The organism is Bacillus sp. UNCCL81, from assembly GCF_900112535.1.
Taxonomy (GTDB): Bacteria; Bacillota; Bacilli; order Bacillales; family Bacillaceae_G; genus Gottfriedia; species Gottfriedia luciferensis_B.
Genome location: NZ_FOMF01000003.1, coordinates 1 through 57,671, shown reverse-complemented (window position 1 = coordinate 57,671; position 57,671 = coordinate 1). Strand labels below are relative to the sequence as shown.

37 protein-coding genes and 3 riboswitches (1 of these 40 running past the window's edge) are annotated in these 57,671 nt (G+C 34.0%); of the genes, 7 read left to right on the top strand and 30 right to left on the bottom strand.

The features are described 5' to 3' along the window. The 3 genes in view from BM319_RS06200 to BM319_RS06190 are tightly spaced (each overlapping or abutting the next) and all read right to left on the bottom strand, a layout consistent with a single transcriptional unit that may run on beyond the window. On the bottom strand, window positions 1-492 hold the start of the coding sequence (locus BM319_RS06200) for a Ger(x)C family spore germination protein (RefSeq protein WP_025568752.1). It extends 600 nt beyond the left edge of the window; only the first 492 of its 1,092 coding nucleotides appear in the window; it begins with the start codon at window positions 490-492; the stop codon falls past the left edge of the window. Next, window positions 489-1,580 carry a GerAB/ArcD/ProY family transporter gene (locus BM319_RS06195; protein ID WP_091021789.1) on the bottom strand — a complete coding sequence of 364 codons (1,092 nt, stop codon included), beginning with the start codon at window positions 1,578-1,580 and terminating at the stop codon, window positions 489-491. Before BM319_RS06195 ends, BM319_RS06200 begins: the two co-directional genes overlap by 4 nt. Then, entirely contained in the window at window positions 1,581-2,945 is a 1,365-nt protein-coding gene (locus BM319_RS06190; RefSeq protein ID WP_091021787.1) for a spore germination protein, read from the bottom strand. A 933-nt stretch (window positions 2,946-3,878) separates the two neighbouring features. On the opposite strand from BM319_RS06190, the gene BM319_RS06185 reads away from it, so the two are divergent. The 3 genes from BM319_RS06185 to BM319_RS06175 all read left to right on the top strand — a co-directional run bounded on the left by BM319_RS06185 (window position 3,879) and on the right by BM319_RS06175 (window position 6,210). Beyond that, window positions 3,879-4,430 carry a DUF3231 family protein gene (locus BM319_RS06185; protein ID WP_091021785.1) on the top strand — a complete coding sequence of 184 codons (552 nt, stop codon included), beginning with the start codon at window positions 3,879-3,881 and terminating at the stop codon, window positions 4,428-4,430. Window positions 4,431-4,927: 497 nt separating this feature from the next. Beyond that, window positions 4,928-5,269, top strand: coding sequence for a hypothetical protein (locus BM319_RS06180; protein ID WP_069033576.1), 342 nt, complete (start codon window positions 4,928-4,930; stop codon window positions 5,267-5,269). 494 nt (window positions 5,270-5,763) lie between these two features. Beyond that, window positions 5,764-6,210 (top strand): YndM family protein, encoded by a 447-nt coding sequence (locus BM319_RS06175; protein WP_025568758.1) that lies wholly within the window; start codon window positions 5,764-5,766, stop codon window positions 6,208-6,210. Between the two features lie 132 nt (window positions 6,211-6,342). On the opposite strand, the gene BM319_RS06170 is transcribed toward BM319_RS06175, so the two are convergent. The 5 genes from BM319_RS06170 to BM319_RS06150 form a co-directional block, all read right to left on the bottom strand. Further along, window positions 6,343-7,107: an ABC transporter permease gene (locus tag BM319_RS06170; protein ID WP_091021783.1), complete on the bottom strand. Its 765-nt coding sequence runs from the start codon at window positions 7,105-7,107 to the stop codon at window positions 6,343-6,345. Continuing rightward, the gene (locus BM319_RS06165) at window positions 7,107-7,868 is read right to left on the bottom strand and encodes an ABC transporter ATP-binding protein (RefSeq protein WP_069033575.1); all 762 of its coding nucleotides are present in this window, start codon (window positions 7,866-7,868) and stop codon (window positions 7,107-7,109) included. Before BM319_RS06165 ends, BM319_RS06170 begins: the two co-directional genes overlap by 1 nt. 81 nt (window positions 7,869-7,949) lie before the next feature. Beyond that, a complete protein-coding gene (locus tag BM319_RS06160; protein WP_069033574.1) occupies window positions 7,950-8,294 on the bottom strand; it encodes a DUF1048 domain-containing protein in 345 nt (114 codons plus the stop codon). Window positions 8,295-8,312: 18 nt separating this feature from the next. Then, a complete protein-coding gene (locus tag BM319_RS06155; protein ID WP_069033573.1) occupies window positions 8,313-8,690 on the bottom strand; it encodes a DUF1048 domain-containing protein in 378 nt (125 codons plus the stop codon). Between the two features lies 1 nt (window position 8,691). Beyond that, window positions 8,692-9,015 carry a PadR family transcriptional regulator gene (locus tag BM319_RS06150; RefSeq protein WP_091021781.1) on the bottom strand — a complete coding sequence of 108 codons (324 nt, stop codon included), beginning with the start codon at window positions 9,013-9,015 and terminating at the stop codon, window positions 8,692-8,694. A 595-nt stretch (window positions 9,016-9,610) separates the two neighbouring features. Here BM319_RS06150 and BM319_RS06145 point away from each other — a divergent pair. Continuing rightward, window positions 9,611-10,126 (top strand): DUF421 domain-containing protein, encoded by a 516-nt coding sequence (locus BM319_RS06145; protein WP_069033571.1) that lies wholly within the window; start codon window positions 9,611-9,613, stop codon window positions 10,124-10,126. A gap of 112 nt (window positions 10,127-10,238) precedes the next feature. Here BM319_RS06145 and BM319_RS06140 read toward each other — a convergent pair whose 3' ends face one another. The 6 genes from BM319_RS06140 to BM319_RS06115 form a co-directional block, all read right to left on the bottom strand. Further along, window positions 10,239-10,631 carry a YidH family protein gene (locus tag BM319_RS06140; RefSeq protein WP_069033570.1) on the bottom strand — a complete coding sequence of 131 codons (393 nt, stop codon included), beginning with the start codon at window positions 10,629-10,631 and terminating at the stop codon, window positions 10,239-10,241. A 33-nt stretch (window positions 10,632-10,664) separates the two neighbouring features. Beyond that, window positions 10,665-11,936 carry an MFS transporter gene (locus BM319_RS06135; protein WP_091021779.1) on the bottom strand — a complete coding sequence of 424 codons (1,272 nt, stop codon included), beginning with the start codon at window positions 11,934-11,936 and terminating at the stop codon, window positions 10,665-10,667. A gap of 134 nt (window positions 11,937-12,070) precedes the next feature. Beyond that, complete coding sequence (locus tag BM319_RS06130) at window positions 12,071-13,975, bottom strand: alkyl/aryl-sulfatase (RefSeq protein WP_175495573.1); 1,905 nt, start codon at window positions 13,973-13,975, stop codon at window positions 12,071-12,073. A 60-nt stretch (window positions 13,976-14,035) separates the two neighbouring features. After that, window positions 14,036-15,550, bottom strand: a complete 1,515-nt coding sequence (locus tag BM319_RS06125; protein WP_069033567.1) for a long-chain-fatty-acid--CoA ligase — start codon at window positions 15,548-15,550, stop codon at window positions 14,036-14,038. Between the two features lie 137 nt (window positions 15,551-15,687). Further along, on the bottom strand, window positions 15,688-16,896 hold the full coding sequence (locus BM319_RS06120; protein WP_091021775.1) for an iron-containing alcohol dehydrogenase: 1,209 nt from the start codon (window positions 16,894-16,896) through the stop codon (window positions 15,688-15,690). A 55-nt stretch (window positions 16,897-16,951) separates the two neighbouring features. Then, window positions 16,952-18,469: an aldehyde dehydrogenase family protein gene (locus tag BM319_RS06115; protein ID WP_091021773.1), complete on the bottom strand. Its 1,518-nt coding sequence runs from the start codon at window positions 18,467-18,469 to the stop codon at window positions 16,952-16,954. Window positions 18,470-18,763: 294 nt separating this feature from the next. Here BM319_RS06115 and BM319_RS06110 point away from each other — a divergent pair, with 294 nt between their 5' ends. Then, complete coding sequence (locus BM319_RS06110) at window positions 18,764-19,672, top strand: LysR family transcriptional regulator (RefSeq protein ID WP_069033564.1); 909 nt, start codon at window positions 18,764-18,766, stop codon at window positions 19,670-19,672. A gap of 353 nt (window positions 19,673-20,025) precedes the next feature. On the opposite strand, the gene BM319_RS06105 is transcribed toward BM319_RS06110, so the two are convergent. Further along, complete coding sequence (locus tag BM319_RS06105) at window positions 20,026-21,492, bottom strand: spore germination protein (RefSeq protein WP_069033563.1); 1,467 nt, start codon at window positions 21,490-21,492, stop codon at window positions 20,026-20,028. Window positions 21,493-21,794: 302 nt separating this feature from the next. On the opposite strand from BM319_RS06105, the gene BM319_RS25225 reads away from it, so the two are divergent. Then, the gene (locus BM319_RS25225; protein WP_091021770.1) at window positions 21,795-22,070 is read left to right on the top strand and encodes a LysR substrate-binding domain-containing protein; all 276 of its coding nucleotides are present in this window, start codon (window positions 21,795-21,797) and stop codon (window positions 22,068-22,070) included. An 82-nt stretch (window positions 22,071-22,152) separates the two neighbouring features. Here BM319_RS25225 and BM319_RS06095 read toward each other — a convergent pair whose 3' ends face one another. The 9 genes from BM319_RS06095 to BM319_RS06055 all read right to left on the bottom strand — a co-directional run bounded on the left by BM319_RS06095 (window position 22,153) and on the right by BM319_RS06055 (window position 32,103). After that, window positions 22,153-23,208, bottom strand: a complete 1,056-nt coding sequence (locus BM319_RS06095) for an enoyl-CoA hydratase/isomerase family protein (protein WP_091021768.1) — start codon at window positions 23,206-23,208, stop codon at window positions 22,153-22,155. Between the two features lie 18 nt (window positions 23,209-23,226). Continuing rightward, entirely contained in the window at window positions 23,227-24,015 is a 789-nt protein-coding gene (locus tag BM319_RS06090) for an enoyl-CoA hydratase-related protein (RefSeq protein ID WP_091021766.1), read from the bottom strand. An 87-nt stretch (window positions 24,016-24,102) separates the two neighbouring features. Continuing rightward, window positions 24,103-25,557 (bottom strand): CoA-acylating methylmalonate-semialdehyde dehydrogenase, encoded by a 1,455-nt coding sequence (locus tag BM319_RS06085; RefSeq protein ID WP_069033560.1) that lies wholly within the window; start codon window positions 25,555-25,557, stop codon window positions 24,103-24,105. Between the two features lie 19 nt (window positions 25,558-25,576). After that, window positions 25,577-26,464: an NAD(P)-dependent oxidoreductase gene (locus tag BM319_RS06080; RefSeq protein ID WP_091021764.1), complete on the bottom strand. Its 888-nt coding sequence runs from the start codon at window positions 26,462-26,464 to the stop codon at window positions 25,577-25,579. Between the two features lie 15 nt (window positions 26,465-26,479). After that, window positions 26,480-28,189, bottom strand: coding sequence for an acyl-CoA dehydrogenase FadE (locus tag BM319_RS06075; RefSeq protein WP_069033558.1), 1,710 nt, complete (start codon window positions 28,187-28,189; stop codon window positions 26,480-26,482). Window positions 28,190-28,293: 104 nt separating this feature from the next. Beyond that, a complete protein-coding gene (prpB, locus tag BM319_RS06070; protein WP_069033557.1) occupies window positions 28,294-29,208 on the bottom strand; it encodes a methylisocitrate lyase in 915 nt (304 codons plus the stop codon). A 17-nt stretch (window positions 29,209-29,225) separates the two neighbouring features. After that, window positions 29,226-30,659: a 2-methylcitrate dehydratase gene (prpD, locus tag BM319_RS06065; RefSeq protein WP_091021762.1), complete on the bottom strand. Its 1,434-nt coding sequence runs from the start codon at window positions 30,657-30,659 to the stop codon at window positions 29,226-29,228. 85 nt (window positions 30,660-30,744) lie between these two features. Next, the gene (mmgD, locus tag BM319_RS06060; protein ID WP_091021759.1) at window positions 30,745-31,878 is read right to left on the bottom strand and encodes a citrate synthase; all 1,134 of its coding nucleotides are present in this window, start codon (window positions 31,876-31,878) and stop codon (window positions 30,745-30,747) included. After that, on the bottom strand, window positions 31,879-32,103 hold the full coding sequence (locus BM319_RS06055) for a hypothetical protein (protein WP_091021757.1): 225 nt from the start codon (window positions 32,101-32,103) through the stop codon (window positions 31,879-31,881). A gap of 167 nt (window positions 32,104-32,270) precedes the next feature. Further along, a riboswitch (cobalamin riboswitch) is annotated at window positions 32,271-32,469 on the bottom strand. A 617-nt stretch (window positions 32,470-33,086) separates the two neighbouring features. Then, a riboswitch (SAM riboswitch) is annotated at window positions 33,087-33,199 on the top strand. 88 nt (window positions 33,200-33,287) lie between these two features. Then, a riboswitch (cobalamin riboswitch) is annotated at window positions 33,288-33,481 on the top strand. A gap of 163 nt (window positions 33,482-33,644) precedes the next feature. Here BM319_RS06055 and metE point away from each other — a divergent pair. Then, window positions 33,645-35,945 carry a 5-methyltetrahydropteroyltriglutamate--homocysteine S-methyltransferase gene (gene metE, locus BM319_RS06050; RefSeq protein ID WP_091022274.1) on the top strand — a complete coding sequence of 767 codons (2,301 nt, stop codon included), beginning with the start codon at window positions 33,645-33,647 and terminating at the stop codon, window positions 35,943-35,945. Between the two features lie 315 nt (window positions 35,946-36,260). Here metE and BM319_RS06045 read toward each other — a convergent pair whose 3' ends face one another. The 6 genes from BM319_RS06045 to BM319_RS06015 form a co-directional block, all read right to left on the bottom strand. Beyond that, window positions 36,261-37,193 carry a LysR family transcriptional regulator gene (locus BM319_RS06045; RefSeq protein WP_175495572.1) on the bottom strand — a complete coding sequence of 311 codons (933 nt, stop codon included), beginning with the start codon at window positions 37,191-37,193 and terminating at the stop codon, window positions 36,261-36,263. 124 nt (window positions 37,194-37,317) lie between these two features. Beyond that, window positions 37,318-41,493: a S8 family serine peptidase gene (locus BM319_RS06040; RefSeq protein WP_175495571.1), complete on the bottom strand. Its 4,176-nt coding sequence runs from the start codon at window positions 41,491-41,493 to the stop codon at window positions 37,318-37,320. A 497-nt stretch (window positions 41,494-41,990) separates the two neighbouring features. Then, window positions 41,991-46,121, bottom strand: coding sequence for a S8 family serine peptidase (locus BM319_RS06035; protein WP_091021751.1), 4,131 nt, complete (start codon window positions 46,119-46,121; stop codon window positions 41,991-41,993). Between the two features lie 424 nt (window positions 46,122-46,545). Continuing rightward, on the bottom strand, window positions 46,546-50,706 hold the full coding sequence (locus tag BM319_RS06030) for a S8 family serine peptidase (protein WP_091021749.1): 4,161 nt from the start codon (window positions 50,704-50,706) through the stop codon (window positions 46,546-46,548). A gap of 552 nt (window positions 50,707-51,258) precedes the next feature. Beyond that, window positions 51,259-52,563 (bottom strand): helix-turn-helix domain-containing protein, encoded by a 1,305-nt coding sequence (locus tag BM319_RS06020; protein WP_091021745.1) that lies wholly within the window; start codon window positions 52,561-52,563, stop codon window positions 51,259-51,261. Window positions 52,564-53,089: 526 nt separating this feature from the next. After that, window positions 53,090-56,611, bottom strand: coding sequence for a S8 family serine peptidase (locus BM319_RS06015; RefSeq protein ID WP_091021743.1), 3,522 nt, complete (start codon window positions 56,609-56,611; stop codon window positions 53,090-53,092). Window positions 56,612-57,671 lie beyond the last annotated feature (1,060 nt).

The window sequence follows — 57,671 nt, the reverse complement described above, 5'->3', positions numbered from 1 at the left end:
TGGTGACCTATTTGATTCTTCATTAAAAGCTAACACAAGAGCGTTACCCGCTAATCTCTCTGATTTAACCCTCCATGATAAAGCTTCTTTTGCAGAAGGTTCTCCTACAGCTACATAAGCAACACCTTGAATATCTGGCCGTTTAATAAACCACTTCATCAAATCAATTTGGTTTTCAACTAGTAGATCTTTATCAATAACGATTACCCTACATTGAGCAAAATCTAATTTTTTATCTACTAAAGATTGGATTATTCTAATGGCCTCAGAAACTGAAGTTGATTTTTGAGAAATAATTTGAAAATTAGACCTTCCCGCTCCAATTTGTGCTGTAGGGATGGCTAATTTCACTGACACTAGGTAGATGCCATTTTCATCTGTATGATCAATTCCTATCCCTACGACAAAAAAACGTTTATCAACATCGAGTAATTGGCAACCAGACATAAAACTTAATTCCATAATTAACAACAACGTTAATATACGTTTCATGCTCTTTGCCTCCGAGATAAGAAAAAAATTAACACTACTAATATGACTTCAGCAGGAAAACGGATATTTTGCCATATTTTAATCAGATCAAAAAATTCTCTTTCGTTCGTAAATGTCTGCAGTGTCAACGTAACGGCTCCAAAAAATAGTAAAGTCATATATCCATAAAATTTCCTTTTTTTAGCAGGTTTTAAATTATAATTAAAAAACATTCCTTCAAATAGTTTTAAACCAACATGCCATGTTAGTATACCAAATAACAGTGACATCAAAAGGAATATATAAACCATCAAATATAGCACTCTTTCGATAAACCCATATTCCATTCTTAGAGAATCAGTTATGAAGATCCAAGGAAACACTACATCATTAATCCCTTTAATACCTAAAAAAGCAATTGGAACGAAAAATGTAAAACTAATTACAACGAATCCGATTAAAGGTAAAATCCACAGAAATTTAACAACCTTTTTCGTATCAAGATAACGATTAAGGATAGCTAGATTTATATAGCCTGTAAAAAAATAAGTAGCAGCAGAAATAGAACTATAGTTAGGCATTTGCCAAAAATAATGGAGTATTCTTTTAATATGGACGAAATAAAAATAATTGCTTGCTATAGCTTTATAAACGATAAAAAAAACAACTGGAGTAGCTACAAGTACCATTATTTCAATAACGTTGAGGATTGATTTTGTATAACAATTTGCTCCATAAATAACAATAACTAGAAAAAAAGCTAAAACGTATCCCATATTTAACTCCGTATTTAAATACAGTACAGTAATATATGTGAAAGAAATTAAAACAAATGCCCCTGCAGCCAACCACATTACGCCTAAAAATGCTAAGTAAATGTTTTTAACAAGTTTAGGTAGTCTATTGTTAAAAATTTCGGGCAATCCTTTATTAGGAAATTTACTTATTCCGATCGTAAACAAATAAATAAATATTCCACCAATCAAAACACTTAACACCATAGATATAAGAGACCCATTAAAACGCTCGCCAATTAAAATCATGGGTACATTGATAATGATATTTAACATCATTGTTAGCAGTACAGTATAGTAAAAGTGACGGGTCAACTAGCTTTGCCCCCCCTTTGGGTTCTCAGTTATCGTTTCAATTTTATCGGAAGATCCCCATTCAATCGCTAAAAAAGGAGTCCCAAAGCTTCGCTTATTAGCAAAATAACAGATAAGTACAAGCATACCTCCAACTAGTCCGACCAACCCAAAAAGAGTTGCTAATATAATCAGTGGGTATCTAATACATCGAATTGCGAAACTCATTGCACTGATTGGGACCGTAAAATTAGAAATGGCAACAAATGCAATAATAATAATCATGATGGAACTTACAAGTTGTGCTTGTTGTGCAGCTTGACCAAGAATAAGTCCACCAACAGTCGTAGCAGTTGGGCCAATTACTCGTGGTAGTCTAATACTAGCTTCAACTAACATTTCAACAGCTAACATCATAAAAAGCACTTCAAAAAATGATGGATAAGGAACTCCTGCCCTACTACCTGCAATCGTCAAAGTAAGTTGGGACCTTAATATTTCCGGGTTATACGAGGTAATTGCAATATAAAAAGCTGGTAACACCAATGTTATAATAAGGGCAATATATCTTATTGATTGCAAAAGTTTTTTTATCCAGAATGAATGATATAAGTCATCCATTGAAGATATAAAATCAAAAAATACAGTAGGCGTACTCAAAGCAAATGGCGTTCCATCCATAACAATAGCAACTTTACCTTGGGCAAGATTTAAAACAGTTCGATCAGGTCTTTCTGTTATCATCATTGTAGGAAATAAATGAATCTTTTTATCAGAAAGTTTCCTTTCTAATTGACCAACTGCTTGTATTACATCCACCTTTACCCTCTTAAGACGACTTTTTACTTCATCAATTACCTTTTGATCTGCATAATTAGAATCAAAAAGTATTGCTATTTTTGTTTTTGATATTGTTCCAACTGTTTGGTATTCAATGCTTAATTTATTCGAAGGATATCTTTTACGAATTAGCGCGATATTTGTACTGAGGTCATGTGAAAAAGCTTTTTGTGGCCCTTGAACTGATGTTTCTACTGAAGCTTCTTCAGATTCAGTATTCATATCACGAATCGCATTAAAAGCATAGATCCCATTCGATATGAAAATTAACACATTACCAGAAATTATATATTCACCTAAATACCTTTTGTTTTGAATTGATTCACAACTAGATAAGGAGAGTAAGTGTAAAAGAAATTTACTTTCTTTATCACAAAGCATAAGTGGTTGGATTATATCAGTTTTAATTTTATCTGCGTCACATAGATCTTGAAGATAAATTAAACTTATCTCTTGATCGTAATATTCAAAAGAATGGACAATTAAATCTTTTGATCCTTCAAATTCTAGCTTAAGCGCATTTATTACTGCCAATTGACTTCTCATCTTATGCTTCCCTCCTTCTATTTCTTTTCATATTTTTTTAGTATGTCAAATTAAAGCTTATCCATTCTATGCAAATTCCTTTTTTTCCCTTTCTTTGATAGATCAAAAATAGCTATTTTTCTTTTGGCTTACTGACTTAGACCTTATGAGTATGTTAATTTCAGATTCTTGATTTTTACTTGCTCATGAACCCTCTATGAGGAACTATATTTCGGATTCCTGCTCTTTTACTTACTCATCAACCCTTTATGAGGAACTATATTTCGGATTCAAGCTCATTTACTTACTCATGAACCCTTTATGAGGAACTATATTTCGGATTCTTGCTCTTTTACTTACTCATGAACCCTTTATGAGGAACTATATTTCGGATTCCTGCTCTTTTACTTACTCATGAACCTTCTATGAGGAACTATATTTCGGATTCCTGCTCTTTTCTTACTCATGAACCCTCTATGAGGAACTAAATTATGGATTCCTGCTCTTTTACTGACTCATGAACCCTTTATGAGTGACTATATTTCGTATTCCAGCTCCTTAACTTACTCATGAACCCTTTATGAGGAACTATATTTCGTATTCCAGCTCCTTTACTTACTCATGAACCCTTTATGAGGAACTATATTTCGGATTCTTGCTCTTTTACTTACTCATCAACCCTTAGTGTATGAAAGAAGCATATTTCAAAAAAAAACCCAACGAATCGTTGGGTTTTTACAATACTTATAAATTATTAATTTCATTAGCATTACGAACTCCTGCTTCAATTGCCCCTTTATATGTCGATTAAAAGGATTGATATTCCCATCATTTTCAAAGAACACACTGTCATTCCTTTGAGTGCAAGCCCATAACTCCTATAAATTATGAGTATAAAATCCTCAAATGGTTCAATAATAATTTTCGTACCTATCTCTTTAAAAGGAGTTTAGTATGAATTTATTTGAGAAGGGAAGTAAATTTATAATGGGAGTATTAAGTGGAAATCCACAAAATGAACCTTTACATTATGGAGAAGTTTATGGTCTATGGAGTCACCTATCAGCTACTAAAGCTGGTGTAGATACTTACCAAGTTTATATTAACCATACTGGTGATGAAGAGTTAAAAGCATTTTTAAAACAAGTAATTGAAAATTCAATGAAACCTGCAATTAAAGAAGTTGAAGAAGTACTTCTACATAATGATATTGCAGTACCTCCTACTCCATCAGAACGACCAGATGCCGATTTGGAACAAATTCCAGCTGGAGCTAGATTTCAAGATGCTCAAATCGCTTACATGGTTGCTGCTGAAATAGCTGCTGGAGTTACATCTAACGCTGCATTAATGAGTCAATCAATTCGCGAAGATATTGGTACTATGTTTGCAAGTTTTGGTGCTAAAAAAGCGAAAGATGGTGCAGCACTACTACAAATCATGAAAACAAAAGGCTGGTTAGTTCCACCACCTCTTCACTTTGAAACAAAGCAACAACAACATTAAAAAAATTGTCCACCTATCATTAATTAGGTGGACTTTTTTTATTTTCTAGTTAAGCGATAGACTGAGCAGCATGCACAGTTGTTCCATACACATGTACCTACACAACCGCCCAAAAACAGCATAAATAAGAAGATAGAGGAGTCTATTCTCATTCAAAATATAAAAAAAATGACAAAAGAGGTTCGGAATAAGAGCATTCCGAGTCCCTAGGAGACTTTATTTTTTATAATATTGATCAATACGGTGTGTTAAATATAGAATTAAAATAATTATGATAAAAAAATATGTAATTTTTATATAAATATTTAAACTTATAGAACTTAAAGAAAAAATAAGCAAAGTAAGAATAGCACCTAAAATAAATTTTAAAATGTTTTTCATATTACACCTTTCTTTTAAATAATATGCCTAAAGCTTAACTTAGTTTAATACCTTTGTAAAAAAATCTAAGATAAGGAGTTTTATAATGAAAAAATTTATTAAAATAAAAATGTTTTATGACTATCTTTGTTTTATTAATTTTAGTTAGTGGTTGTAACTCAAATGATCAAAATCATAGCTTAAGAGGAACATATGTAAGTAAGGATTTACGTCGAATTACGATGGTATTTGATCAAGAAGATGACAATAAATTTTACTATTATGACCATGAATTACCGGAAAATCAAAGAGTAGATAAAGGGAATTACTCAAAAAAATCAAATTCAAACTATGTAATAAAAAATACTAATTTTAAAGAAACAGAGATCACTTTTAAGCAAGATGGATTCACGGTTACCATCAACGGAAATAAATATTATTTCCAACAAATTAGTAGCTTACCAACTATTCAGAAGTAGCTGTTTAAAAGTGCAAATAAAAAATGATAGCTAAACTACTCCTAAAATGGTTTATTACATTAGCATATTTGATAATTCTAATTTGGATAAAAATGGTATAATACGTATTGTCGCTAAAAGAGCAATTCATTATGAGTTGCTCTTTTTTTGTCAATTTTTATTAACAGTGGAGCGTAATAGATTAAGTTGTTCTTGTGAAGAATACCGTGTACGACCAACGGAAACTTGGTGCGGTTTAAATCTTATCTGACTTATCCCAATTTCTAAGAGTTTTTTGTTCTTCCTATTCTTTGAGCATACTTTCCTATTGAATACATCACAAACGTCTTCTCATAATTATCAAACCATAAAAGCGATAAAGGATGTTTAAAATATTATGACGATTTTATGAATTTGACTTATCGGCAGTATATATATTTTTTTACTTGACCATATAAAATAAAAAAGAATATATGTGAAATAAATTTCTCATAATAAGTTCAGGAGGGATTTTTATGAAGCATATAAAAGCATTTATCATTAAATTTATTGCTTGTCTTGCATTATTATATATAATTTTGGGTCTTGGGTACGATATGGCATTTAGAAATGTATTTCTGATATCGTTAGTCTTAGGAGTAATCGCATATATCGTTGGTGATCTATTGATCTTACCCAAAACAAATAATACGATAGCAACAATAGCGGATGCAGGACTAGCATACTTAATTATTTGGTATATGGGATCAAAGTTAACATATGGTGGTAGTATGGTAACTCCAGCTTTAATTTCCGCAATTGGCATAGCTTTGTTTGAAATCTTTTTTCATAAATATGTTTATCATAATGTTATTAAAAATACAGAGCATCGAGAGAATGTATCAACTGGAAATTTACGTTATCAAACCGAGGCATCAGAAGAATTGACTCCTGATATACAAGACGAAAAAATTAAAAAATAATTACTGTATTATAAAGGTCTTAAAAAAATTAGTAAGAGAAACTTAAGTTTCTCTTATTTATTTTCTATCTTACTAATGTATATCCAAAAAAAAGTACAGACTGAAAGAATTCCCCACCCTGTACTCGTCATTTTAATTCATTCGTTTTTTATATACCTTCATCGAAATCAGATAAAACAAAATCCCAATTCCCACTAACCAGAACACTGCTGTTAAAATCGCACCATAGTCCGGCTGCCCAGCTAAAAGGGAACGTACACTTTCGGCAATTGGTGTCATTGGCTGATTTTCTGCAAAAGCTCGAAGCTTGCTACCCATATTATTTGTTGGAACAAAGGCAGAACTTACAAACATTAAGCCCATAAGTAGATAAGAGAACACGCTCGCACCTTCATACGATTTTGACATTAAACCACATGCTACTGCAATCCAAGTGAAAGAAAAAACGGTAAGCAGGATCATACCAACAGCTAATAACCATTCCACAAAGTTAGCATGAGGACGGAATCCCATGATAAAAGAAATGAGAATCACCGCAGCAACTGATAATAAGTTTAATAATAATGTTGAGATGACATGCCCTCCCAATATGGATGATTTGGCGATTGGCATGGAATGGAATCGATCAAAGATTCCTCTAGTCATGTCAGTATTCACTCGAACTGCTGTATAGGAAATCCCCATTCCAATACACATAAGCAACACACCTGGAACGATAAAATTCACATAATCTACTTTATCCATCGTCATGGCACTACCGAAAATATAAACAAAAGCAAGCATAAGCATAATCGGCATAAGAATCGTTGTGATAATTGTATCAATACTTCTAAGTGAATGCTTCATTACCCGACTACTCATTGTAATAGTATCACTAAAAAAATGGTTTCCACTCATTATGATTCTCCTTTCTTTCCGGTAACAGCGAGGAAAATTTCCTCAAGGTTCGGCTGTTTTTCTACGTATTCCACTTTTTTAGGTGGAAGAATTGCTTTTAATTCATTCAATGTACCTTGAATGAGTATCTTTCCTTCATGTAAAATTGCAATGCGGTCAGCTAGTTGTTCGGCTTCTTCTAAATACTGGGTAGTGAGAAAAACGGTAATACCTGCTTTCGCCATATCACGAATCACTTCCCATAAAGCTAACCGAGCTTCCGGGTCAAGTCCAACAGAAGGCTCATCAAGAAAAACAAGTTCAGGTGACCCGAGTACTGTCATTGCTAAATCCAAGCGTCGTTTCATACCGCCTGAATAAGTAGCAAGAGCACGATTACCAGCTTCAACTAAATCAAAACGGCGTAGACTTTCTTCCACAGCTTCTTTCCGATTAGGCAAGTGGCGAAGTTTTGCAACTAGATCGAGATTTTCCCGCCCTGTCAAAATATCATCTACTGCAACGTTTTGTCCGGTTAGACTGATTTTCTCACGTACTTGTTGTGGGTTCGTTTGAAGGTTGGCATTACAGACTTCTATTTCCCCTTTATCTGCCTGCAGTAAAGTAGTTAAAATTTTAATAATAGTTGTTTTACCAGCACCATTAGACCCGAGTAAAGCGAAGACACTGCCTTTCTTTACTTCAAATTCCACGCCTTTTAATACTGGGACATTTTTGTATGATTTTTCAAGCCCTTTCACTGAAATTGCTGTATTGCTCATAATCATTTTCCCTCCCATATATACAGTTGAAGGCGCGTGTCACTGCTGGTAGCGCCTGCAACTGTTTTTGTAAAAATCAAGCTATTTTTTCTTACCCACACGATCTAGAACGCTTTTGTTCAAATTATTGCGTAACTTATCATCCCATCTTTTCGCTTGGTCAGTAAGTCCATTAGCAAATGCAGTCAAGTCTTCACCTGTCACTTCCAAGACATCTTTTCCCTCTGCCGCACCTTCTTCAAACAAATCAATTAGATCGTACTGGATTCTTAACATATCCATGCCACTTCCGGAGGCGAAACTCCACATATAATTGCAGATCTTTTTATATACCTCTGGGTAGTCTCCTGGCAAAGCTTCAACACGCGCCATCATTTCTTTGTATTCTTTTTTGTCATCAAGTATCTTTTTGATAAAATTTATCATGATCTTTATCCCCCTACTTTATTTTTTATTCGTCCATATTTTTACTTGCTGTTCAACTCTACTCTCGATGTCTTTTTTCATATCTACTTGCCCACCTAATATACTCGCCGGTTCTTCACCTAGTTTTGAGGCAGCCATCAATTCGTCTGCAAATGCCGCAACATCTTCACCAGTAACATCTAACACATGCATACCTTCTGCTGAACTAGCTTCAAACAGTTCATACAAATTGATAATTTCTTCGCCAAATCCATATCCGAAATTCCACATATACTTTTGAATCTTTTTAAACACAAAAGCGTAATCTTTCGGTAGAGAATTTACTTTTTTCATAAATGCTTTGTATTCCTTCTTACTTTCTAAATCGCCAATGATTAGCTCTATAAATTTCTTCAAATTACTTCTCCCCTTTTAAGCTATTTATTTTTGATGAAACAAAATCCCATTTTTTCCAAAATTGTTGTAATTCCTCATTCCCAGCTTCGGTTAATGAATAAAACTTTCGAGGTGGGCCCATTTCAGAACGTTTTTTCTCAATATTTACTAATTCTTTCTTTTCCAGCCTGATCAAAATCGTGTAAACTGTACCTTCGGCAACCTCTGTAAAACCTAAATCATTAAGGAGACGAGTAATCTCATAGCCGTAAGTATCACCTCGACTGATGATTTCAAGTACACAACCTTCTAATGAACCTTTGAGCATTTCTGTTAAATTTTCCATGGTATACACCTCCTTTAACTTTATTTAAAATAATTTTGGTCAATTATTAGAGGTAAACTGTAACGATAAATAGCGGAGCAAAAAATATTGTTATGGATACCACTTCTCAGCTATTTAGTAATACAGATATTCAGTATTACTTAGTACTAGGTAAAAAAATATCTAAATAGCCTATGGATCAAGTTTTTCATTTGATATCTTTTACATGAACTCTTTCCAGCTATTTAGCATGACTGATATTCAGTGTTACTTAGTAATAGTATATTGTATTACTAAGTAGCGAAAATGTGAACCGTTTTATAAAAAAATTTTATAAACATTTTCAACTATTAAGTATCACATATATTCAGTATTACTTAGTACCAATACATAGTAACACTAAGTAGTAAGATTTTCAAGTTGCCAACAATAAAAATTTCACCTAATTTTTAAAATGCAAATAACGCGATGGCCAGTGAGATTGAATCACTTATCATATGACTTAATTCCTAATAGATATATTGTTCAATGATTTTGGAAATACTCAAAAAGTTTATAAATAATAATGAATATTCTCCATCTTAATTTGGAAAATTAAGTAAAAAAGGATGATTATATGCAACTTGATTTTGCTTGGAAAGCAGTTCTAATCGTAATCATGGGATCGCTTCTATTAAGAATTGCGGGAAAAAACTCAATTTCTAAAATAACAGTATCTGAAATTGTATTAATGAGTACTATTGGTCCATTACTAAGTCGTCCTATTGAAAATAAAGGTATTTGGACAAGTATTGGAGTTGCTTCCATTCTTATACTAACCTTAATTGTGTTTCAGTTCCTTAAATTAAAATCAAAACTATTTGAATCGTTACTTACAGGTAAGTCAACAATCATTATTGAAGATGGGGTCTTAATTATAGAGAATTTGAAAAAGACACGCCTAACAACAGAAAATCTAAAAATGTATTTACACCAGTTGGGGATAAATTCGATTGAAGATGTAGCATCGGCTTCAATCGAAGTAAATGGTCAAATTGGATATAAATTGAAACCCAACGCACAGCCTGCAACTAAACAGGACATTCAAAATTTAGAGAGATTAATTGAAACTACAATTCTTAAATCTAAGTGAAGTTTAACTTAATTTCAAACAACACTAAATATTAATACTTATTAAATTGATAAATTACTATTCAGTTGGAGTGTTGGCTAAATAAAAAAGGTCTGTTTTAACAGACCTACTTCTAGTAAAACGATCCCCAAACATCTAAATAATAAGCACCAAATATAAGAAAAATGAGAATTAAGGCGATTGATAGATAAACAACCAAAATTCTAGAAAATCTAAAAGTTTGTTTATTAATATCATTTCCTTTTATAAAATAACTTATTGTTGAAATGATCAAGGCAAATATTCCAACAATAATCGAGGATAACCCAATAATCTTTGATAAAATATCTCCCATTTTTCCATTAGAAGCCATCGTTGAAAAATGAAGATTAGTGATTAAAAAGCCGACTCCCATTATCGTTATGCTTGTTCTTACCCATGCAAGATATGTTCTTTCATTTGCTAAATGCTGTTGTATATATTTAGAATCAATTGTTTCAAACTCTTTTTCTAGCGCATTATTCATATTCGTACCTCTGATTTAGTTATTTCCTAATCCTTAAAGGTTTACCAGCTTGTTTCCGTTTTCAGTTGAATCTTGTTGTTTTCGGTTTCCAAAAAGGAATGTTAAAAATGCTGCAATTACCATAGCAATTGAGATTCCAAAAACTGCAATGCTATAACCGCCTGCTGTATTTGCTCCCATATTTTGTATAAGCTTCCCAAAAATAATTGGGGTAATTATACCCGATGAAGTCATTATTCCAAAATATGTTCCTGCTATAACCCCTCTGCGGTGTGGGAGTATACTAACCACTATAGCCGGGCAAAGTGTGTTTACTGTAGCAACCATTGTATTTACTAATGATAGTAGGATAATTATTGAAACTACCCCATTCATAAGTGGGTATAAAGAATACAAAATTCCTGCCATTAAAACACTAATAATAGAAAATAAAATGCGAGATCTCCATATATTTTGTGCCTTTTTATATAAACGATCTGAGAGTAGTGATAGTCCGATCGCTGAAATAGCCCCAATTAATCCAGAGACAGCAATAACTAAAGCAGACTGTTGTTCAGATAACCCTTTTACTTTTATTAGGTAAGATGGATTGAAAGTAAGACCAAAGACAATGAACGAATAGGCAATAAATGCAATTAACGTCGTAAATATAAATTTAGGAGAGCTTAAAGCTTTCCATATCTCTTTCCTGTTATTCTTTGTATTGTTATCATTCGTACTTAATTCTTCTTGAATAGAAACTGATGGTTTCATACTTCCTAACCATAACCAACAAACAAACCATAGAAAGCTACAAATACCAGAAATAAAAAATGCTTGTCTCCAACCATAATTTGAAATTAAAGTAACTAAAATAGGAGCTGATACAGCTATCCCAACAACATTTCCAAAACTAATGATCGATATTGCGAATCCACGCGATTCAGGTTTAAACCATTTACTAAGATGACTAATGGCAGTTGCCATAAATGCGCCTTCTCCCACACCTAATAAAACTCTACTTAAGATTAGAACCGGTAGGCTTGATGCAAACAAAGCCATGGATTGTGCGATTGTCCATACAATCGCCATAATAGCTATTGATTTTCCAGTACCTATGCGATCTGAAAAAGAGCCACCTACTATTCCAAATATTGAAAATAACCAATAAAAACTACTACCTAAGATACCAAACTCTGTAGTAGTTAAGTTCAAGTCATCGGTAATATGTATATTAGCTAAACCCAAGATTGATTTGTCAGCAAAATTAATAATAGCCATTAGAAAAAGTGCAGATAAAATAAACCATTTCGCCCAACTTTTCATCCAAGTTCCTGCCTCTCGTAAAATTCAAAGCTTTTTTCAATTAAAAGGATTACATTCAGACTTTTTGAAAAGAGCACCTGCTAGTCTTTTTTATGCTAAGCATAATTAAGCAGGTGCTTATTTTTCACTATTATTTAGGGAATGACGATATTCATATAACGATCGAATTCATCTAAAAGTGATAAAAATTCATTCATTTTTGTATGGTTACCTGAAATATTTATTTTACCTACAGCTACTCCTTGTTCTATTGAGAGTAAACCTAGAACAATTCCGTAAAATGTCATTTGATCAATTACTAAAGAAACATCTGCTTTAACAGCTAATTTATTTTCTTTAAAAAACAAAACAGAGTTCTCTAAACAAATCGTATATTCTTTGTTAGTGTTTGATAATGTTATATTGATTGTTATTTTTTTACCTTCTGCTTTTGGACCATTTAATTTAACAGCTACTAGTTTTAAGAATTCATTTACTGGCATATTTTTTATAACTTCAGATACATCTAATGGAGAATTATCTTTATAAATTCCATTTCTTAGTTCAAAAGCGCCAACAAGATAAATATTGCGCCAATTAGCTGACTCTGCTTGATATCCTAATTGTTCAAATGTATCAGCTAATAGATTTTTAGCTTCTGAATTTTCTGGTTCAGCCATTACGACGTGTTTTAACACTTGAGCTACCCAGCGATATTCACCATTTTCAAAGTCAACTTTAGCTTGTCCCAAAACATTTGCTGCTCCGCCCATATATTCTACATATTTTCGACCTGCTTCCACTTGCGGCAATGGATCTAAATCGGAAGGATGAGCACTATAAAAGCCTAAATAATAATTGTAGACACCTTTTGAATTATGCTTTAACGTACCATAATATCCACGATTACCCCAATATGTATCTAATTCTTTTGGAAGTTTAATCGTCTCGGCTATTTCATCCATTGTATAACCGAGATTTGCTAAACGCACTGTCTGATCGTGCATATATTTATATAAATCCCGTTGAAGTTTTAAATGTTCTATTACATTATTTTTCTCCCAAACTGGCCAAGCATGAATCATCAGTAATGCATCGATATCTTCTGTTTCAAATAGATCGATTGTTTTATCGAGAGCATTCGCCCAAAGTAAAGCATCTCGGGTTTTTGCACCTCGTACTGTATAAATTTGATGCATCAATTTATTTGCGTTCTCAGATACGAATAATACTTTGTAATCTCTAATATAAAAATGCATTTCAGCTGGTGCTTCAGTGTTTGGCGTTAATAAAAATTTAAATGTTACACCATCGACTTCCATTAATTGGATTTCGTTTTCTATTTCAACATTTGGTAACACAAAACTTGTCTTACCTGATGTCATTGTGGGCCCAATACCTACAGATACAGAGCCTTGTGCGCCATCTGATAAATTTTTACCAAACTGATACTCTGCCCTACGCGTCATGATCGTACCTAAAAGTACATTTTCACTTAACGCTTCATTTGTAAAATATTGAGGAACAACGATTGGGATATTTGGACTTTCTGCATATTTTAGGACTGCTTGAATACCACCAAAATGATCAGCATGACTTTGGCTTATTATTATGGCTGTTACTGGCTTTTGTGGTCTATGTTTATAATACAATTCCATTGCAGCTTCAGCAGATTCATTACTTCCTAACGCATCAACGACAATCACGCCATTTTTTCCTTCAATAAAAAAGTTAGTAACCATCGATTGTCCACGGACTTGATATACTCCTTCTACAACTTCAAACAAACCAGATATAGCCTGTAATTGCGCGTTCCTCCATAAACTCGGATTAACAGTCTCAGGTGCAGTGCCATTTAGATAGTCCAGCTGTTCTATGTCCCAAACAACTTCACCAGAATCATTTTTAATAATCTTTGTGTCTAGTGGTGCAATAAATCCTCTATTTGCATCAATGAAGTCCTGTCGATCATCAAAATTTAGAGTATTATAAACTGCTAAATTAGCATCTTTTGTAATAGAAGTTGCAGATTTTGATTGTGTTAGTACTTTATTTGTCATAAGAACCTCCATGAATTGTTAAATATAAAAAGGCTTATCAAGAATTTTTCTTTTAAACTATTAAACTTCCATTTGTTCTACATTTAAAGCTCTCTTTACTATTTTCCCTGTACTATTTTTTGGTAATTTATTCATAAATTCGATTTGTTTTGGTAGTTTGTACTTTGCTAGTTTGTCTTTGCAAAAATGCAAAATGTCATCCATCGTTATGGATTCTTCTTCAGACACAACGAAAGCTTTTACGATTTGTCCGTAATCCTTATCAGGAATTCCAATTACTGCTACTTCAACAATCGCTGGATGTTGATAAATTACTTCCTCTACTTCTCTTGGATAAACATTATAACCACCAACAATAATCATGTCCTTTATTCGATCAACAATATAGATATAACCATCGTTATCCATCTTTGCTAAGTCACCAGTATAAAACCAATCATTTTTAATGACCTTAGCTGTTTCTTCAGGCATACCAAGATACCCAATCATTACATTCGGACCTTTTACAATTAGTTCACCTATTTCTCCTCTTGGAACTTCAAATCCATTTTTATCAACAACCTTATTTAATACTCCAGGAATATTTACTCCAACAGAACCAAATTTCCTTTCCCCTTTTAACGGATTAAATGCCGTTACAGGAGCTGTTTCTGAAAGACCAAACCCTTCGATAACAATCGTCTTATATTTTTCTTCAAACCTCTGTAGTAATTCAATAGGCAATGATGCTCCACCTGAAAAACATGCACGGATCGATGTGAAATACTCAGCTGAATATTCTTTTAATTGCAATAAAAAGTTATACATCGTTGGAACACCAGCAAATAATGTCACTTGCTCATTAAAGATTGTATTCATGACTTCACTAGGACTGAATCTTGGAACAATTACTATATTTGCCCCACAAATGATTGGTGCATTTATACAGATTGACAAACAGAATACATGGAACATTGGAAGAACAGCTAAAATACGATCATTTTTGTTAAACTCCACCAATTCAACAATTGATCGGGCATTTGAAACTAAATTGCGATGAGACAACATTGCGCCTTTTGGTTTACCGGTTGTCCCAGACGTATATAAAATGACAGCAAGATCATCTTCTGTAATTAGCGGATATTCATTACCATTTGACTTCGTATCAAGCAACTTCCACCAACTAAGCTCAGCTTTGTTCGATTCCACATAGTACATTATTTCAATCTGTTTTATCTCTACTTTAAGAGTATCAATGATTGAATCCATAGTAGAATCCGCAATGACAGCCTTTGCTTCGCTGTTCGATAATATAAATAGGATTTCGTCTTTGGTAAAGATTGGATTTATAGGAATAACTACGCCACCTGCACGTAGAATCCCATAATAAGCAGTGACAAATTCCGGACAATTCCCTAATATCAAGGCTACTCTATCACCTTTTTTTACTCCATCATGTATTAATTTAGATGCTACGCATTCAACTTGAGAAAGTAATACACTATACTTAATATTTTTATTTTTAAATGTAATTGCATTATGATTTGGGAATTTCTCTGCACTTTTTTTTAAACTTTCATATAAATTCAAACTCATTACTAAGCCTCCTGAAATAGTAGGATGTAGTGTCGAGAAACAAAAAGAGCAATTGATTACTCAAGTAGTACCATCAATATGAATATAGTTGAGGCACCATCATCAATTTTGACGGTGCCCGTTAACTTTGATTAAAATCACGAAATCACTAAACCAGAGCCTACAACTTCATTTGAAATTTTCGCAATTATTTCAGGTGGTATTTTGAAGAAAATTCCACAAGGATCACTATGAACTAGTGCTACAATATACGCCATATTTTCCACATTCACCTCAAAGTCAGCAAACGTACTTGCCAGGCCAACTTTTTCGCGGAGATTACGAATGAATAACACAACTTCCGCCAGACATGCTTCTGGGCTTTCCGGTAAATTCTTTAGACCTAACGCTTCCGCAAATCCATGAATTCGTTTTAAATAATATGGTGCAAGTGATTCCATTACATTTGGCAATAGCACAGCATTTGCTAGTCCATGTGGAATTCCGAATTTTGCTCCAAATACATGTGCTAAATTGTGAACTGGAATCGCATTAACAGAAAGACTGAAAGCAGAAATTGCCATTGCACTAGCCATTAACATATTAGATCGCGATGCAAGATTTTCCCCATCATGAACAGCTGTAGACAAATTTTCTACAATCATTCGAATTGATTGAAGTGCGTATGCGTCTGTCATTGGATTCGCTTGAGGTGAAAAATAAGCTTCAATTGCATGAGTTAATGCATCAAATCCTGTAAATGCAGTAATTTTTGGTGGTAAACCAACTGTAAGTTCTGGATCTAATATCGCCATATCAGGGCTTATAAATGTGTTTAGGATATTCGTTTTAATTCCGACCTTTTCATTGAATACTACAGCGATTGGTGAAACCTCCGCTCCAGTACCAGCAGTTGTTGCAATTGCAACGTGTGGAATCGGGATATACTGAGCTTTTGGCCAAAATTCCATTACATTTCCTACAAGAAGTTCTTCACGAATGTCATGAACTTTATTATGTAGCATCCATTTAATTGCTTTTACTGTATCTAAAACACTTCCACCACCAACAGCAATTAATGCATCTCCATTACATTCTTTATAGAACTTAGCACCGCGGTTAATGATTTCACCTTTAGCATCCTGTTCTATATCCTCAAAAACACCTACTAACTGTACATCGCTAGGTATTGTCTCAAATAACTCCTTAATTTTATCTGTAATACCTGCTTGTGTTATTCCTTTATCAACATAAAGAACAGCTCTTTTACCACCAAGGCCTTTAATCATTTCAGGTAACAAAGAGCGAGCGCCAGCTCCACTATTTACAACTGTTCGAACTGAAAACTGAAAAAATGATGTTATCATGAGATCACCTTCTCTTTTCTATTAAAGTTTTTTTCTATTTGTTTTTTCTAATTTTTTATAATAAAATGCCATACCATGGTTTTTGACTTAATTCAGGAGTAAGTGAGCAATGAACATGTTTTACTTGCGTATATTCATCTAATGCATATCGACCAAGCTCACGACCAAATCCACTTTGTTTATATCCTCCAAATGGTGCGTCGCTTCTTAACATATGCCAGTCATTGATCCAGACTGTTCCCGCCTTTAATTCTTTTGATATTTGAAGTGCTTTATTTACATCTTTAGACCAAATACCAGCCGCTAACCCATAAATCGTATCATTCGCAATGTCAATCGCTTCTTCAATCGTCGAATATCGAATGACACAAAGAACCGGACCAAAAATCTCTTCTTGAGCGATTTTCATTTTATTATGTACATCCGCGAAAATCGTTGGTTCAACAAAATATCCATTTTCATATCCCTTACCTGTTAAACGTTTACCACCACAAACTAAACGTGCTCCTTCTTGAATTCCAGCATCAATATAAGATAAAACAGTCTCTAGTTGTTGTTCTGAAGCCATTGGCCCCATTCCTGTCGTCATATCAAGCTGGTTGCCAATCGTAATTGAAGAAGCCAAATTCGCTAAACGGTCAACTACTTCATCATAGATCGAATCATGTACTAAAAGGCGCGTACCTGATTCACATAGTTGTCCAGAGTGAAGACAGAAACCGAATAAACTGCCTGGAATAGCAATATCTAAATCAGCATCAGGTAATACGATCGATGGTGATTTTCCTCCTAATTCTAGAGTGACTCTTTTAACTGTTCCAGATGCTAACTCCATAATTCGTCTTCCAACTTCTGTAGATCCCGTAAATGCTACTTTATCTACTTGTGGATGAGTTGCTAGCACTTCGCCAACAGTAGCTCCAGGTCCTGAAACAACATTGAAAACTCCTGGCGGGATTCCAGCTTCAGTTGCTAATTCTGCTAGTTTCAAAGTGGAAAGAGGAGTATTTGACGCTGGTTTAACAATAATTGAATTCCCCATCGCCAGCGCAGGTGCAATTTTCCACATTGCTAACAGCATCGGTAGATTCCAAGGTGTAATCGCAGCTACAACACCAACGCCTTCTCTCCATACTTGATTGTTACTAGGTCCTGGAAAAGGTAGTACTGGCAAAGATTCAATAAATGGATACTCAACTGTAAATTTCGCTGTTTGCTGAAGTAGATCTACTAAATATAGAATATCCAAATTTGAGATTCGTCTTACCGTAGCTCCCGAACTAACAGATTCCAAGAATGCAAGTTCATGAGAATGTTCAACAATTTTATTCCCAAAATTAATTAAGATTTGAGCTCTTTCTCTAGGTGATTTCTTTGACCAAACTCCTGAATCAAAGGCATTACGAGCAGAAGTAATAGCTGCTTCGGTATCTTCTCTTCCAGCTTTAGCTACTTGAGCGACAACTTCCCCTGTTGCTGGATTTTTCACACTAAACGTTTCACCACTTTTTGCAGATGTCCATTGACCATCAATATAAAGAGGAAATTCCAATAATTTTTGAGTCGTTTGCATTTAAAAACCTCCTAAAATAGTTATTTAATTAGTTAAGTAGGAACTCTAGTAACATCTGACCTCCTTTTAAAGAAAACGCTTGCAAATCACAACAAATTTTTAGAAAATAACATTAAGGACTTGTCTTAATTTAAAAATTAAGAATTATCTGAAATAATTGTATAACTTCATTTTCACTAAGTAAAATTACGATTTGTAATACCTTGATCATATTTTTTAATATCTAAAATTAGAGGTTTCTATTATCCAAACTTTTTTCTAATATAGTAATCTTTTTAAAAGGGTGGTCACCATATGCACATTCAAAAACTTAAAATTCTTTCTGAAGTCGCTAAAACTGGGTCTTTTTCTATTGCTGGTCAAAATCTTCATATAACCCAATCTGGTATTAGTCAGGATATAAAAAAAATAGAAGATGAATTGGGAATAAAAATTTTCAATCGCTCTCGCTATGGGGTTGTTCTATCACATGAAGGAACCAAAATTGTAAATAAAGCAAATGAGGTATTGTTAAAATATGAAGAAATGATTGAAGAGGCAAGAATTATTCTAGAAGTACATTCTGGAAATCTAAGAGTTTCTACTATCCCTGCTTTCTTTACTTATTTATTAAAACCATTAATTGAATTTAAAAATTTATATTCAAATTTAAACATTGAAATTTTAGAAAATATAACTGAGCGTACAGTTGAAGTGGTTCAACAAAATAAAGCTGAAATCGGACTTATATGCATATATGAGAATATTTTGAAAAACATAGAGCTTTTAAATTTCGAAAGGATTCTTGAGGGGAAACTAAAGGTTTATGTAAGTAGTGATTCTCCTTTTGCTAAAAAGAAAAAAATAACACCCGAGGAAATACTTCAGCAGACGGTGGTATTATACAATGGCGATTATATCAATTGGTTTGTTAATAATTTCCAACTTAAATTTGGAAAAATGAATATTCTTTTTTCATCAAATCAAACGGAGGAATTATCACGATTAATCTCAGAAGGATTTGCAATTGGTTTTGCACCAGATTTTGCTACTAAAAGTAACCCTTATGTTATTGAAAACAAGATTGTTGAAATTGACCTTATCAACTATGAACCTATAAATGTTACACTTGGAATTATTCATGGAATGAATAGAACTCCTTCAAAAATAGAGAAACACTTAATTAAGTTTATTAAATCTGAACTAGAATACTATATAAGTTAATAAACATCATTATACTGCCCGACGAATATTAGCGTGGAGTTTCTGTGCTAATTTGTGCATGAGGAATAAATGAAGACAAAGAAAAAGCTCAACCGTTTAAGAAAAGAGCTTTTTCTTCTTTATGATCCGAACTGTTATAGAACCAGCGAACCACACCCTGTCAAATATAGAGTACGAGTATTAGATAGTAATTATGAATAGGTCATTTCAAATATGTCCAGTAAATCAAGCGACCGTTTTGTGATAATTAAGTAGACAGCTAACTCATGCGCTAGTTGAAGAAAGAAGAAAGCGTAAATAAAAAGAAAATTCATTGAACTTGGATGCGGCATTAACTGTAATACATGTGATTTTTATCGTGATGTTTTATCTGATTCATCATGTGGATATTTATGAGTGCTATTAATCAATTTTTGTAAATCCCCTCTAAAAAACACATCTTTGAATTCATTTAAGTTAAATGGGATAATAGGTGCTAAATATGGTACTCCAACTGAACGCAGACGAGCCAGATGTATGAATAAAATCAACATTCCAATACCTATCCCCAAAATACCAAATAAACTCCCTAGAAACAAAAAGATATATCTCAAAGCATTAATAGTAAAGGTCATTGCTGTGTATGTGATCAATGTATTTGCAAGATATGTTGTTCCTATTATAATTAGACTCAGTGGATGTATTAGTTTTGCATCAACGGCTGTTGTGCCAATTGTAACTGTTGCGATTAAAGAAACAAGGATTAATAATTCTTTTGACACTCTATAGGAACCTACTGCTAATATTTGTAATAATATCAGTAGAAGGAAAATTTCAAGCCAAAAAGGTAGAAAGGTATCTGAATTAGAAAAGAAGTGTTTCATCACTTTTTTTGAAAACCAATTTTCATGAAATTTTGCGATTGCAACATATATTCCCGGCAAAAGAATTGATACAAAAAAACAGAAAAATGTGAGTAAACGAGTTACATTAATAAGTTTTGAGTAATAATCACTTGGATGTTGAAAATATTGAATAAATAGATTCGGAACGATGGTTGCTGTCGGTGTTCCATTTACTAAAATTGCAATCCTTCCCTCATACAAAGCAGCGGCAATAGAATCAGGTAGTTCAGTATTAAAACTCAATGGAAATAAAGTATGTTGTTTTCCTGAAACTGCTTGTTCGATTACTCTTGACTCAAGTACATAATCAACCTGTAATGAATCAATTCGATTTCGGACTTCCTTCAACGCATTTTGATCAACTCTTTCAGTAAGAAATACAATTGCAACGTCGGTTTTTGTTATTCTTCCAATGCTTCTTTTCTCTACCATAAGCGTAGGAGATGGGATCATATTATGTAGTAAATTTAAGTTACCTTTAAGTTGTTCCGAAAATGCGATTAACGGTCCTTCTATATTACGCTGTCTGTTACTCTGCTCAATAGGACGTTGTTGCCATTCAGCAGTATCTACAAGAATGCCACTTTCGCTACTGTCTACTAAGACCAATGTCTTTCCTCTAATAATTCCATCAACTGTAGATGAAATAGAAGTAACTTCCTCAATTGACTCTGAACGAATATGTTGTAAAGCTATAGTGCTCATAATTGTCTCTTCATCTATTTCCCTAATATTAAGTAATGGTTCAATAATACTTTCTCTTATCAACTCTGTATTCACAATTCCGTCAATATATAAAAGGGCACCATAATATTTAGGATTTGTATTCAATTTTATAATTCGTATCGATAATTCTGGAGAATTATATAAATGTTCTTTAACTATTTTAATATTTTTATGTATATTCTTTGTAAAGGAAGACTCTAATCTTTCCATGAATTGGTAACTCCTAACTTAATTTGTTAACATTTAACAATACAGTTAGTATGTACTTAAAGTTTGACAAACATCCATAATTCGCAATTCCAAAATAAAATTAACAAAGCTTATTTCAATAAAAAATCAGCTGCCATAGCAACTCATGCTCTCCAACTAACGCATGCGAAATTGCAAAAACAGGTTCGATATCAACTGCTGCGAAAAATATTACATATCCCAAGCGGGTTTAAGTAAAACTCAATTGCAACTGAATTTATTAGCTAAATTTAATGAATTGGAAAAAAAGTTAAAAAGCGAAAATTACACTGATCCAAAAAACAACAATTTCCTCAACTGCAGATTTAGTAGTTAGTGTTCTACCTGAGATTTTAATATTATTTAAGAGAAATTACCCGAAAATAGATTTGATTGTTACTGAAAAGGATGCAGACGAGGTTTTACAAGACGTAAAAGAGGAGAATGTCGACTTGGGTCTTACTTCTCTTTTCGAAGAAACAATTTCCGATTCATTTGAAACTTTATTTGAAGGTCATAGGTTTGAGCATTTTCTTGCATTTCGACTAATTTTACGTTAATTCAAATTAATATTGCAAAAGAACCCCTTTCTCACTCTCGGTAAATTATTAAATACAAAAAAACTAGCTAATTTAGCTAGTCTTATTGAACAGAGTTAACTTTAAAAAAACTATCAATAACCTCATCCGTTACATCTGAAATGTGTTGGTACTCATAGTTTGGTGAGTAATCACGATCAATCACTACTGACCTTACTCCTTCATAGAAATCTCTATGTTTTAAAAAGTTTTTTGCAAGCATCAAATCCGTAGCAAAGCATTCTTTTATTGTTTTAAATTTACCGCCAATCAGTTGTTTCAATGTTATTTTCAACGAAAATGGAGACTTAGATAGGAGTAGTCCTTTTGCATTATCACTGAATTCACTTCCATACTTACTAAGTGATTGAACGATCTCCTCAACAGTCTCAAACCTAAAATTTTGGTCAATTTCTTTTTGATAGTATACGAATTTGCTTTCTTCCAATGGGTTAGTTCGAAACTCATCGACAAGTTGATCAAGCTTTGGCTCAACTTTTACTTCGTTCCAGTTTGTCAATTCGACTTTTTCAATAAATCTTACTAAAGCCTCACTTTCCATGTAGATATCTGCACCATTTGCATATAATACATCTGTGGCCTGTATCACCGAAGCCGTTAATGCCAGATAACGTCCTAAGTGACCTGGAGCTTTGTTTAGGAAATAGGCCGCGCCTACATCTGGAAAGAAACCTATATTCATTTCAGGCATGGACCATTTTGTCTTTTCAGTAACAATTCGATGACTAGCACCATATGTTAGACCTACTCCCCCACCCATTACAATACCATCTAAACATGCAATAATTGGCTTTGGAAATTGATAGATAGCTTGATCAACCTCATACTCATCTTCAAAAAAACTCATTGCTTCTTTCATTGCAGTTTCGGATGAACTAGCTTCATAGAGTGCCTTAATGTCGCCCCCAGCGCAAAGTCCTTTTTCTCCGGATCCTTTAATGATGACGACAGACACATTATGATTTGTCTCCCAATCTATTAATTTTTCTCCTATCGCTTTAACCATCCTGTGTGAAAGTGAATTAAGGGCTTTTGGACGGTTCAAAATAATTGTTGCAGTACCATTTTGATTAACGGAAAACAAAACCTCATCGAACATTGGTATCTACTCCTTTATTTATGAATGTTTAAAGTCCGGTGTACGTTTCTCAACGAAAGCATGAACTCCTTCTTTAGCGTCAGCAGTCAAGAAGAGTTCGGCAAATCTTTTTCGTTCTCTTTCTAGCCCTTGTTCCATACTCTCGTTGTTTCCTTGTATAATACATTCTACAGCCCGCATTACACTGGTCATACTTTTTCCTTTAACCAATGACGTTGCAATAGCCTTTGCTGTCTTTAAAAGTTCATCTTCTTTCACGGCTAATTGTGCAATTTTAAGTTCGACTGCTTCATTAGCTAGAAGTGTTCTACTTGATAGAATCAGCTCCATCGCTGTCGCTGTATTAGTTATTTTACGTAGTCTCTGTGTACCACCGAAAGTAGGAATCAAACCTAACTTTAATTCCGGAAGACCTACGCTAGCCCGCTCTGATATAATTCTTAAATGACAGCTCATCACAAGTTCTAGCCCACCCCCAAGTGCTGGGCCATTTATAGCAGCAATAACCGGTTTATTCATTGACTCAATTTCATCACAGAGTGCCTGTCCACCTTCAGCAAGTGCCAACCCTTGTTCCTGATCACCTAATCTAGAAACAAATTCTTTTATATCTGCCCCTGCTATAAAGAAACGCCCTTCACCTGTAATGATAATAACTCTTGTTTCATCATCATTTGAAAGTTCATGAAAAATTGAGCGTAACTCGGCAATACAGTTAATAGATAGGACATTTGCAGGTGGATTATTTATCGTAACAGTCGTGATATAATTCTCTTTTTCTAACGATACATACTTGTAGTTATTCACATTATCCCTCCTTTTGGATTTTTCAGTTTTACAAAAATCCCCCACTATGGGCAAGTATTTTACCTATAGTGGGATCCAGATTCAGTATTAATACCAGCGTTCTGTTACTACTTTCTTACGTGTATAGAATTGAACACCGTCTTTTCCATTCGTTCCAAGATCACCAAAAAATGATGCTTTATTCCCTGCAAAGGAGAAAAATGCCATTGGAGCTGGTACGTTTACATTTACACCAATCATTCCAGCATCTATTTTGTCACGGAATTGTTGTACACTTTTACCACTTGCTGTATAAATTACAGCTCCATTAGCAAATTTGGACTGGTTAGCAAGAGCGATTCCTTCTTCTAAATCTTTAACCCGTACAACACTTAATACTGGAGCAAATATCTCATCTTGCCATATTTTCATGTCAGGTGTTACTTGGTCAAAAATGGTCGCTCCTACATAATACCCCTCTTTAATTCCTGGTTCCCTTCCATCGACAGATAGAACAGCCCCTTGTTTTACACCACTATCAATATAATCAAGAACACGCTTTTTATGAACTTCCCGAATCAATGGGCCGACGAAGTTTTCTTCTGATCTGCCTTCTCCAGTTTTTAGCTTGCGTGTTTCATAAATAAGCAATTCCATGAATTCATCAGCAATTTCATCTACCACTGCTACAACAGAACATGCCATACATCGTTCACCGCTACTTCCAAATGCTGCTCCAATGATCCCTTGAATCGATTTTTCAAGATTACAATCCGCTAAGACAACGGCGTGGTTTTTTGCACCAGCAAGTGCTTGGACACGTTTTCCATTTGCAGTTCCCTTTTCATACACATACTTTGCCACTGGTTCTGACCCTACGAACGAAATCGCTTTAATGTCATTATTCTCTAGTAATCCATTAACAACATCCTTTGAACCATGTACAAGATTTAAAACACCTTTAGGAAAACCAGATTCATAGAATAACGCTACTAGCTTCTCTGCAAGAATAGGTGTACGTTCTGAAGCTTTTAGGACAAATGTGTTTCCACATGAGATTGCAAGAGGAAACATCCATAAAGGTACCATCATCGGAAAATTGAATGGTGTAATTCCTGCAACGACACCTAATGGATAGCGCCAAATTGTACCATCGATTCCATCTGCTATTCCCGGTAATGCTTCTCCCATCATTAAAGTAGGTGTCGCAGTAGCTAGTTCAACTACCTCAATTCCTCGTTGAACTTCGCCCTGAGCGTCCTTTAACGTTTTTCCATTTTCTGTCGTAATAATATCAGCCAATTGTTCTTTATTCTCTTGAAGTAACTGTAAGTATTTGTATAAAAGTCTTGTTCGATTTGGTACAGGTACTAATGACCAACTCTGATAGGCATTTTGAGCTGCCAAAACAGCAGAATCTACATCTGCTTTTGTTGAAAGAGGTACATAGGCAATTAAATTTCCGTTTGCAGGATTTATTACTTCCTCTACTTCAACACCTGTTGAATCAACCCATTCCCCATTAATGTTATTTCTTAGTTTTTTTATATTAGTCGTAATCATTTAATCGATCCCCTCTCTCTTATAAAATAGTAGATTTCTGTTCACTAATTTTTTTGTATAAAACCGCCATATCTTTTTCACCTAATCCACTCTCATCAGCTTCTACATATAGATTAAAGAGAATTTTGCTCATCGGTAGTTCGACATTGTTCTTTTCAGCTAAATCCAATGCAAAGCCCAGATCTTTTCTCAATAGCTTCAATGAAAAACCTGGTTCGTAGTTTTCATCGGCTATGAAACTTTTATAATTGCGTTCATAAATTCGGCTTTGACCATAACTTACATTCAGCATTTCAAACAATTTATCCAGATCTAAATTACTATTCTTTGCAAGATGTAGGGCTTCACTCACACCAGCAGTATAAAATCCAATTAAGAGGTTATTTATCAATTTCGTGTTCGTACCGCTATCAACCCTTTCGTTCACATGAAAAATATTCCCTCCCATCGTGCTCAAAACAGGTAGCACCTTATCGAAGGTAGACTTTGAACCCCCTACCATAAATGTAAGAGTCCTATTGATCGCTCCAATTACACCACCACTTACAGGTGCTGCTAAAAATTCAATGCCTTTTTTTCTTGCTGCCGCTTCAATTTGGAAATTTAGTTCAGGTGCAACCGTACTAGTATCAATTAATACAATGCCAGATTTAGCCAGTTTAATAAGTCCTTTTTCTCCTAGAAAAACTTCTTCTACTGCATTTGATGAAGGTAGACTTGTAAGAATTACATCACAAAGTTCAACCATTTTTTGGATTGAAACTCCAATTATACCTCCAGCTTGATGAAATGACATTTCGGCTTTTTTATTTAAATCCGTACCATATACAGTAAAGTTTGACAAAACTAAGTTTTGGGACATCGGAAGACCCATATTCCCCAGACCTATAAAACCGATATTTTTCATTAGAAATCACTCCATTCACACAATATATTTTTCATAAACGCCCATTCTTTCTGCAATTTCACGTTTTTGAGTAAATAGATTACTGAAAAGTGGCGCTGGAAGACTTCGAATCTCATCTAATATTTGTTTTCTTTTTGCTTCATTTACTTCGATTCCTGATAAAACAGACACCACTAAGCCTTCAATTTTTCGGTATCCTTCTTCACAAATCACGTTCGTCATTAATTCTTTTATTTGCTCTTTATTTGGCTTGCTCTTTTGTAATGCTTTTTCAGTCCGAATGACTGCAGATTCCATTACATAAATTTCTTTCTTCATATCAGCAAGAAGGCGTGAGTATTCTTGCTCTTGATTTATGTTAATAGTTGAATTCGTTAGCGCTTCCAACGTTCTATTAAGAAGATGTTTAGATAGTTTAATAAATTGTCGGTATCTAGTTTCTTGATTATTGATCAGATCGTCGGGATATTTTTTGTTATTTTGTGCATTTTTAATTAAATTTTTTGCAATTGTTAAGCGGTTTATTTCATTTGTCCCTTCGAAAATCCTACTAATTCTCGCATCCCTGTACAATCGCTCAACTTCATACTCCTGCATATAGCCATAGCCTCCATGAATCTGTACAGCCTCGTCTACAATTCGGTCTAGGACTTCGGAGCAGTTTACTTTATTAATTGCACACTCTGTTGAATAGTTTTTTAACTCATTTAACTTAGTACCTAACGGATTTGATGAATCAAAGACATGATCCAAATCATCAGCCGTCCTATAAGCAGAGCTTTCTGCCCCATATATGGAAATCGCCATATCTGCAATCTTTTCTTGAATCATCGAAAAGGTTATAATCGCCGTTTCAAACTGTTTTCGCTGCTTAGCATAGGTTAGAGCAATTTTCAATGCTTGTTTCGAAGTACCAATATTTGAGAATGCTAGTTTTAATCGAGCCATGTTTAATATGTTTAACGCCACATTGTGACCTTTGCCAACATCGCCTAGTACATTCTCAATTGGTACGCTAACATCTTCTAAGTTTACAGTTGCTGTTGACGAGCCTTTTATCCCCATTTTCTTTTCTTCAGGTCCTATCGAAACACCTTTGAATGAACGCTCTACGATAAATGCAGTCATTCCTTCATTTGTTTTCGCAAAAACTACATACACATCAGCTACTTGAGCGTTTGTAATCCATTGTTTTTCACCATTTAAAATCCATGCAGTACCACTCTCATTCAAAGAGGCAGTCGTTTTTGCATTTAATGCGTCAGATCCTGCGTTTGGTTCCGTAAGTGCATATGCACCAATCCATTCTCCTGATACGAGCTTAGGCAGGTATTTTTGTTTTTGAAATTCTGTACCGTAATATACGTATGGTAATGTTCCAACACCGGCGTGAATATTAAAGGAAACGCTAAATGACCCTCCAGCCCCCATCTTTTCAGCTACAAGTCCTGAAAGCTTTTTGTTAAGTGATAATCCACCGTACTCTTCTGGAACTTCTATACTTAATAAACCTAAACTTCCCGCTTCCTGAAACAACCTTTTTACCTTTTCATGATCTTGCTGATCAATTAATTCGATTAGAGGCATTACTTCGTTTTTTACAAATAATTCTGTAGTTTTTGAAATGAGTTGCTCTTCCTCACTAAAATCTTCTGGTGTAAACACATCAGCTGTTCCAAAACGCGATACGAAAAGATCATTCCAACGAGAATCTAATTCATCCATCAACTTTCTCCTCCTCTACGGTTTTAAAATATGTACCGTAAAAACAAGACGATGATTCTATCTTCCTCTCTTGATTTGAATCATCGCCTTTTCATGGTGTGTTTTTATGATTTATGTTCTTCAGTAAGGACTGTTTTTGCCATTTCTTTGTCTAGATTTTCAAAGTCATAGTATGAAATCGCATCATATAGCTCACTTCTTGTTTGCATATCTTTAATTGCTTCTTTTTGTGTACCTTCATTTTTTATCAATTGAAACGTTCTTTCATACGCTTTTGCTGCCACTCGTAAAGATGTCACTGGATAAATAACCATCTGAAATCCCATGTCACTAAATTCTTCTGCCGTATAGTACGGTGTCTTTCCGAACTCAGTCATATTAGCAAGAAGAGGTACACGAATCATTTTACGAAAAATGCGAAATTCCTCTTCAGATTCAAGTGCCTCTGGAAAAATTGCATCAGCTCCAGCTTCTACATAGGCTGTCGCTCTTTGGATCGCTCCATCTAATCCTTCACTGTTACGAGCATCCGTCCGAGCAATGATGATTAATGAAGGAGCAACCTCTTTAATTACCCTAATTTTTTGAACCATTTCTTCAGTTGTTACAAGCTGTTTTCCATTAAGGTGACCACACTTTTTAGGCAACTGCTGATCTTCTAACTGAATAGCCGCTACATTTGCTTCCACCATTTCTCGCGCTGCTCGGGCTACGTTCAAGTACCCCCCAAAGCCAGTATCAATATCTACTAACACCGGCAAGTTAGTAGCACGCACTAAATCTCTTGCACGCTCTGCAACTTCAGTCGAAGTAATAATCCCAAGATCTGGAAGTCCCCTGCTTGCTGTATAAGCTGCACCAGATAAATAAAGAGCTGAAAAACCTGCTTCTTTAGCAACAAGTGCCGCCATTGCATCATGTGCACCTGGAATTTGTAAAATGCTATCTTCAGACATAAGCACTTGAAACCTAGAAGCTAGTTCAGTTTGTGCTAATTGTTTGTCTACAATCCATGCCATATTAGTGCACCTCCTTTTTAAATAAACAAATTAACAAAATCATTTACATTCATGCTTGCCAATTTCTCTTGGTCATAGCAGGCTTCTTCAATTAAATGCTGTTGTTTACTTGAATAGTGTGTATTGATATTGTTAGTAAATTTTTCTTTTACTTTTGGAATTGCTTCCTCTCGTCGGAAACGATGACCTAATGGATACTCTACTTCCACGCTTTCAGTAGCTGTTCCGTCTTTGAAAAAGATCTGTACACTATTAGCGATTGAGCGCTTGCTAGCATCTAGGTAATCTTCACTGTAGATTTTATTTTCTACCACATTCATTTTTTCTCGTAAAGTATCAATTCTTGAATCCTTAGCTGCTTCATTTTCGTAATCTTCAGCTGTAATATCACCTTTAAGTAATCCGACAGCTGTAATGTATTGTAAGCAATGGTCGCGATCTGCTGGATTATTAAGCGGTCCAGTTTTATCAATTATTCGTATCGCAGATTCATGCGTCATGATTTTAATTTCATCAATTTCTTCTAAACGGTCTATAATTTGAGGATGAAGCTTAACTGCGCATTCTGCTGCAGTTTGAGCATGGAATTCTGCAGGATACGATACTTTAAATAGGATATTCTCCATTACATAAGAATCAAGTGGTCGACTAAGTACTACCTCTTTTTTATTAAATAAGACGTCCTGAAAACCCCATCCTGGAGCTGAAAGGGCAGTCGGATAGCCCATCTCGCCTTTTAAAGCCATCATTGCCAAATGCACACCTCTACTTGTCGCATCACCTGCAGCCCAAGATTTACGTGAACCTGTATTAGGAGCGTGTCTGTAAGTTCTTAAGCTAGCGCCATCAATCCATGCATTCGAAAGTGCGTTTATGATTTCCTGACGAGTTCCTCCCAGCATTTTCGTCACTACTGCTGTTGTAGCAATTTTTACAAAATGAACATGATCAAGCCCAACACGATTCAAGCTGTTTTCTAATGCTAGAATTCCTTGAATTTCGTGTGCTTTAATCATTGCTTCTAGTACATCTCTTACCTTTAATGGCTCTTTCCCTTCAGAAATATGAACCTGGCTCAAATAATCAGCTACTGCAAGAATTCCGCCAAGATTATCAGAAGGGTGACCCCATTCCGCAGCTAGCCAAGTGTCATTATAATCCAGCCAACGAATCATACATCCGATATTAAATGCCCCTTTTACAGGATCAAGAACGTATGATGTTCCAGGTACTCGAGTTCCATTTGGTACAACTGTTCCAGCTACTACAGGCCCTAACAATTTTGTACATTCCGGATAGTTTAAAGCGAGAATTCCACACCCCAATGTATCTAGTAATATATAATGAGCAGTGCTAAATGCTTCTGGACTCTTAATCTCTTTATTTAAAACGTAATCTGCGATTTCTTCTAATAAAATATCTGTTTTCGTATTATCATTTGTCTTTAACATACAGTACCTTCCTTTTTTGTTAAAAGTCTATTATGATGTAAATGGGTATTCGCCAAAATATCCATTTTTAATTGGTGAGCGATTCTTACAACTGCCCAGTTGTTTTATTAAAGACATGTCGCTCACCTATATAACTTACTCGTGGACGGAATAGTCGATTGTTTGCATGCTGTTCAATTACATGTGCACAAAGCCCTACTGTCCTTGCACTAAAAAAGATAGGTGTATATAAAGGAATTGGAATTCCTAGCATCCAATAGACAGGAGCAGCATAATAATCCAGGTTTGGATAAATACCTTTCTCCCTCTCCATGATTCTTTCTCCAGCTTCACACATTTTATATAGTGTATCGTCGCCTTTTATATCACATAGCTCTTTTAATGCTTCCTTCATCAATAAAGCTCTAGGATCCATCTTTTTCATATAAACTCGATGACCGAATCCCATTATCTTTTCTTTTTTAAACAGTTTTGTTTCTAGCAATTCTTCAAATTTTTCCACACTCCCCGCTTCATTAAGCATATACATAACAGCCTCATTAGCTCCTCCATGCAAGTTACCTTTTAAAGATGCCACCGCGCCAGTTAATGCACCATATAGATCAGACTGAGTTGAAGCAATTACCCTTGCTGTAAACGTAGAGTTTGGCATTTCATGCTCACTGTATAACACTAAGGATTGGTCAAATATTTTTTCCTCTAATGAAGTCGGGATTCTACCAGTCAGCATATAAAAGAAATTTGCGCTATATGATAGATTTTCATCTGGAAGAATAGGCTCAAGTTTTTGAATGATTCGATAACTATTTGCTACAATATTTGGTACTCTACCAATCAATTGATATGCTCGTTTTTTATTTGCAGTCAATGAACGTTCATCAAGGTTAATGTCATATCCTGCAAGCGCCGATATACCCGTACGAAGACCATCCATCGGGTGTGTATTCTCAGGAAGATGTTTGAACATATCCAAAAGTTCTTCAGGTATTACATATTCCCCCTTCAGATTCTTTTTCATTTCTGCTATTTCAATAGAATTAGGTAATTTTTCTTCTAGTAATAAATGGACAATATCCAAATACTCTTTTGATTCAGCTAGTTTTATAAGGTCATAACCCTTAATTACAATTTCGCTTTGCACTGTATCTAAAAAAGAAATCTTCGTTTCTGCTACAACAACACCATCTAATCCCGGATAAAATTTTTCTTTAGCTTCCATTTATATCTTCCTCCCATCTCCAAATAGCTCTTCACATATTATTTTGTAAGCCTTTTCAAGATTGTTTAAATGAACCTCCTTTTCATCACTTTTTCCTAAACGTTTTTTTATTCCTTCTGTTTGTTGTTCATAATAGGAGCTCAAATTAATTGACGGTTCAATACAAAAACCATTCATGATGCATGTTTTAAAATCATTGATAAAATACTCAACCGTACCAAACAACTAAACCCTCCTCATAATTTGAAATAGAAAATTGACAATAAAAAAACAACTTCTTTTAAGAAGAAGTTGTTAAGTCAGAACTCATGGTTTAATAAACATGTTTTTAATCAATTAAAAAAACATGCCACATTCGCTCGCACTTAACACCCCCTATCCGCGTAGGTATATGATGTGTGCTGAAACAGGCAGGTCTCCTGGCTTATGATCATCACTTTTCGAACCTTCCCATCTTCATTTTACGAAAAGACAGTGGATATTTCGAATCGCTCCTAAATACAGTTGCGGGACAGCGTCGGATTCTAACCGAACTTCCCTTTTAAGTAGATTACAAATCTCATAATCTACACCTGATTCTACACGTATCAAATTGTAAAACAAATTATAACAAACGTTTAGATAATTCACAATTGTTATAATTTAATGTTTTTACTTAACAATTCAATAATAATTATTTAAATATAAATAAAAACCGATTATGAGAAAAGTATTATTGAATTTAATTAAAACATAAAAAATATCCATAATTTTCCTAATATGAATGTAATGTCTACTAATTTTCTAACCCGCTACTTAATTCTTTTATAACGAATTTTAATCTCTATTCTTAAACAGCTAACTAACGTATTAGTTATATTAAAATATCTATATATTTTACATTTTTTTTAATTGGTAGAGTCGATTCTTCTTAATTTCAAATCTTTATCGTTACTTCGATCATATATATTCCTTAATCCATCAATAAACTCATCAGCTAAGTTTACTTTCCAAGTATCACTTACTTTTTTAGTTTTAATTTAACCGGCCTTTTAGCTGAAGCTTTTTAATTAAACTCCAATTTTGTTCCCATATCTAATTAAACTACCAAAATGTGAACAATCAATCCTACTTACGACTTTTTATTAAATTTATGAAAGTTTATTTTGACAGCCTGTGTTTATCGTGATAACATGACTATTAAATTCAAAACATTATAAATTATTTAACTCTTATTGAGAGAGGCGGAGGGACTGGCCCGATGAAGCCCGGCAACCATTCAGCAGTATTGTTGAAAAGGTGCTAATTCCTGCAAAGCATTTTTTGCTTTGGAAAATAAGAGAGGATTCCATAAATTTTGTAGCCCTCTCTATTTCAATTAGAGAGGGCTTTTTATTATTATGAGTGTTTTGAAGTTTTGTTAATAAAATTGAATAAAAAATGCATCAGGTGTTGTGAAAGTCATTTTCACAGCTTAAAAGGGAAGTTCGGTTAAAATCCGACACGGTCCCGCCACTGTATTGAGGAGCGACTTATCAATTTACCACTGTTTCAAAATTGAAATGGGAAGGGATAAGAAGTGTTGAGTCTAAGTCAGGAGACCTGCCTGTTGTATGCGCTTGTACCTACGGATGAATAGGGGGGAGTGAGGAGTACGTGTTTTGGGAACCAAAAGGTCTCAACTCAAGTTAACGATGCGTATGAGTCTCTCTTTTCTATTTTGAAAAGAGAGATTTTTTATTGAGACGTAAAAATCAGACATCAAAAAAACAAGGAGTGTATAAATGATGAAAAAAGTAAAAAGTTCTAATTTAGGTTATCCAAGAATTGGTGAAAAGCGTGAATGGAAAAGAGCACTTGAACAGTTTTGGGCAGGTAAACTAGAAAAAGAAGATTTTTTAAAACAAACAGAGGAAATTCGTATACACCATCTTCAAAAGCAAAAGAATCAAGGAATTGACTTGATTCCAGTAGGAGACTTTAGCTTGTATGACCATGTTCTTGATACGGCTGTTATGTTCGGTCTAGTGCCAAAGCGCTTTGAATATGGTGGAGGTAAAGTATCGCTAGAAACATATTTTGAGATCGCACGTGGTACGAAAGGTGCCGTTGCATCTGAAATGACAAAATGGTTTAACACAAACTATCACTATATTGTTCCAGAGTTGGGCGAAGTAGTACCTACTCTTGTCGAAAACCGTCCTCTTGAATTTTATAAAGAGGCTAAACAAAAACTTAATATTGAAGGAAAGCCTGTAATCTTAGGCCCGGTAACATTTGTAAAACTGTCAAAAGGCTATAATGAAAATGATTTTAAATCGGTCGTTAATCAATTTGTACCTCTTTATGCTAAGATTTTACACGATCTACAAACAGAAGGAGTAGAGTGGGTACAAATAGATGAGCCTATCTTATCAACGTCTATTTCAAAAGAAGAAGTTGCATTATTTAACGATGTCTACCAAACATTACGTGAAGCAGCACCTAACATAAAGCTGATTTTGCAAACTTACTTTGAGAGCATTGACAACTACCAAGATGTAATTTCACTTCCAGTTGATGGTATTGGACTTGATTTTGTACATGATAACGGTCAGAATCTAGCTTCGATTAAAAAGTATGGTTTCCCAAAGGATAAGATACTTGCTGCTGGAGTTATTGACGGTCGTAATATATGGCGTGCAAATCTTAATGATAAACATTCTATTCTTACACAAATTACGGAATTTGTTTCAAAAGAGCAAGTTATCGTACAACCTTCCTCAAGCTTATTACATACACCTGTTACAGTGAAAAATGAAGAAACGCTTGATGAAGTTCTAAAAGGTGCGCTATCATTTGCTGATGAAAAGTTACGAGAAATTGTTATACTTGCAAAAGGCTTGCAAGATGGAAAAACTTCAATTCAAGCAGAAATCGATGAAAGCACAAAAGCCATCCAAGCTTTAAATGAATCGTCAGTTCGAAACAACAAACAAGTTCAGCAAGCAATTCAAAATTTACACATATATAGTGTTAATCGTGAGGCAGATTATAAAGTTCGCCAATCTATTCAGGAAGAGTTTTTCAAATTACCACTTCTTCCTACTACTACAATTGGTAGCTTTCCACAAACACAGGAAGTTAGAGGACAGCGTTTAAAATGGCGTAAAGGCGAAATAACTACTACTCAATATGAAGAGTATATTTATGCAGAAATAAAAAAATGGATTGATATTCAAGAAGAACTTGGCTTAGATGTGTTTGTACATGGTGAATTTGAACGAACAGATATGGTTGAGTATTTTGGAGAAAAATTAGCTGGGTTTCAATTCACAAAATTTGGTTGGGTGCAGTCATATGGATCTCGTTGCGTAAAACCACCACTTATTTATGGAGACGTGTCGTTTCAAGAACCAATGACTGTTAAAGAATCTGTATATGCCCAATCTTTAACAACTAAACCGGTAAAAGGCATGTTGACAGGTCCAATTACAATTTTAAACTGGTCGTTTGTACGAGATGATATTTCACGTTACGATGTTGCAAATCAAATTGCACTTGCGATTAGAACAGAAGTTGAAGAGCTTGAGAAAAACGGAATACGAATGATTCAAGTCGATGAGCCAGCAATTCGTGAAGGACTTCCATTAAAGCGCGAAAACTGGGAAAGCTATCTGAACGTTGCTGTTAATGCATTTAAACTTGCGACTGCTTCTGTACAAAATGATACACAAATTCATACTCATATGTGCTATTCGAATTTTGAAGATATCATTGATGCAATTAATGCTCTCGATGCTGATGTTATTTCAATTGAAACATCAAGAAGCCATGGTGAGTTAATTTATGCCTTTGAAGAAAATACGTACGATAAAGGGATTGGTCTTGGCGTTTATGATATTCATAGTCCACGCGTACCAAAGGTTAAAGAGCTCGCAAGAAATATTGATCGTGCACTTCAAATAATTAATCCAAAACTCTTCTGGATTAATCCTGATTGCGGTTTGAAAACACGGGGTATTGCTGAAACAGTCGGAGCACTAAAAGTGATGGTTGAAGCTGCAGAACATGCGAGAGAAAAGTTTCTTGTAAAAGAGGAACTATAAGCTCTTTCAGAAATATTGTTTACATTGGTATATAAACAAGAAAACCACTGAAGTATTACAGTGGTTTTCTATAATTTCCAGTGTATTATTTAACATTAGAAAGGATTTTAGGAACTCTTTGACAAACTAGTTTCCATGGTCTTAACCCACTAAGTCAATATTTTTTTACTTTTGCCTCCAAGATGTTCTACTTAATTTTTATTAAATTTTTTCAATCTTATAAAGTGAGCATTAATTAATGGTTTTAAAAGGCTGGGTGTCTATAATATATCGACTAAAATAAAAAAGTAGATGAATGATCATCCACTTTTTATATCAATCATTTACATTTAACTCATCTTTTAATTTCGTTATGTAGTCGTCTATCAATTTTGAATATCTTTTCTTACTAGACATAAACCATACATATTGAATTTGTAGATCTTCGTAACCTACAATATCTAAAATCTTGACATCTTCATTAATGATGTAATTTTCAGATAAATAAGGAGCAAATGAGACACCTAAGTTATCACCAATCGCCTTATAAATTGCATCAACATTTGTAGATGAAAATAATTCTCTCATTTTACCAAACTTTTTATAGAAATTATTTTTAAACCATTGCATATATACACCGTTATAAACAACTAGCGTTTCTTTAACAATTTCTTGTGGCGTAACGAATGATTTTTTTGCCAGGGGAGACTTTTTACTTACTAATAACTTCATTTTAGCTGTAAATAAATTTTGATAATTTAGATTTTCATTACTTTCTAGTAAATGTTTAATAAATGGTACAATTCCTATATCACTACGGCCCTCTAGTACATCTTCAATAATTTCTTGGCCTGGTTTAAGAAAGACATCAATTGTGATATTAGGATGTTCTTCCTTTATAGCTGAAATTGGATTTAAAAGTTGTGTAATAAAACCTGGTACTGTAGATATTTTTAAATTACCGGTCATATTATCATTAATTAATTGTACATTCTGGATTAATTCTTGATATTTTAGAACGATTTCATTCGCTAAAGGTATAATTTGTTTTCCATCAATTGTTGGAATCGCATTATTTCCTCCTCTTGTTCGTTCGAATAATTTTATCCCTAATTTCTTTTCGATACTTACAATCGATTGACTAATAGCAGACTGACTTACAAATAGATTTTGTGAAGCAATCGAGAAGGAACCGGTTTTTGCAACTTCAACTAGATACTCTAATTTTTGTATATTCATGCTGTAAATATTCGAACTGTTGATACTCATTTTCTTCTCCTTCATATTACATTATTAATATTTTAACATAATTTGAATTGAATATATCTAGTTAATGTTATGGTATTATATGTTAGAAAAAGCCTGTTCTCAAATGTAGAGAACAGGCCTACTTTTATTGTACTCCTAATTGACTCTTAACTGATTCTAAAGTACTTCCTTTATACTGTTTAACTGGTTTTGGAGGAGCTGGGATCCAAGGGTTTTGCATTAAGTAATTCTTTTCAACAAATGCTAAGTCCTTCGCATCGACCGTACCGTCGAAGTTAATATCTGCACTTCGTTTATTTGTACCCCAATATGTTTGGATTGCTAATGCGTCCTTCACATCGATTACATCGTCTTTGTTTACATCTCCAGCAGTTGCATATGGAGTGCTTTCTATACCTACTCTATAATATACACCATAGAATTGATCATCTAGATCATAATGAACATTAATTTTTGAGTAATAAGTTGTAAAATGACCTGGAATATCTTGGATTAACGTATAATCATCTTTTGATGGATCCATTCCTGTAATATCAAACGATCCATTTTTTGCGACGATATTTGTTTTTACTACTTTTCCATTACTATCAATTACTGTTAAAGTTGGCGAACTCTTTGAGTAATCTTTTGTAGAATCCAAAGTACCGGAAGCATTTTTAAAGCCTTCTGCATGTATATATCCTACAAATTCTGTTTGGTCGTTTTTTAAGATCCTAATTGATGTCACGCTTGTAAAAGGACTAGAAGTTACATTATCTACATTTGTAAATGTTGAAGTAACTGGGCTAGATGAATCATATTGGCTAAATGATGTATTATCTCTTGGCAGAAGCGGTTTAGGCACTTGAAGTGTTAAATCTACCATTGGTATATCACCATCTACGCCAGTTGTTCCATTAAAATTAACAGTAACATCAGATGAGATTCGGCTTCCTGAAGTAGTTTGTTTTACGTCTAGTGTCGCTCCAAGCTTCTTAGCTTCAGGATTCAATGAAATATTTGTTATTTTTGTACCTGATGTATCTGAGAACTGATAGTTCGCTTTCTTTAATTTATTTACATTATTTGCTGTTAACGTCATTGTAAATGTGTCCCCTGGCTTTGCCAATACCTTATTGTATGTTGTCGGAGCATTTATCTGACCATATACATAAGGCGTATGCTCATTTACGAAATAATATTGGCTTTGAAGGTTACCATTTGTCGCTTCATCCATTCCTTCAAATTTCACAGGTAATACTTGTAAATCCGGTGACAATGCGATTTCATCAGATGTATTACCGTCTTTGTCAACTGTCAAATTATTAGTTGGCAGGTAACTATTATAATAAGCTAAAAATTGATTTTGTGTTTGATCAGCAGTAATTCCAGCAGATTGTTTTACAGCAACATTATCATCTGTAATATGCCCTGTTACACCAACTTTAGTTTGTCCATCTTTATATTCAACGATTTGTTTTCCAGGTACTTCACCTTCTACATGAACGTCCCATTTTGGTTTTGTACCATCTACAAATATATCTTGACTGATCGTATATTGTTTTCCGTCATCATCTGTACCTACCAATTTTAATACATATTGCCCCGCTTTTGGTACGACAAGTTGGTCATCTCTCATACCGATTGGATTATTCGGATCATTTGTAAATGGGTGGTAATATCCCCAGTATACGAAACCAAGTACATTATCAACACCTTCATCATATGCTACTCCATCATACGAATTAGCAATACCTAGATCTTTACCAGTTTTTGCATCCGATATAACGACGTCAATTGTTTTCATATGTGAACTTAAGCTAAAGTTAGCAGCATCTGTTCGATTCCATTTTTGACTGCTTTGAATTAGTGATTCAGGCACTGATTTTTTATAAAGTTTAAAGTAATTAAACCCTTGCTCAACATAGTGTACACCAAATGGAACTCGGTAAGTTTCTGAAGGATTGTCTTTGTTTGTATACACTACATAGCCTTCATAAATCCCTTTTTCTGCTGTCTTTGGAATATTCAAGGTAATAGTTGTTTTCTTTTGGCTAATCCCTTTTAGTGTAACTATTGAATCTGTTTGAACAGTTACTCCATTTGCTTGTGCATCTTTTGAACCGCGCAGATTTGATTGGAAATTTACTTTTACATCAAATGTTTTCGATTTTTCTCCTCTGTTCATTAACGTAACAGAACGTGTATCTGAATAGTCCGAACCATTATATGCGACATTTCCAAAGCTTAATGCACCTGTATCCTCATTAATTTGTTTTTCTTTTCCATTTATAATAGTCGACGTTTTTTCTTTAACTTTAATTTCAATCGTTGAATGAATTGCGTTATAAGGATCGATTCGTCCAGCACCTTGCTCAAATACACTATATGGCTTACTTAATGAATCAGCAGTATTCATTAAAATGGCCTTGATATCTTCTGGTTGTAAATCAGGTTGTGCTTGTTTTAATAAAGCTGCGACACCAGTTGTAAATGGTGTAGCCATCGATGTACCTGACATTCTTTGATACGCATTTTTATAATCAGTCGGATCATTTGGGCTATTAATAAAGCTTGGAACCGTTGAAAGTACACTCACACCCGGTGCCGTAATTTCTGGCTTAATATCATATGTTGCACGTGAAGGACCTCGTGAGCTGAAGTCTGCTAATGTATCTCCCTGAGTTTTCGCTTCACCTATATCAGTAAATGTAAAGTTAGAAGATCCTGATTGTAGCTTTTTCTTCAAAGCAAGTCCATCTGCGTTAGATAACGAGAACGTTGGGATAAAGTTCACACCATCTCCTAAGAAGGTTGGAATTTGTCCTTCAGTAGGATTGTCATTATACATAAGAACTGCTGCAGCGCCTTGTGCTTTAGCGACCGAGATTTTAGAATCTAATGTATAAGTTCCACGACTCATTAGAACAATTTTACCTTTTACATCTTTACCAGTATATGCTTCACCTAGATTTACATCTACAACCGAATTCGTAACACCTTTTAATTTTGAAATATCATCCCCTGCGCCTTTTGCCATCAAAAGTAATGATGCAGTTACATTATCGATCGATCCTTTTCCTCCAAGTGTCGTAATTGGAACACTACTAGCCCCTACTGTTAATGCTAGAGCTGCTGTACCAGGTGATCCTACAGTATACATCTTATTACCTGCATTTCCAGCTGCAACAACTGCTGTTACTCCATTTAAAACTGCATTGTTTATTGCGATACTAGTAGGATACATTGGGTCATTATAATTAGCACCTAAAGAAAGACTCATAATGTCCATTCCGTCTGCTACTGCTCGATCAATTCCAGCTAGAATGCCATCCGTCGTTCCACTACCCCCAGGTCCAAGTACACGATATACATAAAGGTCAGCATCAGGAGCCACTCCAGTAGTTGCAAATTCACTAGCATTTTTTCCTTGTCCTACAATCGTTCCAGATACATGTGTTCCGTGTTCCGTTACATAGTTTGTTGCACCAGAGGTTCCTCCCGGCTTTCCAGCTTTTACCCAATCATCATAAGTCGTTTCCATCGGATCATTATCATTATTAACGAAATCGTATCCGCCTTTATAAGCACCTTTTATATCCGGATGATTGTAATCTACTCCAGTGTCCAGTACAGCGACCTTTACTCCTTTACCTGTATAGCCTTCTTGATGTAATTTATCGATTTGTAGGTATGAACGCTCATCTGCCATTCCTTGTCCTTGAGTTTTAGTTGAATCTTCTGCCTTTTCTACTGGAAGATCTTCCTTAACAGTTTCATTGCTATAAATCGCTTTAACTGCTTTTGAATTTAGAAGAGATTTAACTTTATTTGCAGGAATCTTTAATGAGACTCCATTGAAAGCATTTTTATATTTTCTACTTATTTTATATGTCGTGTCATCATCGCTTGATAGCTTTAGCAAGTCTTTGTCAAACGTTGCATGATCAGCATCTTCTAAACTTTTAGCCTCACTATCTGATAAACTTTCACCCTTTAAGGCTGCTTCAAGTACAGCTACTTTATGTGGCTTTTGATTGAATTGTACAATTACAGAAACATCTTCTGAACTATCTATATTAACATCAGGATTTAAGAATAATCCCGATTGATCATTCTTCGAAAGCTGTGTTAAGGCCTCTCTATGAGCAGGTGTTAAATTAGCTAAAATCGACTCTGCATTCGTATCAAATGTTGCAGCCTTTACCTTTGACGATGAATTAAAATATGAAGCATGAAAACTACTAGAAATTAAACCTACACCTAATGTAATAGCAGTAGCATTTTTTACAATTTTTTTGTTTGTAAACTTCTTCCCCATTTTCCAGTCCTCCTGCATATTTTTTGATCTGTACTGATAGAAATTGTTATAATCCATTATTTTTTTTTAATTAATAGATCCGAACAAATACACTACCAAATTTCGACTAAATTCTTTCCCCTTCCCTATTTATTGACTTAATTATACGTAATCTGAATTTTCTGGTAAAATTAAAAATAATTCAAGATTAATAAGAGAATCTAATTTTTCCTAAATTCAAAAAGTATACTAAATCACTTTTTAGATCCTACCTTTTATGTATCTTTGTTAAGAAAAACCCCTGATTTATCAGCAGATTATAATTAAATAGTAAATAAAGTAGCCTCATAGACTGGCGAGCCTTTTAGACTAAGCCAGAGGTGCATCTACTCATTTCCTTAAATTGGCAACACTTTCATGTAATCTATTACAGTGCTGATTTACACTCTCTTTAAAAAAAGAGAAGCTGAAATGATCAGCTTCCCTTTGCGTTTATAACAAACACTTATATTAAATCTTTACTGTAAACCTAACTGACTTAATACTGTATCTAATGTTGCACCTTTATAAGAAGTTTTCGCTTTAGGTGCATTTTCTACAGTTGGATTTTGTAAACCATAGTTTTTAACAACATAGTTCATGTCTTTAGCGTCTACAACTTTATCAAAGTTAAAATCTGCAGAAGCTTTATTTGTACCCCAATATGTTTGTACAGCTAAAGCATCTAAAATATCGATAACATTGTCTTTATTCGTATCTCCAGCTGCAGCGATTGGTAAGTTATATCTAATTCGCTTTCCAACGATTTCACCACGAACATCACTGTACAATTCAAATTTTTGATTCATCGTAAAGTAACCTGGCACATCAACTTTCAGTGTATAAGGATTTATATCAGCTTTCAGTCCATCAATTAAATAGCTACCATATCGATCTGTAACTGGAGACTCAACAACTGTTTTCCCATCAAAAGAGGTAACCGTTACTTTTGCACCAATTTTACTTTGATCAATTGCATAATTTAGTCCTTTAATTGGATCAACTGCCGCTTCTGGTCTTAATGCTCCCTCTAACCTTGAATACATTGTTTTTACCTTATAACTTTCCATATAAGCGTAAACATTGTTCGTTACAACATTTGATTGATCAATTGTTGTTCCACTCATACCAAACCAGTTAATACTATCTGTTGTCCATTTGTTAGCAGTTTTTAGGTCAAAATTAAATAACGGTAAGTCTTCTGGTAATGCTTTATCACCTAAATAATTAAATGTAAAAATATACTTCGTTGGTGTACTTTCTACACTAACCTGTGCATCACCATACTTTTTAACTGCATCATTTACAACTACATTCTCAACTGAAGCATAACTATCTTTTATCATTGTAATTTTAGTTGTTTTTAAATTTTTCACATTATTTGAACGAACAGTATAGTTTACACTATCACCTGTTGTAACGGTTTGTTTATTTGCTTTTACATAGAAATATGGTAAATTTTGATCTACAAAAACGACTCTTAACATATTAGATGCATTACCATTAAAGTTTCTTGCAGAATCAAAACCATAAAACTGAACTTGTAATGGCTCAGCTTGTTTTCTCACTAAAATTTTATCAGTGTAATTTCCATTTTTATCTGTTGGGATTGGATTTGTAGGAAAACTGCCATCATAAAATGAAACAACTGAATTGTTTGATTGATCGACAGGTAATCCTAAGCGAGTTGCTTCTTCAGTTTCTGGATCATGTAAGTTAATGTTAAAGTCATATAGGAATTCTCCATTCGAATCAAATTGACTATCTTTAACTTCAATAACTTTTTGATCCAACGAATCAAAACTTGAAGTCATTGTTGGTGCTCCTAGTTCATAAATGAAATCAGACGATGCTGAGAATGTTTTCCCTTGTTCATTTGTACCAACTAGTCTCAATTTATAGTGACCCGTTTTTGCAAATACTGGATGACTACTAATAGGATTTTTCGAATCACCTGTAAATGGATAATAAATTGTATTGAATGCAGGAGTATAATACTCTTGATTTTCATTTACTGCAATCGCATTAAATGTTCCTACTAATCCAAGATCTTCACCTGTAGTTGGATCTTGTAGTACTAGATCTATCGTCTTCATATGTGATTTTAGTGTAAATGTTATATCCATAAATGGGTAAGCATTTGCTGGCCATGCTGTGTCTGTGCCATACATTGGATTTTCGATATTAAACTTATCAATACCTTCGTTTACAACACGTCCACCAAATGGAATTTGGTAAGTTTCAGTCGGATCTGAGGAATTCGTGAAAATAATATATCCCTCATATGTTCCTTTTTCAGCAGTTTTAGGAATGTTTAAGTTAAACTTAATTGATTTTTGATTAATTCCATTTAATTTAACTGTAGTTGGTCCTTCTAACGTTACGCCATTTGATGCTGCATCTTTTGATCCTCTTAATCCCGTTTGGAATTTAACATTAACATCAAATGTTTTTGCTTTCTCACTACGATTTTTTAATGTAACAGTTTTTGAGTCTGAAATATCTTCACCATTAAATCCATAAGATCCAAAGCTCATTGCACCTGTTAATTCTGTAATTAATTTTTGTTTTCCATTCACAAACATAGGTGTTTTATCATTTACTTCTAACTCAACGTTTGAATGAATTGCTTCATAAGCGTCTACTCGTCCACTTCCTACCTCATATACGCTATAATTTTTAGATAGTGGATCTGCTGTATTCATTAATATCGATTTTACATCTTCTGGCTTAAGATCTTTATTCGATTGAAGTAATAATGCTGATACACCTGCGACATATGGAGTAGCCATTGATGTACCTGATAAGCGTGCGTATGCATATTTATAATCTTCTGTATGTGTTCCATCTACTGTTTGATCATTTACGTAAAACGGAACCGTTGATAGTATTGAAACACCTGGTGCTGTTACTTCTGGTTTAATATCGTAGTTAACACGACTTGGACCTCTCGAACTGAACGTAGCTAATTCATCAGATGCCGTTTGAATTTTCTTGAAATCACCAAAATTGAAATCTGATTTACCATCTTTTAATGCTGCAGAAATCACTGAACCCTCATCAAATGAAACTGAGAATGAAGGAATCGCATTCATTGATTCACCAAGGAATGTCTGAATTGCTCCCTCTGCCTTGTTTGCTGCATCGTTAGCCATGATAACACCCACAGCACCTTGTGCTTTTGCATATGCAACTTTAGAGTCTAATGTATAAACTCCTCGGTTCATGAACACAAATTTTCCTTTTACATCCTTATTTTGATAGCCACTTGGATCTCCAAGTCCTACATCGACAAGTTGTACAGTTTTTCCTTTTAATGTAGTTAGGTCATCTTTATAGTTTTTCGTCAATTGTCTTATATTGTAACTTTTTCCATTATTCACGCCTGTATATTGATAAATATCAATTGCAACTGAAGATGCTCCAACTGTTAATGCTAATGCAGCCGCTCCCGGCGATCCAAGAGTAAACATTTTATCGCCACTATTACCTGCAGCTACAACGGTCGTAACTCCACTTAATACGGCATTGTTTACAGCAATAGAAGTTGCAAAAAGTGGATCATTTATTGTTGCTCCTAGCGACATGTTAATGACATTCATACCATCTTGTACTGCTCGATCAATCCCGGCAATGATCGCATCACTTGTGCCGCCACCACCTGGGCCAAGTACTCGGTAAGCATAAAGGTCCGCTTCAGGTGCCGCACCGACTGTTTTATACTCACTATTTGATACACCGCGTCCACCAATAATACCAGCAACATGTGTTCCATGTTCAGTATAATAGTCCGCTCCATTTTGAGATCCAGGTTTTCCTGCCTTCACCCAATCCGCATACGTTGTTTCCATTGGATCATTATCGTTATTAACAAAATCATATCCACCTTTGTAAGCATCCTTTAAATCCGGGTGGTTATAATCCATTCCGGTATCAAGAATTCCTACTTTAATCCCTTTACCGGTAAAACCCTCTGCGTGTATACGATCTAAGCCGTCATATGGAGTATAATTTGCTACTTTAGCTTCATCAGTTTTTAGCTGATCATTTTCTACTTCTGGAGGGTCTATCGAAAATTTTTCGTTACTCCAAACTGTTTTAACAGCTTTTGATTTTATTAGATTTTTAATTTGATTTGCTGGTAGGCTCATTGAAACACCGTTAAAGGCATGCTTATAGGAGCGGTTAATCTTATAATTTATTTTTTTATTTTCATCACCTGTTAATACTTTCTCTACATCATTTGAAAAAGATTCGTGATCTTGATCTACTAGCTTATTAGCATCGGTTTCAGATAAAGTTTTACCTTCTACACTTGCTTCAAGTTTAGCAATTTTTGCTGGTTTATTATTAAACTCTACTATGACACTAGTTTGATCTGAAGAGTTTAAGTCAGTGTCTTTAGAAATTTGAAGACCAGTCTCTTCGTTTGTTGAAAGCTGATTTAAGGCCGCTCTTTGTTCAGAAGTTAAATTTGCCAAAATATCATCTACATTCCTTGGACTAGCTGCTTTTGTGCTTTGAGTTACATGTCCAAGTGAACCTAATATAAAACTAGATGTTAAAGCTAAAACAGAAAAACTTTTTAACAATTTACTCTTTTTCCCCATTTCTCCAATCCCCTTATAAAATAATGTTTATTTTGATAGAAATTGTTCGATTCACCTCAAATTTTCTTAAAAACGAACGCATAATCTATCAATTTACGACTCGTTTCTATCCCCTTCCCTATATAATGATTTCATTATACGTAATCAGAATTTTCTGGTAAAATTAAAAAAAATATAACTTTAATAACGAAATCTTATTTTTTCTAATTGCATTCTAAAGAATTGAACTAACACTTTTAGAAGTATTTTTGTGCCCAAAATCTTTTATTAATATAATTTACACATCAACACTGACGTTTTTCTGATAAAATATTTTTTGAAAAATATTCCAAAAAATTGGTTATGAATATCGCTTATTGTGCTAAAACAGACAGATCAAAAAAGAGAAGCCGCTATACGACTTCCCCTTTCCAATTGATTTTTATTATTCTAAACCTAACTGACTTAATACAGTGTCTAACGTAACACCTTTATAAGAAGTTTTTGCTTTTGGTGCATTTGCTACCGTCGGATTTTTCAATCCATAATTTTTTATGATGAAATCCATATCCTTCTTATCCACAACTTTGTCAAAGTTAAAATCTGCAGATGCTTTATTTGTACCCCAATATGTTTGTACAGCTATTGCATCTAAAATATCGATCACATTATCTTTATTTACATCACCAGCTGATGCTGTTTCAAGTAAGTATCTTAATCTCTTTCCAACTGTTTCACCACGAACTTCATTCGATAAATATAATTGTTTTTGCATTGTAAAGTGACCCGGTACATCTACTTTTATTGTATAAGCATTTTTATCTGCTTTAAGTCCTTCAGCAATATAACTACCAGCTTTAGATGTTATAGGAGCTACAACGACTGTTTTCCCATCATATGAAGTCACCGTAACTTTTGCACCGATTTGACTTTGATCAATCGAATAAATCTTTTCACCAGTAGATGGATCTTTCGTCCCTTCTAATTGTAATGAACCTTCTAGTACTGAAAATTTCGATTTAGTCGTATAACCTTCCATATAAGAATAGACATTATCTGTCTCAACATTTGATTGATCAAATGTTGTAGCATCCATTATATGCCATAAGAATGGAGTTGAACGCGTATATTTATCAAGTGTTTTTATATCGAAATTAAATAACTTCAAATCTTCTGGTAAAGGTTTAGTACCAGAATACGTAAATGTAAACGTATAATTTAATACACTATCGAAATAAGGTGCAGTTTCTACAGATACTTGTGCATCGCCGTATTGTTTAACCGCATCATTTACAACAACATTTTCAATTGCAGCTAAATTAGTATCGACTGGCAATGTAATTTTTGTTGTTTTTAAGTTTTTAATATTATTCGAACGAACACTGTAATTAACCGATTCTCCCGTAGTTACAGTTTTTTTATTTGCTTTTAAATAAAAGTAAGGATAAGTATTTTTAACAAAAGCAACTTTTAGCATCGCAGAAGCATCAGCAGTAGCGTTTTTCGCTGCGTCTAAGCCATAAAATTGAACAGTTAAAGGCTGAATCTGACTTCTAACTAAAATTTGATGCTCATCATAATTTCCATTTTTATCTGTATATGATGGTAATGTTGGTCTTCCCCAATTGTAAAAAGAAACAACTGAATTGCTTGATTGATCAACATTAATACCATATCGATTTGCTTCCTCAACTTCAGGATCTTTTACATTAATATTAAAATCATATAAAAATTCTCCCTTAGAATCTAACTGACTTTCATTATATTCAATAACCTTTTGATCTAACGAATCAAAGCTTGAAGTTATTGTAGGAGTTCCAACTTCATATAAGAAATCCGAAGCCGCCGAGAATGTTTTACCTTTTTCATTTGAACCAACAAGCCTTAATTTATAATGACCCGTATTAATTTTGACAGGATCACTGCTAATTGGATTTTTTGGATCACTTGTAAATGGATAATAATAGGTATTAAAAGCTGCACCAACATAATATGTTTGATTTTCATTTAGAAGGAGTGTATTAAAAAATCCCACAAGTCCTAAATCTTCACCTGTATTTGGATCTTGTAATACGACATCTAAAGTCTTCATATGCGATTTTAGATTCATCGAAAAGTCAAGATCTGGATAACTAGTTTGTGGCCAAGCGCCTTCGTCTGAAAAAATTGGATTTTCAATTTTAAATGTATCAATCCCTTCGTTTATTACACGTCCACCAAATGGAATTTGGTATGTTTCAGTTGAATCTTGAGTATTCGTGAAAGTGATATAACCTTCATATGTACCTTTTTCTGCTGCTTTTGGAAAGTTTAAGTTAAATTCAAATGATTTTTGGCTAATTCCATTTAATTTAACAGTCGAAGGGCCTGTTAAAGTTACATTGTTCTGAGCTGCATCCTTCGATCCTCTTAATCCAGTTTGGAATTTCACATCTACATTAAATGTTTTTGCTTTTTCACTGCGATTCTTTAATATAACTGTACGTGAATCAGCTATATCTTGATTGTCAAATCCAAAAGAACCAAAACTCATTCCACCAGTTAATTCTTTAATGGATTTTTGTTTTCCATTTATAATTGTAGGGGTCTTGTCCACTACCTCTAATTCTACATTTGAGTGAATAGCCTCATATGCATCTACTCGACCGCTTCCTACTTCAAAAACACTGTAATCTTTTGCCAAAGGATCTGCTGTATTCATTAAGATTGATTTAACATCTTCCGGATTTAAATCTCTATTTGATTGAAGTAAGAGAGCTGAGACCCCTGCAACATAAGGTGTTGCCATGGAAGTTCCAGATAAGCGCTCATACGCATATTTGTAATCTTCTGGTTTTGATCCATTAACTGTTTTATCGTTTACATAGAATGGTACCGTCGAAAGGATTGATACACCAGGTGCAATTACTTCTGGTTTAATATCATAGTCCACTCGAGATGGACCTCTAGAACTGAATTGTGCTAATTCATCAGAAGCAGTTTTTAATTTTGTGAAATCTCCGAATGTGAAGTCTGTTTTACCAGCTTTAATTGCAGCTGCGATTGTATTACCATCATCATTTGAAACGGAGAATGCAGGAATCGCATCAACTGATTCACCTAAAAATGCTTGAATTGCACCTTCAGCTTTATTTGTTTCATCGTTATACATTAAAACCCCAACAGCACCTTTTGCTTTTGCATTTTTGATTTTGTCAATTAAAGCAATTGATCCACGCTTAATGAACGCAATCTTACCGTTTAAGTCTTTTCCATTAAAGTCAGCTGGATTTGCTAAACCAACATCAACAAGTTGATACGTTTTTCCTTTTAATGTTGTTACATCATCTTTATAATTTCTTGCTAATTGTCTTAACGTATAGTTTTTGCCATCTTGGATACCAGCATATTGGTAAATATCAAGTGCGATTGATGATGCACCGACTGTTAAAGCTAATGCGGCAGCACCAGGTGATCCTAATGTATACATTTGATCCCCGCTATTACCTGCTGCTACGACAGTCGTTACGCCGCTTAGTACAGCATTGTTTACAGCAATTGAAGTTGCATAAAGTGGATCATTAATTGATGCCCCAAGCGACATATTGATGACATCCATACCATCTTGAACTGCTCGATCGATCGCAGCGATAATATTTTCACTTGTACCACTACCACCAGGTCCTAGTACTCTATAGGCATATAAGTCTGATCCAGGTGCTGCACCAACTGTTTTATACTCACTGTTTGCTACACCTCGTCCACCAATAATCCCAGCAACATGTGTACCATGTTCAGTATAATAATTGGCCGCTGTTCCCGGTTTTCCAGCATTCACCCAATCGGCATACGTCGTTTCCATCGGATCATTATCGTTATTAACAAAATCATATCCACCTTGGTAAGCATCCTTTAAATCTGGGTGGTTGTAATCGATTCCTGTATCAAGAATGCCAACTTTAATTCCTTTACCTGTATACCCTTCTGAATGTAAACGGTCTAAACCATCATAAGGTGTATAATTTGCAACATTTGCTTCATCAGTTTTTAACTGTTCATTATTTTCTGCTTTTGCTGGAGGATCAATCGAAAATGTTTCGTTGCTCCAAACTGTTTTAACTGCTTTGGATTTTAATAGATTCTTAATTTGATTTGCTGGTAGACTAAGCGAGACACCATTGAAAGCATGTTTATATGAACGATTAATCTTATAACTCACTTTTTTATTGTTTTCATTCGTTAATACTTTCTCTACATCATTCGAAAATGTTTTATGGTCCTGATCTACAAGTTTAGATGCTTCAGTTTCAGATAATGATTGCCCCTCTACACTTGCTTCAATTTGAGCAATTTTAGCAGGCTTATTGTTAAATTCAACAATAACAGAGGTTAGATTTGAAGAGGCTAAGTTAATATCTGAAGAAATTTGAAGACCTGTCTCTTCATTTGTTGAAAGTTGATGAAGAGCCGCTCTTTGCTCCGAAGTTAAATTTGCTAGAATTTCGTCTACATTTCTTGGACTAGCTGCTTTTGTATTGTGAGATATGTGGCCAAGTGAACCTATTATAAAACTTGATGTTAACGCTAATACAGTAAAACTTTTTAAAACCTTACTCTTTTTCTCCATTCCTAAGTCTCCCTGTAAAGATTAATTTTAATAAAAATTGTTCAAATACATAACGAGGTCTTCTCTAATTTGGATTAGAACAATGAATGATTTCCAACTTCCGGCTTAACTCCATCCCCTCCCCTATTCATTGATTTCATTATAAATAATTAGAATATTCTGGTAAAATTAAAAATTATAGATTTTTAATAATAAGGTCTTATTTTTACTTGTACTCTTCGAAAGTTTTGTAATAACACTCCCTTATAGTTTTTTCACTTACTTTAGGGGCTCTTGGCTAGTTAAGAATCTAGCGTCGTGATTTTTAAATGTATCTCTACGTCGTCCTCACTTAAAAACTAGTAACCTAAAGAGGAATTCAACTAATCTACTTATAAATTAGCTACAATGATGACCCAAATAAAAAAACTCGTGCAATTGGCGAGCATTTAGGCGCAGACAGAGGCGTAGTTACACAACTACGTCGAGTTTTTTTCTCCGCTGCCAATTTATACTTTCTAATATGCAAAAAAGAGAAGCCAGTATTTAGAGCTCCTCCTAAAATTTCTATTATTAAATCCATTCCAATTCCGCTTTTACTTGATTAGTTTCGATAGGAATGTCACGTTGATTACCACTATCACTAAAGAACTGAATCAATTCGATCGCTTCTTCATATTGACCTAATTCCATATAGTATTTATATAATTTTTTCCCATACTGTTCATAATAAAAAACATTATTTGTTGAAGCAAACTGTGGAATAGCTACCTTTGCTAAATAATCATAATACCCACTTCGATTTTTTTTACAATTCAAAAGTAAGAGGTTAAATAATGTGAGATGAATCGGGCTATTATGTTTCTTAGCTAAAGCAATTCCTTTTTTTACTTCCTCTAAAAGATTTTCTATATTCAATAACTGTCCTTCCGAGCATGATTCAATGTAATTGTAGAATCGTCGTAAGTAATAGAATGATGTATGATCTGTCATGAATAATGATTTCTTAAAATAATGTGCAGCTTGCTCGAAATCTTTTCGTTTAAAGAACTCTACCCCTAAATTATTTAAAAGAATACGTTTTTTTTCATTATCACTTAAGTTTTCACAATTATGAATTAAATTCATATAGCTTTCTACTAATTCCATAAAATCGATATCATTTTCACTTTCAAATTGCATTAACATTAAAGTTTGAGCATTTATTGCTTGCAAATAGTTACGTGTTTTAATGAAATAATCGTTTGCTTTTTGAGCATAAGTATAAGCTAGTACTTTCCCCCTTGCGTAGTGATAGCCAAGAGCTAAGTGATAGTAATATTCTTCATTTTTGTATTCTTCTATATTAATTTGTTTTAAAATTTTAACTGCCTCTCTAAAATCTTCACTTGTTGTAGTCCGATATGTACTAATACAAAACATTCCTTTAATGTGTAGAAGAAGATTTTTTTCAAAATCAGAAATCCTTTGGAAATTTTTTTCCGCATATTCGATTATCGATTTAGTTTCAGGTAACATCTTCTTATGAAGATAGTACCTTGCTGTTAATAAGTGATAATACACTGCATATTTAGAAGCTTTGATAAACGGTATACTTTCTAATTCTTTTTTTATCTCCTCAATTTGAATGGAATTTTGCATAATAATGGCAAGATCCCAATCTTTTAACCGCTGTTCAATATGATGTAATGCTTTCATTTCTTTGTTTAGATCAATCCCTAACCGTTCTGTTAATTTGGATAAAATATCAGGTGATATACTCACTTTTCCACCTTCGAATCTACTAATATATGTTTTACAGCAAATCTCTTTGCTTAGGTTTGATTGGCTGATTCCATTTTTTTCACGATAAAATTTGAAAATTTCTCCGACTAACATTTTAGCCTCCCTAATGAACCAACATTATTAGAAATAGTTCAGTTTAGTAATTTTTGTTTATGTCATTACATTTCTTTTAAATTGCAATAAATTATTGTTTTTTCTTTCGTTTGAGTTATGACGTAAATGTAGGATTCCAATGGATAGAATTCGTTTTTCCAAATATTTTTTTAATTTTCTAACATCAATATTTATTGGTTTTATTATACAAGAACAATCTTTTCTAATAAAATTAATTAGTTTAAAATTATAATAAGATAATCTTATATTAAGAAGGAATAGTCAGAGGACTTCTATAAATCCGGATCATAAAAAACATTTTTCCAAATCTAGAAAAATGCCTCTTTTAAAATTAATACTTAAGCAATGAATGACTAAAATACTTTAAAAATTCTAATCCCAACACTTCAAGCGGAATCTTAAAGAATCATAAATTTTATTTTCTTACTTCAATTTGTAAATAAAAATAGATCACAAAAATAAAAATGCAGGAAACATTCTTTCCTGCATTTTTATTTTTGATTCATTATTTTTGTAAAACGGTAACTGTCTGTGGTTTTGTAGTTACTTTAAAGCCGTCTTTACTTACCACATCTGCTGATATTGTATACGTACCACTTAGAACAGTAGCTTCAGGAGCCCATTTCAAGTGAATTTCAACTTGATTATCAACATTAAAAGAATCCACAAGGTTGCCGTTTACATCCTTAACATTAATTTTCCAATTCACTTTGTTATTGCCATAACCGTTGATTTGAGCAGGAGTACTTGCATTAACATTTTTATTTGGGTATACACTGAAATAGCTAACAAGCATTCCTTCATTAATATAAGAAGTGTCTCCCCAAACTGTGTAACTGTGATTTAAAGCATAATCGGAACCTAATACAACAACACTCTTAGGCTCTTCTTTTACAAGTAAAGATGTTTGACCTGGTTGTAAAGGCTTATATTTACCGTTATACCAAACAATCGCACCGTAATAGCCACTTCCTTTTTCATTGTCTGTAGCTTTGAATGAAATTTCATATTGACCATCTATAGGCTTTACTTGAATATCGGATACAACAGGAGCAACTGAATCAACATGGAAAGGAAGTTTCACGATTTGTGGTTTCGCATCCTTATAATCTAATGTTGATTTAATGACATAGTTATAAGTGCCATCCTTAACAACTTTTCCGTTTTCGTCTGTTACATCCCATACATAACCACCATTCATGTAGTCGCTGTAAGACATAATATTTTTACGGAACTTCCATGGCTTTCCAGTATATTCACTAAAGTCACCTAGGTATTTAATCATTTCTCCGTTTGCATTCTCCACGTACATTTCAGTCTTTTCTAAATTACGTAATACAGTAAATGTTGGGAACACTGTATTTAACCCAGCATTAGGAGAAATAACAATTCGATCCTTATTAAATCTTGCTGTTTTTGGATCATATCCTAATGGGTATGTATTTTCAGAAAATGGTTCGTCATTCCAAAGTGTCGTATATCCTAAGAACGCATCTTTTTCATATGCTGCAGGATCAATATTTTGTGGTAGATCCCATTCACCATAGTAACCCATGTATGGAACCGTTAAAGGAACTGCTGACTCACTGTTTTTACCAGATGGAACTAAACGGACATACCCTTCAACAAATGTACCTTTCTTTAAGCTTGACGGAAGTTGAATTTGAATATCGAGATTTTTTTCTTGTCCTGGTTTAATTTTTAATGTTTTTCCTGCTGTAGACGATACTGTTTCTCCATTCACAGATGCGATAGCACCTTGTACACGCTCGCTTTTTAACGTTAAATATTCTTTTGAATCCAATGTTCCATCATTATCTAGGTCAATATCTTTTGTTACTTTACCGTCCGTTAAAACGTCAACATATACTTGATATTCTAAATCTTTTATATTCAAATTTTGAAGCGCTTCTGCATTTAATTTGAAGTGTACATTATCAGATTTGATCTCTTTTAACGCAACTGCTCCTGCTTGCTCAAGCGGAGTTTTTTCTCTTGTCACAAGTACTGGTGTTTTAATCGCATTTTCAATTTGCATTAAGCCCGAACCTTGTACGCGTGGGGAATACGGTACTTCATTATTCGTAGAAGGATCAAGAACTAACTTTGCAGTATTCATTAATGCAATTTTTGCTTTTAAAGCTGTTTCTTCTGAATGAGTTAAACCTTTTTCATATAGTGATTGCAGTATTAATGCTGAACCTCCTGCAACATGAGGACTTGCCATAGATGTTCCGCTCATTACCTCATATTGATTTCCTGGAACAGTCGAATAAATTTTACCACCAGGTGCAGAAATCTCAGGCTTAAAGTCTAATGTATGTGGTGTACCATAAGATGAGAAATATGACATCGTATTCTTATTTGGATTTTCAACATAGATTCCAGTTGACGGTTTCATTTTCACAATATGACCGCTCGTTAACTGAGAAATTAAAGTAGCTCCAACTGCTCTGCTAGTCGTTGCAGCAGGTGTAAAGTAAGGACTAAAATATACGAATGGATAGTCAACATCTTCATTCGCAGGTACAAGGATTACTGCCTTTGCATTCTTCTTTTTCGCTTCGGTTTGAATATAAGTATATGAACCATATTTTCCATTTGGTTTTGCAACGACAATTTTATTTGTCACATCTTTATCTTTAAAATCAGCTGTCTTACCTTCTCCAACGTATACCATCTCGTAAGATTCAAGTGGCGATAATACACTAGAAAGCCTCATATCAAACTGTGTTTGGTCTTGGTATGGTAACTGTAAACCATCTTCTGATTTAAGAGATGCCATGTGTATACTCGTATTTTCATAGGAAGCAACAGATAATGCATATGGGCTTACTCCTGGTTCACCAACTGTTCCAATATCTGGATTTTCAGCATACGGTTTTACGGAGGACGGTATTAGATTATTTTTTGTGCTATAAGCAGAATTTCCACCCGCTACAACTACAAGCGTACCTTGTTCGGTTGCTTCACGGATCGCCTTTTGAATTGGATCATCTTCTTCACTTACGAAACCCGCGTCAGTTCCTAAACTCATGTTAATGACATCTGCTCCCATAGTCACCGCGTGCTCAATACCAGCAATAATATCATCTTCATATGCTCCATTTGCATTATCAGAGAATACTTTTTCTGCCAACAACTGTACTCCTGGTGCAATACCTTTTACTCCGTCATTTGCTTCGTCACCATTCGCTCCTACTGTACCTGCAACATGCATACCGTGTGAATTCCCTGCACTGTGTGGAATGACATCTGTATCATGATCCGCCCAGTCATATCCTGTTGGTACCTTGTCGCTGTACCATACTTCGCCCACACCAGTTTCCGCGAATTTTTTTTGAATACTTTCTTTCGAATACTTTTCCTTTGCTTTTCCTTTTTCTGTCAACTTCATATCTTTATGAGTATAGTCTATTCCCGTGTCGACTATAGCAACAAGTAATCCTTCTCCTTGATAGCCATAATCCTGCCATACTTTTTGAGCTTGTACTAATTCTTTGCTTGCCCCCATAGAAGGCTGAAATTTTCTTGCGATATGTACATTTGTTACACCTGGAGTCGATTGAATTTCCTCTAAGTTACGAAATTCAGTTTCTACACTAAAACCATTAAAGCCTTCATAAAAACGCTGTTTAACTTTCACATCTGATTTCTTAGAAATGTGTTCAATCGCTTCATCTTGTTTTTGTTTAAATTGTGCTCTTTTACTTTGATTAGACTCTTCCGTGGCTGTTTGTGGCTTCTCAACTTCAACGATTACACGTACTTTTTCATTTGGTTTATAAGGTTTTACTATTCCCTTCTCTTTTAAATCTTTATAGCCAAACTCATCTACCGCATCTTGAGCAGTTTGTTTTTGCTCATCGACAAAAATTTGCTGACCTTGTTTTACAATTTCTTCAATACTTGGAGCAGGGATCTGATTTTCCTCTGTTCCTTCAGCAAATCCTGTTGATATAAATAACATTGTAACCAAAGTTGTTGTTGCAAGGACCTTGTAAGGAAAACTTTTTTTCTTTTTCATTTTTACTCTCCTCTACAGTAAACTTTCATTTTCTTAATCTATTAAAATGAAATAGATTTAACTCAAAAGCACCAAAAAGATTATTCATTCTTTGGCCAAATCTGGTACAATACTAATTTTAATTGCGTTGTTGCAAGAATCATATTGGGTTATTTATATGACCTTTAGACCTATGTATAAAAATTAAAAAACAAAAACTCAAGTAGAAAATAAGGGAATTTTACCTTATTTGGTCGAGAGGCTTCTAAAAAGAATGATTTAATCGGGATAATCCAACTAAGTCGATGAGCAAATTTATTGATTAAATTACAAATTGAAGGAAAAAATTATGAATTTCTAACTTGAAGTACAATTAAAAATAGTAAAATAGAAAGAATTAAATAAAGCTTAAATAGTTCAACTTTATTATTTTCAAGCCAAATCTCTATCTGCATTTTTGGATGTTATAGCGGTCAATGGATACCTAGATGAAGAGACGAAAAGATCGTAGGCTCCATTTTATTCAATCTATCAAAAGGGAGCATTTTCTTGTTTTTTCAAAAAAAAGGTGCCCCTAAAAAGATTTACTTTTGGGACACACTCCTCTTCTACGATTAATATTTATAGCAATGAATTACTAAAATACTATAAAACCTCTAACCACTATCCCGAGTCTGTACAGAAGATATTCAGACAACTCGGTAAGATTTTTTAAACTTGAAAAAAGACGACTTAATAACAGTCGTCTTTTCCAGAGTGTTGAAATATAAAATGGTCAATAGGGAAAACGGACATTAAATGAACATTTAATAATGATGAAATTATCATTTTTCTGGATGATCTTTTAATGGTTTTAAATGTAAATATGTTCGAGCAACTTTATGATTCCAATAACACTAGACATGTTTTTTTCAGAAGTTAAAAAATTATGAGCTTATTCTTAGAAAAACAAATTCATTTGACTAATTTAGTTTAATGTTCGATATTAATTGAACTACAAACTGATTAATAAAAACTGCTAGATTACTCTAAGTAAAGGCTATTTGATTAGGATTTAGTGTATACTTTTTTTGATGAAAAA

Coding starts and splice junctions, on each gene's coding strand:
- BM319_RS06135 (WP_091021779.1), bottom strand. CDS start 11,936: ATGAAAAGTTGGGCGAAATGGTTTATTTTATCTGCACTTTTTCTAATG.
- BM319_RS06110 (WP_069033564.1), top strand. CDS start 18,764: ATGCACATTCAAAAACTTAAAATTCTTTCTGAAGTCGCTAAAACTGGG.
- BM319_RS06095 (WP_091021768.1), bottom strand. CDS start 23,208: ATGTTCGATGAGGTTTTGTTTTCCGTTAATCAAAATGGTACTGCAACA.
- BM319_RS06190 (WP_091021787.1), bottom strand. CDS start 2,945: ATGAGAAGTCAATTGGCAGTAATAAATGCGCTTAAGCTAGAATTTGAA.
- BM319_RS06040 (WP_175495571.1), bottom strand. CDS start 41,493: ATGGGGAAGAAGTTTACAAACAAAAAAATTGTAAAAAATGCTACTGCT.
- BM319_RS06180 (WP_069033576.1), top strand. CDS start 4,928: ATGACTATCTTTGTTTTATTAATTTTAGTTAGTGGTTGTAACTCAAAT.
- BM319_RS06130 (WP_175495573.1), bottom strand. CDS start 13,975: ATGACAAATAAAGTACTAACACAATCAAAATCTGCAACTTCTATTACA.
- mmgD (WP_091021759.1), bottom strand. CDS start 31,878: ATGGAAGCTAAAGAAAAATTTTATCCGGGATTAGATGGTGTTGTTGTA.
- BM319_RS06160 (WP_069033574.1), bottom strand. CDS start 8,294: ATGATAAATTTTATCAAAAAGATACTTGATGACAAAAAAGAATACAAA.
- BM319_RS06080 (WP_091021764.1), bottom strand. CDS start 26,464: ATGAAAAATATCGGTTTTATAGGTCTGGGGAATATGGGTCTTCCGATG.
- BM319_RS06035 (WP_091021751.1), bottom strand. CDS start 46,121: ATGGGGAAAAAGAGTAAATTGTTAAAAAGTTTTTCTGTTTTAGCTTTA.
- BM319_RS06075 (WP_069033558.1), bottom strand. CDS start 28,189: ATGGATGAATTAGATTCTCGTTGGAATGATCTTTTCGTATCGCGTTTT.
- prpB (WP_069033557.1), bottom strand. CDS start 29,208: ATGGCATGGATTGTAGACAAACAATTAGCACAAACTGAACTAGCTTCT.
- BM319_RS06045 (WP_175495572.1), bottom strand. CDS start 37,193: ATGAGTATCAACAGTTCGAATATTTACAGCATGAATATACAAAAATTA.
- BM319_RS06020 (WP_091021745.1), bottom strand. CDS start 52,563: ATGTTAGTCGGAGAAATTTTCAAATTTTATCGTGAAAAAAATGGAATC.
- BM319_RS06115 (WP_091021773.1), bottom strand. CDS start 18,469: ATGCAAACGACTCAAAAATTATTGGAATTTCCTCTTTATATTGATGGT.
- prpD (WP_091021762.1), bottom strand. CDS start 30,659: ATGTTAAAGACAAATGATAATACGAAAACAGATATTTTATTAGAAGAA.
- BM319_RS06150 (WP_091021781.1), bottom strand. CDS start 9,015: ATGGAAAATTTAACAGAAATGCTCAAAGGTTCATTAGAAGGTTGTGTA.
- BM319_RS06175 (WP_025568758.1), top strand. CDS start 5,764: ATGAAGCATATAAAAGCATTTATCATTAAATTTATTGCTTGTCTTGCA.
- BM319_RS06165 (WP_069033575.1), bottom strand. CDS start 7,868: ATGAGCAATACAGCAATTTCAGTGAAAGGGCTTGAAAAATCATACAAA.
- metE (WP_091022274.1), top strand. CDS start 33,645: ATGAAAAAAGTAAAAAGTTCTAATTTAGGTTATCCAAGAATTGGTGAA.
- BM319_RS06140 (WP_069033570.1), bottom strand. CDS start 10,631: ATGAATAATGCGCTAGAAAAAGAGTTTGAAACAATTGATTCTAAATAT.
- BM319_RS06125 (WP_069033567.1), bottom strand. CDS start 15,550: ATGAGTTTGAATTTATATGAAAGTTTAAAAAAAAGTGCAGAGAAATTC.
- BM319_RS06145 (WP_069033571.1), top strand. CDS start 9,611: ATGCAACTTGATTTTGCTTGGAAAGCAGTTCTAATCGTAATCATGGGA.
- BM319_RS06015 (WP_091021743.1), bottom strand. CDS start 56,611: ATGAAAAAGAAAAAAAGTTTTCCTTACAAGGTCCTTGCAACAACAACT.
- BM319_RS06030 (WP_091021749.1), bottom strand. CDS start 50,706: ATGGAGAAAAAGAGTAAGGTTTTAAAAAGTTTTACTGTATTAGCGTTA.
- BM319_RS06105 (WP_069033563.1), bottom strand. CDS start 21,492: ATGGAAAGATTAGAGTCTTCCTTTACAAAGAATATACATAAAAATATT.
- BM319_RS06185 (WP_091021785.1), top strand. CDS start 3,879: ATGAATTTATTTGAGAAGGGAAGTAAATTTATAATGGGAGTATTAAGT.
- BM319_RS06085 (WP_069033560.1), bottom strand. CDS start 25,557: ATGATTACGACTAATATAAAAAAACTAAGAAATAACATTAATGGGGAA.
- BM319_RS06170 (WP_091021783.1), bottom strand. CDS start 7,107: ATGAGTGGAAACCATTTTTTTAGTGATACTATTACAATGAGTAGTCGG.
- BM319_RS06120 (WP_091021775.1), bottom strand. CDS start 16,896: ATGATAACATCATTTTTTCAGTTTTCAGTTCGAACAGTTGTAAATAGT.